The sequence below is a fragment of the Pseudomonas sp. 8(2025) genome, assembly GCF_052665325.1.
This window is the reverse complement of the sequence record NZ_JBQOIE010000003.1, coordinates 108,396-164,256: the sequence shown is the minus strand read 5'-3', so window position 1 is coordinate 164,256 and position 55,861 is coordinate 108,396. Positions and strand designations below refer to the sequence as shown.

Below are 55,861 nucleotides of genomic sequence, written 5' to 3'. Positions count from 1 at the left end.
CTCGCCGTCGATTCGCGACGTGATCCTGTTCCCGCACATGCGGCCGCAAGCTTAAGTGCTCTGAATAATCAGCCGCCTTTATCAGGCGGCTTTTTATTGTCTGGTTGGAACTGACGTACCGCTTCTAATTCTGTGTGATTTTTAAGAGGGAATACCTGTCGTGAACCGCGCAATTGCTCAAGAAGGTGCAGCTGGTATCGCCACTGCGGTGGCTGAAAGTGTTCAGTACCAGGGCCGCAAGGCCAGCCGCCAAGGCAGTGAGCAGCGTAGACAGGATATTCTCGATGCCGCCATGCGCATTGTCGTGCGTGACGGCGTGCGGGCCGTGCGCCATCGTGCGGTGGCCGCCGAAGCCGGTGTGCCCTTGTCGGCCACCACCTATTACTTCAAGGATATCGATGACCTGCTCACCGATACCTTTGCCCAGTACGTGGAGCGCAGCGCGGCGTTCATGGCCAAGCTGTGGGCCAGCAACGAGGGGCTGCTGCGGGAAATGGTCGCCTATGGCGACGGCAGCGCCGCCTCGCGCTCGCAACTGGCCGACGATATCGCGCGTATGACCGCCGATTACGTACGGCGCCAGTTGAATACCCGTCGTGAACACTTGATGGCCGAACAGGCCTTCCGCCAGGAAGCCTTGCTTAACCCGCGCCTGGCGCAGCTGGTGCGCTCGCACCAGCAGATCCTGCTGCACGGCACTTGCCAGTTTTTCCAGGTCTTGGGCTCGCGGGAGCCGCAGCAGGATGCCAAGGTATTGACGTCGATAATCGGCCGGATGGAATATCAGGGCCTGCTCAACGGCGCCGAGCCGCTGGTGGAAGAAGAGATGCTCGGCATCCTCACGCGCTACATGCATCTGGTTCTGGCTTCGGTCTGAGCCGCCCGGCCTGGCTTGCCGGCTGCGGCCTGGCGGTCGTGGCCCGCGCCAGCGGCTACAGTGATTCTGGTGTTCATGGGAGAGTTGCATGCAAGCCTGGCGCGTCCTGATTGCCCTGTCGTTCCTGCTGCTCAGCGGTTGCCTGGTGGCCTTCAAGGAGCCGCTGCCGGCTGCGCAGGCGGCGCCTGCCCAATTGCTGGGCAAGTGGGCCAGCAAGAATGCCTGGGGCGAGCCGCTGAACATCCAGCTCAGCCAGATCGGCGCCAACCGCTACCGTGCCTCGAGTTACCCAGGCGGCACGGCGCGCCCGCGGGACACCTATGATTTCACCGTGTCCCGGCATGGCAACCGCTGGTACCTGTCGGCGGCGGTGCCCCAGGCCTTTGGCGGGCACTACAGCATTGCCGGCTTCGAGTTGACGGCAAGGCACGAACTGGTGCTTTACACCCTGGACCTGGAACAGATTCGCCAGGCCCTGGGTCAAAAGGCCTTGAACGGTGAGCCCATGGCCACGGCCGAAGGCGATGGCGTGCTGATCAGCAGCCCCTTGCCCGAGGTCTTCGCCTACCTTGACGACCCCGCCAATTCCGACTTGTTCGTCGAGGCGGCGCGCTTCAAGCGCGTGGGCAAGTGACCCCGCGCTACAGACCCATTCAATAGGAGCTTTTGGTGGACGATTACCAGCAGACGATACGCACCTTGTCCGATCGCATAGTGCTGGCCCAGACACCGATCCGCGTGCTGGATGCGGTGAAGTGGGACGAGAACGTCCGCAAAGGCTTTCTCAAGGCCAAGGGCAAGGAAATGCCGGCGGTGGACCGCGCCTATTACGAGGGGCGGCCACTGTCTTTCGATTCTGGCGCGGTGAAGCTGGAATTCCAGAACATCGAGCGCGACATCACCCGCCAACTGGGCCAGTTCAACCCGGTGGGGCAGATCATGCGCCGCATGTGCAAGGAATACCGCATGGTGGTGCGCATGCTCGAAGCACGAGGTACCGGCGACTTCGGCCTGATCTCGCAGGAGCTGTACGGCGCCGCATCCGATGCCTTCCATGCCGGCGACCCGACCCTGGCGGACCTGGGGCTGATGATGTCCGATTACCTGAACAACATCGACGGTCGGGGCGATCTCAAGGACGAACCCAAGACCCTGAGTGCCAAGGATGCCGTGAGCCTGCTGCAGAGCCGCCTGAACAAGGTGTTCGGCGAGGCGGAGGAAACCATCCGGGTGTTCGAGTCCGACGGTATCGTCGCCGACGCCGCGGCGGGCGCCGACTACATCAAGATCCGCAGCGATGCGATGTTCAACAACCGTGACGTGCGGGCCCTGGAAGTCCATGAGGGGCTGGTGCACGTGGGCACCACCCTGAACGGCCTCAACCAGCCGATCTGCACCTTCCTGGCCAAGGGCCCGCCCTCGTCCACGGTGACCCAGGAGGGGCTGGCGATCCTGATGGAGATCATCACCTTTGCCTCTTACCCCAGCCGCTTGCGCAAGCTGACCAACCGCACCCGGGCCATCCATATGGTGGAGGAGGGCGCGGACTTCCTGCAGGTGTTCGAGTTCTTCCGCGAGCAGGGCTTCGAGATGGCCGAGAGCTACGGCAATGCCAGCCGGGTGTTCCGCGGGTCGGTGCCCACGGGGCTGCCGTTTACCAAAGACTTGTCCTACCTCAAGGGCTTCATCATGGTTTACAACTACATTCAGCTGGCTGTGCGCAAGGGCAAGCTGGAGCAGGTGCCGCTGCTGTTCTGCGGCAAGACCACCCTCGAGGACATGCGCACCCTGCGCCAGCTGGTGGACGAAGGGCTGGTGGTGGCACCCAAGTACCTGCCCGAACAGTTTCGCGACATGAACGCGCTGTCGGCCTGGATGTGTTTCTCCAACTTCCTCAACCATCTGAGCCTGGACCGGATCGAGGCGGACTACTCCAACATTCTTTGACTTCTGCCGGGGGGCGCACATGGATGTATCCACAGACAGCTGTAGCCACTGGCACAGGCTGCGACAAGGCCCGCAGGGCCTTCAGCGCCCATCCGGGTACAGGCCAGGGGGCTGCGGATGAGCCGGCTACTGAAGTGTTGCGCGGTATTTGCCCTGCTGCTGGGCCTGCAGGGCTGCAGTTCGTTGCTGTTCTATCCCGAACCCGGGCTGCCTTTCACCCCTGAGCGGGCCAGGCTCGAATACCGTGACGTGACCCTGACCACCGCCGATGGCCTCAAGCTGCACGGCTGGTGGCTGCCGGCCAAACCCGGAGTAGCGGTCAAGGGCACGGTGCTGCACCTGCATGGCAACGGCGGCAATCTGGCCTGGCACCTGGGGGGCAGTTGGTGGCTGCCGGAGCAGGGCTATCAGGTGCTGCTGGTGGACTATCGCGGTTATGGCCTGTCCGAAGGTGCACCGAGCCTGCCGGCGATCTATCAGGATCTGGATGCCGCGTTCAAGTGGCTGGACCAGGCCCCCGAAGTGCAGGGCAAGCCATTGATCGTGCTGGGGCAAAGCCTGGGCGGCGCCCTGGCCATCCACTACCTGGTACAGCACCCCGAACGTCAGGCCCAGCTCAAGGCCATCGTCCTCGATGGCGTACCGGCCAGTTATCGCGATGTCGGGCGCTATGCCCTGAGCACTTCCTGGCTGACCTGGCCGTTGCAGGTGCCGTTGTCGTGGCTGGTGCCGGACACCGACAGCGCGATTCACTCGATGCCGCGCCTGACCGGGGTACCGAAACTGATCTACCACAGCATCGACGATCCCATCGTGCCCCTTTCCAATGGCATCCGTGTGTATCAAGCTGCGCCCCCGCCCAGGGTCCTGCAACTGACCCGCGGCGGCCATGTGCAAACCTTTGCCGATCCGACCTGGCGCCGCGTGATGCTGCGCTACCTCGATGATCCGCAGCATTTCGACGGGTTGCGCCGCCTGGGGGAGATCCCCAATTACCCGACGCCCCCGAATTCAGCAGTTGAACCTCCAGAGAGTCCGCAATGAGTGAAGAACGCAACGCCATTCCCATGATCATCACCGGTATCTGCAGCATCATCGTCACCGTGGGCAGCCTGTGGTACTACGGCTACCTGCACTTCGCCAAACCGGAGGATGCATTGCTGCTCAGCGACTTCACCATGCTCAAGACCGTGCCCGGCGAGGACTACAAGATCTCCCTGCAACCGGCCGATGAAGTGGCCCAATGCATCGACGGTGTACTGGTGCTGTTCGACACCCAGCAGAAAGGCCTGACCGGGGTGCTGGTGAACAAGAAGAAGCAGGCCGTGCGCTGCATGGGGCAGGAAACCCCGCAACTGGAGCAGTGATCTGTTCGCCGGCAAGCCGGCTCCTACATGGATAACGGCATAAAAAACGCCGCCGACCTGAAGAGGTCGGCGGCGTTTTGTCTTACCTGCCTATATAGGCAGGGTGCCCGATCAGTTGCGGCTGACCGACGAACGTGGTGCTACCGGCTGGTTGTCGTTGGAGATGGTGACTTCCACGCGACGGTTCATGGCGCGGCCGGAAACACTGCCGTTATCGGCCACCGGATATTCCTTGCCATAACCCTGGCTGACGATGCGCGCCGGGTCGATACCCATGCGGATCAGAGCCATCTGCACCGAGCCGGCACGGCGCTCGGACAGCGACTGGTTGTAGGAATCGCTGCCGGTGCTGTCGGTGTAGCCTTCGACGATCACCTTGCGATCGGGGTTCTGCTGGAGGAATTGCGCCAGCTTGTTGATGTTCACCAGGCCGCTGGATTTCAGGTCGGACTTGTTGGTGGCGAACAGCACGTCACCGAAGGTCACCAGGGTGCCGCGGTCGGTCTGCTTGGCGTTGAGGCTGTCCTGCAACTGCTTGATTTGCGCGTCGCGGGCATCGAGGATGGCGCGGGCGCGCTGGTCGCCGGCGTCCTTGAGCTTGGCTTCGGCGGTGCGCAGGGCAATGGTTTCCTTGGCCACTTCAACCCGCTGGTTGGTCAGGTAGGCCAGTTGGTCGACCTTCTTCTCGTCGTCCTTGTTCAGGTAGGCCTTGTCGGCCTTGTCCATCCAGTCGGCGGCGTCCTTGGTTTCCAGGGCGGCGACCTTGCTGGCCTGCGGGTTGGCCTGCAGGGCGGAGAAGTTGGTGCGGGCGTTTTCCAGGTTGGCGTTAGGCGGGGTGGAGCAGGCCGCCAGGGCTACGCTCATGGCCAACAGGGCTGGGATCATCAATTGTTTGCGCATAATGGTTCGTCCTTTCAATCAAATACGAGTACGTGGGAATCGGCGGCGGCTTCTTATTGCACGCTACGCATGCCTTCCTGACGCAGTTCCTGAACGCCTTTCTGCGAGTCTTTCAGCGCCTGCTCGGCCTTGGCGGCCTGGGCCTTGCGCTCTGCTACGCGGGCGTCCCACTCGGCTTGTTCAGCCAGGCGGCGGGCTTCGTCGTACTTCTTGTCGTGCATGGCAATCTCGGCTTGCTTGAGCTTGTCCTGCGCCGACTTCATTTCCACGGCAGCAAATTCGGTACCGCCTGCGCTCACTGCGCTATTGACCGCAGATTGCGTGACCGCGTACTGCTCGGTGGGCGGGTTCCCGGCACAACCGGCCAGAACCATGCTGCTACCGAGGGCCAGCGCGGCCAGCTTCAGCCCGCGCAGAGAGGTGAACGAGGATTTGGCAGTGCTGATCTTCATGGTCTTCAACTCCATTGGGTAACTCCTGGAAAACATCAAAATCCATCCTGGTTCTGGCGCCGTGACGCTTCAGTGACGACGAGCGCTGATGGCAAAATTTGAAACGGCCGTTCCAGTGATGGCTAATGGGTGTGACCCGAGGCTTTTTTGAATAGTTCAGAGAAAGATGGCGATTGGCCGGAAAAAAATCTGACGCATCGGACAGGGCTCTAGATCGGGAACTTTTGCCGTGCGCAGGGGTATCCCCGACCCTTTGCAGGGCCGGGAAGGATGATTGTCAGGTGACCGCGGGAGTGTGGAAGTTCAGTGCTTGGGCTTGTCGGACTGGCTCGCCAGCAGGTGCAGATGCTGGCGCGACAATGCCAGGAAACGAGGGGTGGGACCCACATCCTCGTACAGTGGATCGCCCTCTTCATCGGTGGCCACGACGTGCTGGCCTTGGATGTAGGGGAAGCTCGCCTCCAGCTCTTCCAGGGCGGCGCCGATCAGTTCGCCGAGCAGTTCTTCGGTCTGGCGTTTGGGGTACATCTCGGAAAGGGCGGCCAGGCGTGCGGCGGCTTCCACATCCAGGTGAATCCGGTAGCCGGTCCGGGTCAGGCGACCCTTGGCGTTTTCTTCCCAGTGTTGCGCAAGTTCACGGATTTTCATGATGACCTCAATGAACACCTGCTCGTGGCAGGCTGGGTTGAGTGGACCGGCCGGGGCCGGTAGGCGGCCCTCGTGCGGCCTATGCTTGAGACTAGCTGCATCGCCGAAGGTTTGGTGCGCTTTGCCCCACGCTTGCTAAGCGAGGTGTGCAGGCGGCACTCTTGAGCCTTCCGTGCCGCCTTGAGTCCGCTGGAGAACACCTCGATGACCGATATTGATGCGCGCTTGCGCGAAGACGTTCACCTCTTGGGGGAACTGCTGGGCAATACCATTCGCGACCAGTACGGGGAGGCTTTCCTCGACAAGATCGAGCAGATTCGCAAAGGCGCCAAGGCCGATCGCCGGGGCTCGCCGGGGGCCGAGCTGAGCGCCAGCCTCGACCAGTTGAGCGAGGACGAACTGCTGCCGGTGGCCAGGGCCTTCAACCAGTTCCTCAACCTGGCGAACATCGCCGAGCAGTATCAGTTGATCCACCGCCGCGACGAGTCGCAGCCTGCACCCTTCGAGGCTCGGGTGCTGCCGGAGCTGCTGGCTCGCCTGCGCGCCGAAGGGCACAGCGCCGATGCTCTGGCCCGGCAACTGGGGCGCCTGGAAATCGAGCTGGTGCTGACCGCTCACCCCACCGAAGTGGCGCGCCGCACCCTGATCCAGAAATACGATGCGATTGCCGGGCAACTGGCGGCCCAGGACCACCGTGACCTCACCAGCGCCGAGCGCGGGCAGATCCAGGAGCGCCTGCAACGCTTGATCGCCGAGGCCTGGCACACCGAGGAAATCCGTCGGACCCGACCCACTCCGGTGGATGAAGCCAAGTGGGGCTTTGCGGTGATCGAGCATTCGCTGTGGCAGGCGATCCCCAATTACCTGCGCAAGGCCGACAAGGCCTTGTTCGAGGCCACCGGGCTGCACCTGCCGCTGGAGTCGGCGCCGATCCGCTTTGCGTCGTGGATGGGCGGCGACCGTGATGGCAACCCCAATGTCACCGCTGCGGTAACCCGCGAAGTGCTGCTGCTGGCGCGCTGGATGGCCGCCGACCTGTACCTGCGGGACATCGACCACCTGGCGGCCGAGCTGTCCATGCAGCAGGCCAGCCCGGCGCTCCTGGCCAGGGCCGGAGATAGCGCCGAGCCTTATCGGGCGCTGCTCAAGCAATTGCGCGAACGCCTGCGGGCCACCCGCAACTGGGCCCACGCGGCGCTCAGCGCGGCGGTGCCGGCGGGCGCCGAGGTGTTGCACAACAACCGTGACCTGCTGGAGCCGCTGCAGCTGTGCTACCAGTCGTTGCACGAGTGCGGCATGGGAGTGATTGCCGACGGGCCGCTGCTCGACTGTCTGCGCCGGGCAGTGACCTTCGGTCTGTTCCTGGTGCGCCTGGATGTACGCCAGGATTCCAGCCGGCATACCTCGGCCATGACCGAAATCACCGATTACCTGGGCCTGGGGCGTTACGAGGACTGGAGCGAGGAGGATCGCATCACCTTCCTGATGCGCGAACTGAGCAGCCGTCGGCCGTTGTTGCCAGGCTATTTCAAGCCCTCGGCGGACACCGCCGAAGTGCTCGCCACCTGCCGCGAAATTGCTGGTGCGCCAGCGGCGTCCCTGGGTTCCTATGTGATTTCCATGGCCGGCGCGGCCTCCGATGTGCTGGCAGTGCAGTTGCTGCTCAAGGAATCCGGTGTGCTGCGGCCGATGCGCGTGGTGCCTCTGTTCGAGACCCTGGCGGACCTGGACAACGCCGGCCCGGTGATGGAAAAACTGCTGCACATGCCGGGCTATCGTTCGCGCCTGCAAGGGCCGCAGGAAGTGATGATCGGCTACTCCGACTCGGCCAAGGATGCCGGCACCACGGCTGCTGCCTGGGCCCAGTACCGGGCCCAGGAGCGGCTGGTGGACATCTGCCGCGAGCAACAGGTGGAACTGCTGCTGTTCCACGGCCGCGGTGGCACCGTGGGGCGTGGCGGCGGCCCGGCCCACGCGGCCATTCTGTCGCAGCCGCCGGGCTCGGTGGCGGGGCGTTTCCGCACCACCGAGCAAGGGGAAATGATCCGCTTCAAATTCGGCCTGCCGGACATCGCCGAGCAGAACCTCAATCTCTATCTGGCCGCGGTACTGGAGGCGACCCTGTTGCCGCCGCCTCCACCGCAGCCGGCCTGGCGTCACCTGATGGACGAGCTGGCCAGCGATGGCGTCCGGGCCTACCGCGAGGTGGTGCGGGACAATCCGCAGTTCGTCGAGTACTTCCGCCAGTCCACTCCGGAACAGGAGCTGGGCCGCCTGCCGCTGGGCAGCCGCCCGGCCAAGCGCCGTGCCGGGGGCATCGAGAGCCTGCGGGCGATCCCCTGGATCTTCGGCTGGACCCAGACCCGCCTGATGTTGCCCGCCTGGCTCGGCTGGGAAGCGGCCTTGAGCAAGGCCCTGGCCCGTGGCGAGGGTGACCTGCTGGGGCAGATGCGTGAGCAATGGCCGTTTTTCCGCACCCGCATCGACATGCTGGAGATGGTGCTGGCCAAGGCCGATGCGGATATTGCCCGCTCCTATGACGAGCGCCTGGTGGAGGCCGAACTGTTGCCGTTGGGCGAGCATTTACGCGACCTATTGTCGCAGGCTTGCGCGGTGGTCCTGGGCCTGACCGGGCAGTCGCAACTGCTGGCGCACAGCCCCGATACCCTGGAGTTCATCCGCCTGCGCAACACCTACCTCGACCCGCTGCATCTGTTGCAGGCCGAGCTGCTGGCGCGCTCGCGCAAGCAGCAGGCGCCGCAAGGAAGCCCCGTGGAACAGGCGTTGCTGGTCTCCGTGGCCGGTATCGCCGCTGGCTTGCGCAATACCGGCTGAGGTGCGAGAGGGCTGCCGGCCAGCTGCGCGGCAGCCCCGATCAAGGCAATTGCGAGGTGTCGTTCTGGTTCATCTGGCGACACTTTGTTGTCGGGTTGCGACTTGTTCTACCCGGCCAATGGGGCACAAAAGGGCCGGGTTCCTCCGACTTTCGACTGCTTGTGTGCGCTGTGTCGGCTGTGTATCTTGATCAGCCTTTGGCCGTTTGGGCGGCCACACCCCCATTTTTGAGATTGGCCCCACGAGGCGAATCCGAGCGTTTCTAAATAAAAAATTGAGGAGCACATCGATGCGCGTAATTCTGCTGGGAGCTCCCGGGGCCGGTAAAGGTACTCAGGCAAAGTTCATCACCGAAAAGTTCGGTATTCCACAGATCTCCACCGGTGACATGCTGCGTGCTGCGGTCAAGGCCGGCACCGAGCTGGGCCTGAAGGCCAAGAGCGTGATGGACAGCGGTGGCCTGGTGTCCGATGACCTGATCATCAACCTGGTCAAGGAACGCATCAGCCAGGCCGACTGCGCCAATGGCTTCCTGTTCGACGGCTTCCCGCGCACCATTCCCCAGGCCGAAGCGCTGGTGAAGGCCGGAGTCGAGCTGGACAACGTGGTGGAAATCGCCGTCGACGACGAAGAGATCGTCCAGCGCATCGCCGGTCGCCGTGTGCACGAAGCTTCGGGCCGGGTCTACCACACCGTCTACAACCCGCCGAAGATCGCCGGCAAGGATGACATCACCGGTGAAGACCTGGTGCAGCGCAAGGACGACACCGAGGAAACCGTGCGTCATCGCCTGTCGGTCTACCACTCGCAGACCAAGCCGCTGGTGGAGTTCTACCAGCAACTGGCTGCCACCCAGGGCAAGCCTAAGTACAGCCATATCCCTGGCGTCGGTTCGGTGGAAGTGATCACCGGCAAGGTACTCGAAGCCCTGAGCTGAGTTGCCTGAGCGTTTGATCGTTGAACGGCCCGCTTGCGGGCCGTTGCTGTTTATAATGCGTCACTTTTTTCAATGCCTATGGAACCCCGAATGAGCACCTTGCTGGCCCTGGACACCGCGACTGAAGCTTGCTCCGTTGCTTTGCTGCATGACGGCAAGGTCACGAGCCATTACGAGGTGATCCCGCGCCTGCATGCGCAGAAGCTGTTGCCGATGATCCAGGAGCTGCTGGCCAATGCCGGGGTGACCTTGCAACAGGTCGAGGCCATTGCCTTTGGCCGTGGCCCGGGCGCCTTCACCGGGGTGCGCATCGCCATCGGCGTGGTGCAGGGCCTGGCCTTTGCCCTGGAGCGCCCGGTGCTGCCGGTATCCAACCTGGCGGTGCTGGCCCAGCGGGCTCTGCGCGAGCATGGCGCGACCCAGGTGGCTTCGGCCATCGATGCGCGCATGGATGAAGTCTATTGGGGCTGCTACCAGGAAGTTGCCGGCGAGATGCGCCTGGTGGGCGCGGAAGCGGTATTGCCGCCGGAAGTCGCGGCCCTGCCCGAAGGCTCCAGCGGCGACTGGTTCGGTGCGGGCACCGGTTGGGGGTATGGCGAGCGCATTGCCGTCGAACTCAGCGGCCAGGACGCCGGCATGCTGCCGCATGCGGTCGACCTGCTGACCCTGGCGCAATTTGCCTGGGAGCGCGGCGAGGCGATCGTTGCCGACCAGGCCCAACCTGTCTATCTGCGGGACAAGGTCGCTACTCCCAAGGCCCGTTGAACCCAGAACAAATGTGCGCGGTTATGTGGATAACTCCTGCATACGCCCGCCAATCGTCCGTTTTTTCAGCCTGAACCTGCCCGGTTTTAAACCTTTTGGCTTTTCTGTGTTCTAGTTATCACTTGGGCATTTGCTAAGTCGAAGCGGTGCCGCTAAATTGCCATCATCGACCCCGGGCTTTTCTGTATGCGTATAGACGGCATCTCCTCTCAGTCCTACCCCATCAAGCGCAAGCCTCGCAAAGGCCGTGCGCTGGTAGACGAGTCCCTGGACGATGCCGACGCCATTGAAGTGCAGCCCGAGCCTTCGGCCCAGAGCCGTTCCCAGGCTTCTTCCCCACGCACCGGCAATCTTCCCGCCCGCCCCCAGGACATGATCTTCCAGCGGGCGATGAAAAAGAGCGTGGCCAACGCCCTGGCCAGCTACCTGACCACCGCCGGCTTTGTCGATTGGGATATGGAAGTGGTGGGTCTCGACCTGCATATCTGATGCTGCCTTATTTCCTCGGTTGTCCTTCCTGGAGCGAAAACGCCTGGCGTGAGTACCTGTACCCGGAAGACGCCCGGCCCAATGATTTCCTCGGCCTGTATTGCCAGGTCTTCAACGCCGTCGAAGGCAATACCACCTTCTATGCACGGCCGGCGCCCGGAACCGTGCAGCGCTGGGCCGAGATCATGCCCGAGCACTTTCGCTTTACCGCCAAGTTCCCCGGTGACATCAGTCACGGCGGCGACCTGCGCGAGCAGTTGAGCGCCGCTGAGTCCTTTATCCAGCTGCTCAGCCCCCTGGGTGAGCGGGTGTCGCCGCTGTGGCTGCAGTTGCCGGCCAGCTTTGCGCCCCAGCGTCTGGCGGAACTGGCCGGGTTCATCGATGGCCTGGAGCGGCCGCTGGCGGTGGAAGTGCGACATCCGGAGTTCTTCACCAAGGGCGATGCCGAGCGCATGCTCAACCGGCTGCTGCGCGAGCGTGGCGTGGAACGCATCTGCCTCGACCCGCGGGCCCTGTTCAGTTGCACGTCGACCGCTCCTGCGGTGCTGCATGCGCAGTCGAAAAAGCCCAAGGTGCCACCGCGCCCCGCAGCCTTCACCCAGTTTCCCCAGGTGCGCTTCATCGGTCATCCGGAGCTTGAGGCCAACGATCCTTTCCTTGAGCCCTGGATCGACAAGGTCGCCGGCTGGATCGAAGAGGGGCGTACGCCCTACGTGTTCCTGCACACTTCGGACAACCGTCTGGCGGCCGAACTGGCGCGGCGTTTTCACGCCCGGCTGATGCAACGTTTGCCTGGCTTGCCCGCATTGCCTGAGTTATACAGAGAGCCCGCTGCGGAGCAACTCGGCTTGCTCTGAAGCGCCTTCACGGCCTTCTTCAGGAGCGAGCCAATGGACGCGCAAACCCTTCGAGCCACTGCCTTCAGGGCCCTGCATGAACGCGCCGGAGCCTTCGTCATTCCCAACCCCTGGGATGCCGGTTCGGCGAAGATGCTCGCCAGCCTCGGCTTCGAGGCCCTGGCCACCACCAGCGCCGGCTATGCCTTTTCCCTGGGGCGCCCGGATGCCGAAGGTGCACTCAGCCTGGAGGACACGCTGGACAACGTGCGCAGCATCGTCGGCGCCAGCAGCCTGCCGGTGGCGGCGGACCTGGAAAACGGGTTTTCCGACAGCCCCGAAGGCTGTGCCCAGGCGCTGCTTCTTGCGGCGGCCAGCGGTGTGGTCGGTGCTTCGATCGAGGACGCCACGGGCCATGCCGAGCAGCCGATCTACGATTTCCAGCTGGCGGTGGAACGCATCGAGGCCTGCGTGGCGGCCGTTCGCAGTCTGCCCTTTCCCTTTACCCTGACCGCCCGGGCGGAAAACCTGCTGCACGGGCGTGATGATCTGGCAGACACCATTCGCCGCTTGCAGGCCTTTGCCGAGGCCGGTGCCGATGTGCTCTATGCCCCGGCCCTGGGCAGTGCCGAGGATATCCAGCAGGTGGTGCGGGCGGTGGCGCCCAAGCCGGTGAACGTGCTGATGTCGGGAGGCCTCAACCTCAGCGTGGCGCAATTGTCGGAGCTGGGCGTCAAGCGCATCAGTGTCGGTTCGGCCCTGGCGCGGGCCGCTTACGGAGCCTTCTACCGGGCTGCGCAAGATATCCATAGCCACGGGCGTTTCGATTTTGCCGACCGGGCGATGCCGTTCGGGCAGATCAATCAAATGTTCAAGCAGCCGTGAAACGGGAGTGTCTGTGCGGGTAGTGAAAGTCCTGGGCGCCTTGTTGTTGCTGGGCGCCCTGTTGTTGATCGGTGTTCGCCTGGGCTGGTTGCCCGTCGCGGACAGTTGGAATCCCTGGGCGCCGCTGGACGTGCGGGCCAAGCCCAACCTGTTGACCCGTTTCAAGCTGGCGCGGCTGCGGGATGACCCGCAACTGTGCGACCAGGTGCTGGCGGGCTCGGGTTTGCGTACCAGCCGCCAGCTCGACAGCCGCAGGGACGTCGCTTGCCCATTGAGCAATACCCTGCGTGTACAGGGTGGCGACGTGGCCCTGAGCAGCAGCTTTCTTGCCAGTTGCCCGCTGGCGGTGGCCTTTGCCCTGTATGAGCGCCACGGCCTGCAGTCGGCCGCGCAGGCGGTGTACGGCCAGCGGGTGGCGCGAGTCGATCACCTGGGCAGTTTCGCCTGCCGCAACATGTACAGCCGCGAGAGCGGTGCCCGCAGCCAGCATGCCAGTGCCAATGCCCTGGACATCGCCGGCTTTCGCCTGGGGGATGGGCGCAGCATCAGCGTGCTCCGGGATTGGCCCAAGGACAGCAATGAAGGCCGGTTTCTGCGCCTGGCCCGGGATGGCGCCTGTGATGCGTTCAACGTGGTGCTGGGGCCGGACTACAACAATGCCCATCGCAACCACTTTCATCTGGATGTAGGGCCTTGGTGGGTGTGTCGCTGAGGCTGGGCTCAGGCGGCGATGCGCAGGTTCTGCAGGATCAGTGGGCGGGCCCAGCCGATATCGAAGTCCATCGCCCGCTGTTGCTCGATGAGTTCCTGAGGCGGGAACGGCTCGGCGGGTTTGTCCAGCAGGTCCAGTTCGAATTCGGCGATCGGCAGGTGCAGTGGGCGGGGCTCCGGCGCAGGGCCTGGAGCAGGAATCGGCTGGCCGGCGTTGAGCACGATCGGGCGTACCCAGCCACTTTCGAAATCCTGCTGGCGCTGCTGGGCCACGATCTCTTCTGGCGGGAAGGGCGGGGCGGGTTTATCCAGCAGGTCCATTTCAAACTCGGCGATAGGCAGGAACAGCGGCTCCGGCGGGCGGACCTCGGTGTCTTGCACGTCGCAATGACGCTGGTTGACGATCTGCGCCAGCACATCGCTGCCGCCAGCCGGTTCAACCGGGCCATCGATGGCCACCGCCGGTACCGATTCAACGCTCGCACCTTCACCCCGTTGCTCGGCCAGGGCCTGGGCAAAGAAGTCCTGCCACAGATGGCTGACGCCGCTCAGTGCCTGGGAGTTGCGCAGGCCATAGTCGCCGTGGGGCGAGATATAACCTATCGATGTGCGTTGAATGTCTGACATTGCTCTCGGTCGACGCTTGAGCTCTGGCAAAATGGCCGATAGTCCTGTTATCGGCAGTTTTTGCCGATCATTAATTTTTTGAGTGTGTTTTCAGATGAATGAGCAACCCGCAGCCTGCCGCATCAAAGTCGAGGCCCTGGGCGCCGGATTCGCCCCGGCGGCCGAGCAATGGGCCGAGCGCCTGGGGCTGGCGCTGCAGGTCGATGAGGCCGAGTTCGCCTTGCAAGTGGGGGAGCAGGGCCTGCAGTTGCAGCAATTGGGGCCGGACGCGCCCGGGCCGGTACGGGTGGATTTCGTCGAGGGCGGTGCGGCCCATCGGCGGCTGTACGGCGGCGGCAGCGGGCAGATGATCGCCAAGGCGGTGGGCGTGGCCCAGGGCGTGCGGCCACGGGTGCTGGATGCCACGGCCGGTCTGGGCAAGGACGGCTTCGTGCTGGCGACCCTGGGTTGCGAGATGAGCCTGATCGAGCGCCAGCCATTGATTGGTGCGCTATTGGAAGACGGCCTGGCCCGCGCTGCGCAGGACGCCGAGGTAGGGCCTATCGTGGCCCGCATGCACCTGCTCAAGGGCAATTCCATCGAGCTGATGCGCAACTGGCAGGGTGAACCGCCCCAGGTGATCTACCTCGACCCGATGTTTCCCCATCGGGAGAAAAGTGCCCTGGTGAAGAAGGAAATGCGCTTGTTCCGGCCACTGGTGGGCGATGACAACGACGCCCCGGCCCTGCTCGCCGCGGCCCTGGCCCTGGCCAGCCACCGGGTGGTGGTCAAGCGTCCGCGCAAGGCGCCGTGCATCGAAGGGCCCAAGCCCAGCCATGGGCTGGAGGGCAAATCCAGCCGCTACGACATCTACCCGAAGAAGGCCCTCAAGGCCTGAGCCCCCTGTAGCAGCCAGCTTGCCGGCGAAGGCGGTCTTCAGTCCGCTTCGCTGGCAAGCCCGCTCCTACATCAGCCAGCGCTTGCACCTGCCGGTTTCTACGGCCGGTAGGCGCGGATGAACAGCGCCACCACTTCCTGCACATGCTCCTCTGCGGCGGCGCCCCTCAAGGGTTCGCCGCAGCCGTAGAGCAGGCGGAAATTCGCCCCGCCCTTGAGCATGCAGAAAAAGTGCTCGGCGGCGTTGCGCGGCTTGTCGATGCGCAGGGTGCCCAGCTGATTGATCTTCGCCAGCAGCCGCTCCATGCCCTGCAGCACCCGTTCGGGACCGGCCTCGATGAAGATCTGCGAGAGCTTGGGGTCCTGACTGCCCAGCGTCATGATCAGGCGGTGCAGGTTCACCGACTCGTCGCTGTTGATCAGATGGTGAAAGCCCCGGGCGATGTTCAGCAGGACATTCTCCACCGGCGTTTCGGGGGTCAGTTCGTAGATCAGCGTGGGCAGCTGTTCTTCGCACTTGGCCACCACAGCGGCGGTGAACAAGGTCTCCTTGTCATTGAAATGGCTGTAGACCGTGAGCTTTGAAACCCCGGCCTCAGCGGCGACCGCATCCATGCTGGTACTGGCGTAGCCATTGCTCAAGAACAGGACTTTGGCTGCTTCGAGAATGGCCTGGCGCTTGGCCAGATCCTTGGGCCTGCCTGGCCCAACGTTTGCGGAAATATTGTCGGACATTTTTTCGCTGTTAATACTGGACTGGTGAGTTTGCTATTAATAACATACCGGCCAGTATAAATATTCCAAGCACCATTAGCGAAAGGTCGCCGCCATGTTCCGCTATGCCTTGCCAGTCAGCCTGGCTTTTTTTCTGTCTGCTTGTGGGCACGAAGAGCCCGTTCAAATTGGCATCCGGCCGGCCATGGTGGTCCAGCCAGAGCCTTCGGCAAGAGCTTCGGACAGCTACCCGGGCGAGGTGCGCGCCCGCTATGAGCCGGACCTGGCATTCCGTATCGGCGGCAAGGTCAGCCGACGGCTGGTGGAGGAGGGCGAGCGGGTCAAGGCCAACCAGCCCCTGGCGGAGCTCGACCCGCAGGACGTGCGCCTGCAACTTGAAGCCACCCGGGCCCAGGTCACTGCAGCCAGCGCCAACCTCAACCTGGTGCGCGCCGAGCGTGATCGCTACAAGACCCTGCTGGAGCGGCAGATGGTCAGCCATTCCCAATACGACAACGCCGAGAACCTCTACCGTTCCGGCGAAGCGCGCCTGAAGCAGATCAAGGCCGAGTTCGATGTGGCCAACAACCAGGCCGGCTACGCGGTGCTGCGCGCGCCGCAGGACGGCGTGGTGGCCAAGCGTGCGGTGGAAGTGGGGCAGGTGGTGGCGGCCGGGCAGACGGTCTTCACCCTGGCCACCGATGGCGAGCGTGAGGTGCTGATCAGCTTCCCCGAGCAGAACTACGGCCGCTTCAAGGTCGGCCAACCGGTATCGGTGGAGCTCTGGACCCAGCCGGGCCAGCGTTTCGACGGGCGCATCCGCGAGCTGTCGCCTGCTGCCGATCCCAAGTCCCGGACCTTCGCCGCGCGTATTGCCTTCACTGCCGGCAAGGTTCCCGCCGAGCTGGGCCAGAGTGCCCGGGTGTTCATCCAGAGCGGCGATGCGGTGCCGCTGTCGGTGCCGCTGTCGGCGTTGTCCGCGGAAGGCGGGGCGACTTATGTCTGGCGGGTGGATGCCAACAATACCCTGCACAAGACCCCGGTGCGGGTCGGCGCCTTCGGCGAGAAGAGCGTGCCGGTGCTGGAAGGGCTGAGCGCCAGCGATTGGGTGGTGGCCGCGGGGGTGCATGTGCTCCATGAGGGCTTGCAGGTGCGCCCGGTGGATCGCTCCAACCGCGTGGTCAATCTGGCGGCCAAGGAGTAATCCCCGATGGGTTTCAACCTTTCCGCCTGGGCGTTGCGCAATCGCCAGATCGTTCTGTTCCTGATGCTGCTGCTGGCCATTGTCGGTGCGCTGTCCTACACCAAGCTGGGGCAGAGCGAGGATCCGCCTTTCACCTTCAAGGCCATGGTGATCCGCACCAACTGGCCCGGGGCCACGGCCCAGGAAGTCTCGCGCCAGGTCACCGAGCGCATTGAAAAGAAGCTGATGGAGACTGGCGAGTACGACCGCATCGTGTCCTTCTCGCGGCCGGGGGAGTCCCAGGTCACCTTCATCGCCCGGGACTCGATGCACTCCAACGAGGTTCCCGAGCTGTGGTACCAGGTACGCAAGAAGATCAGCGATATCCGGCAGACCCTGCCGCCCGGTATCCAGGGGCCGTTCTTCAACGATGAGTTCGGCACCACCTTCGGCAATATCTATGCGTTGACCGGGCAGGGCTTCGACTACGCGGTACTCAAGGACTACGCCGACCGCATCCAGATCCAGCTGCAACGGGTCAAGGACGTGGGCAAGGTCGACCTGCTGGGCCTGCAGGACGAGAAAATCTGGATCGAGCTGTCCAACGTCAAGCTGGCGACCCTGGGCCTGCCCCTGGCGGCGGTGCAACAGGCCCTGGAAGAACAGAACGCAGTGTCCACCGCTGGGTTCTTCGAGACCCCGAGCGAGCGGGTGCAACTACGGGTGTCGGGCAATTTCCAGACCGTTGAGCAGATCCGCAATTTCCCGATCCGCGTCGCCGGTCGTACCTTTCGCATCGGTGATGTGGCGGACGTGCGTCGTGGTTTCAACGATCCGCCCGCGCCGCGCATGCGCTTCATGGGTGAAGACGCCATCGGCCTGGCAGTGGCGATGAAGGAGGGGGGTGACATCCTGGTGCTGGGCAAGGCCCTGGAAGGCGAGTTCTCGCGCCTGCAGAAAAGCCTGCCGGCGGGGATGGAACTGCGCAAGGTGTCCGACCAGCCGGCGGCGGTGAAGACTGGGGTGGGCGAGTTCGTCCGGGTGCTGGCCGAGGCCCTGATCATCGTGCTGCTGGTGAGTTTCTTCTCCCTGGGAGTGCGGACCGGGATGGTGGTGGCCCTGGCGATTCCCCTGGTGCTGGCGATGACCTTCGCCACCATGTACTACCTGGGGATCGGCCTGCACAAGATTTCCCTGGGGGCGCTGGTGCTGGCCCTGGGCTTGCTGGTGGACGACGCGATCATTGCGGTAGAGATGATGGCGATCAAGATGGAGCAGGGCTTCGACCGGATCAAGGCCGCCAGCTTCGCCTGGACCAGTACCGCCTTTCCCATGCTCACCGGCACCCTGATCACTGCGGCGGGCTTCCTGCCGATCGCCACGGCCCAGTCCGGCACGGGCGAATACACCCGTTCGATCTTCCAGGTGGTGACCATTGCCCTGGTGGCCTCGTGGATTGCAGCCGTGGTGTTCGTGCCGTACCTGGGGGAAAAACTGCTGCCGGATCTGGCGAAGATCCATGCCGCCAAGCACGGCGCCGAATCCAATCCCCACGGTACACCTTTCTACCAGCGGGTCCGGCGGGTAGTGGGCTGGTGCGTGGAGCGGCGCAAGACGGTGATCGTCCTGACCATCCTGCTGTTCGTCGGCTCGGTGATGCTGTTCCGTTTCGTTCCCCAGCAGTTCTTCCCGGCCTCGGGTCGCCTGGAACTGATGGTCGACCTGAAGCTGGCGGAAGGCGCGTCCCTGAGCAACACCGCCGATGAGGTCAAGCGCCTGGAAGCCCTGCTCAAGGAGCATGCGGGCATCGACAACTACGTGGCCTACGTGGGCACCGGTTCGCCGCGGTTCTACCTGCCGCTGGACCAGCAACTGCCGGCCACCAGCTTTGCCCAGTTCGTGGTGCTGGCCAAGAGCATCGAGGAACGTGAAGAGCTGCGCGGCTGGTTGATCGAAACCCTCAACGAGCAGTTCCCGGCGCTGCGCTCGCGGGTCACGCGCCTGGAGAACGGGCCGCCCGTGGGCTACCCGGTGCAGTTCCGGGTCACCGGCGAGCACATCGAGGAAGTCCGCGCCCTGGCGCGCAAGGTAGCGGCCAAGGTGCGAGAGAACCCCCATGTGGTCAACGTGCACCTGGACTGGGAAGAGCCCAGCAAGGTGGTCTACCTGAACATCGACCAGGACCGGGCCCGGGCCTTGGGAGTGAGCACCGCCAACCTGTCGAAATTCCTCCAGAGTTCGCTGATCGGTTCCACCGTCAGCCAGTACCGGGAAGACAACGAGCTGATCGAGATCCTGCTGCGGGGCACCCGCGAGGAACGCACCGAGCTGTCGTTGCTGCCGAGCTTGGCGGTGCCTACCGAGAATGGCCAGAGCGTGTCCCTGTCCCAGGTGGCAACACTGGAGTACGGCTTCGAAGAAGGGGTGATCTGGCACCGCAACCGCCTGCCCAACGTCACCGTGCGCGCCGACATCTACGGCAAGGAGCAGCCGGCGACCCTGGTGCAGCAGATCCTGCCGACCCTGGAGCCGGTTCGCGCCGAGCTGCCCGATGGCTACCTGCTGGAAGTGGGTGGCACGGTCGAGGACTCGACCCGGGGCCAGAACTCGGTGAAGGCCGGCGTGCCGCTGTTCATCGTGGTGGTGCTGACCTTGCTGATGATCCAGCTGCGCAGTTTCTCGCGCACGGCCATGGTGTTCCTCACGGCGCCCCTGGGATTGATCGGGGTCACCTTGTTCCTGCTGGTGTTCCGCCAGCCCTTCGGCTTCGTGGCCATGCTCGGCACCATTGCCCTGTCGGGGATGATCATGCGCAACTCGGTGATCCTGGTGGACCAGATCGAGCAGGACATCAAGGCGGGGCACAAGCCCTGGGATGCGATCATCGAAGCCACGGTGCGGCGTTTCCGGCCCATCGTGCTGACCGCCCTGGCGGCAGTGCTGGCGATGATCCCGCTGTCGCGCAGTGTGTTCTTCGGGCCGATGGCAGTGGCCATCATGGGTGGGCTGATCGTGGCGACGGCGCTGACCCTGTTGTTCCTGCCGGCGCTGTATGCGGCCTGGTTCAGGGTCAAGAAAACCTAGGAACCGGTATGCGGGAATACATCCTGTAGGAGCCGGCTTGCCGGCGAAGAGGCCCTTGGGGCAGGCGCTTGTCCTGGCGACATCTTCGCCGGCAAGCTGGCTCCTACAGGTAGCGGGGAGGCTTACAGGGTGCCGAAGACTTTCTTGGCCAGGCTGGTGGCGGCTGCCGCCGGGTTCTGGCGAATGGTTTCTTCCTGCTTGCCGATCATTTCGAACAGGCCATTGAGGGCTTGTTCGGTCACGTAACTCTCGATGTTGGCGCTCTTGGCATCCAGCACGCCGAGCGTCGCAGCCTGGCCGGCGAAGGAGTTGTACTGCTTGGCCAGGCCGACCTGGTCAGTGGCCTGCTTGACGATCGGCAGGAACTTGGCGCGGATCTGCTCGCGGCTGCTCTTGTCCAGGTATTGGGTGGCGGAGTCCTTGCCGCCGGCAAGAATGCCCTTGGCGTCAGCCACGGTCATCTTCTTCACGGCATCCACCAACAGGGCCTGGGCTTGCGGCACAGCGGCCTCGGCAGCCTTGTTCATGCTGGTTTCAAGCTGATCGACCTGGTCGCCCATGCCGAACTGTTTCATTTTTTTCGCGACCTTGCCCAGGTTGCCCGGCAGCTCGATGCGCACCTCGGGGTTGTTGCTGAAACCACCTGGGGTGCCCAGCTGTTTGACGGCGATCTGCGCACCCTGGGTCAGGGCATCTTTCAGGCCACCGCTGGCGTCACCCTGGGACAGGTCGCTCAGGGACAGGGCCAGGGCGCTGGCGGAGATCAACAGGCCAGCGCACAGGCTGGTGAAACGAAGCGAAGTACGGAGCATGGCGGCTTCCTTGTGCAATAAGAATTAACGAACAGCGTCGACCCGCAGCTTCAAGGGCTGCGGGTCGCTGCCGTCGAGTTTAACGGCGTTGTTTTCGGTGGTGATGAAGACCAGCTGGCCAGCCACTTCAATCCGCGCGCTGACCGAATAGCGGTGGCCGGGCTTGACCTGGGTCGGGTCGTAGCTGAGGTGAAAGGGCAGCGGCACCTGGCCCTTGACCGGACCGCTCTGCTCGGCCAGGACCACGGCAGGGGCGTCGGCCAGTGACACGTCCTGCAGGCTCACGCTCAGGGTGGCGGCCGGAGGCAGGGCGATGCGCTGCAAGTAGAAGACTTCGCCGTCGAGGCTGGCCTTGGCAGCGGGATTCATGGACTGGCAAGCGCCGAGCAGCGCGGTGGCGGCCAGCAGGCTGAGCTTTTTCATCGCGGATCTCCGTATCGAGGGCGCCGCAGCTGCTCCGGCGCCCGTAAGAATCTAGTCGTTTTGCGCAGGTGCCGCGAGCTGGTCGGCGGCGTCTTCGCTGCGGTGCAGGGCGACCTGGCGGATCGACAGGCGAATTTCTGCCGGCAGCACGCGCTTGGCGGCACCTTCGGCCAGTTCCCCCAGCGCTTCGTGGTAGCTCAGCTTGCCGGCTTCGTCGCGGCGCAGCACACCCTGGTCCAGCAGGGTCTGGATAAAGTGGCGGAACAGGCTCTTGTCGAAGAACTCCGGGGCATTGAGGCCATGCAGGATCGACAGGCGCTGGGCCATGACCGTGCACAGGTCTTCCAGCTCCTCGGCGCTGATGCTGTTCTGGCCGCTGTTGAGCAACAGGGAAATAGCCATGTAGAAGCGTTGCAGGGTCTGGGCAATGCTCTTGGACAGCAAGGTCAGCAGGACGAAATGCCGCGAGCTTGGGGCCGGACGCTGGTACAGGTCCTTCTCGAAGCGCAGCAGGCCCTGTTCGACAAAGGCCTCCAGCCACTGGTCCACCACCGCGTCCAGCTCATCCAGCGGCCAGCGGATGAACAGCTCCGATTGCAGGTAGGGATAGAGCGCGCGGGTATAACGCAGGATCTGTTCGCGGCTCATGCGCGACGAGCTCTGGAAGAAGCTCGCCAGCAACGCCGGCAGGGCGAAGATGTGCAGCACGTTGTTGCGGTAGTAGGTCATCAGGACGGCGTTCTGCTCGTCCAGGTAGAGGATCTTGCCCAGGGCGTCGCTCTGTTCGGCCAGCAGGTCCATGTCCTTGACGTGCTGGATCAGAGCCCGGCCGTCGCCTTCGGGCAAGGTGGTGTGGGGCGAGTAGGGCACGCGACGCAGCAGCGCCAGGTACAGGTCCAGGACCCGTGCCATGGCGCGGTCGTCCAGGGCCAGACGGGTGGTGGAGAGCAGGGCCAGGGCCACCAGGTTCACCGGGTTGATCGCCGCGGCTTCGTTGAGGTGCTGGGCCACCCGCTCGCCGAGACGGTTGGTAGTTTCATTGAGCCAGGCCGGGCGGTACTGCGGGCCCAGCTCCTGGGTCCGCCAGTCCGGCTGTTCCTGGTCGAGGAATTCCGCCAGCTTGATCGGTTCGCCGAAGTTCACCGCCACCTGGCCGAAGCGCTGCTTGAGGGCGCCGATGACCTTGAAGATGTCGAAGATCGACTCTTTCTTCTTGCTCGCGCCGCGCAGCTCGCCCAGGTAGGTCCGGCCTTCCAGCACCCTTTCATAGCCGATGTACACCGGTACGAAGACGATGGGCATGCGCGAGGAGCGCAGGAAGCTGCGCAGGGTGATGGCCAGCATCCCGGTCTTGGGTTGCAGCATGCGCCCGGTGCGCGAACGGCCGCCCTCGACGAAGTACTCCACCGGGAAACCCTTGGTGAACAAGGTGTGCAGGTATTCGTTGAACACCGAGGTGTAGAGCGGGTTGCCCTTGAAGGTGCGGCGCATGAAGAAGGCCCCGCCGCGACGCAGCAGGCCGCCGATCACCGGCATGTTGAGGTTGATCCCGGCGGCGATGTGCGGCGGGGTCAGGCCGTTGCGAAACAGCAGGTAGGACAGCAGCAGGTAGTCGATATGGCTGCGGTGGCAGGGCACGTAGATCACTTCGTGGCCCTGGGCGATCTTCTGCACGCCTTCGAGGTGGTTGACCTTGATCCCGTCGTAGATCTTGTTCCAGAACCAGCTCAGCACCACTTCCAGGAAGCGGATCGCGGTGTAGGTGTAGTCCGAGGCGATCTCGTTGCCGTAGCGCAGGGCCTGGGCCTTGGCTTTTTCCGGGGAAATCTTTTCGCGCTCGGCCTCGTCGAGGATCGCCTGTTTCACCAGGGGCTGGTTGAGCAGGCCCTTGACCAGGTTGCGCCGGTGGGAAATGTCCGGGCCGATGACCGCAGCCTTGAGGTTGCGAAAGTGCACCCGCAGGATGCGCTGGGCCATGCGCACGGTGCGCTCGTGGCCCTTGTTGTGCTCGATCAGCTCGCGCAGGTTGATCGGTGCGGAGAACTGCACCCGGGTCTTGCGTCCCAGGATCATGATGCTCAGCAGCCGGCGCAGGCGCCCGGTGACCGCCCAGCTGTCGGCGAACAGCAGCTTCCACGGGCTCGATTCGCTGTCCGGCGACTGGCCCCAGAACACGCTGACCGGAATGATCTGTGCATCTTCGGCGGCATTCTGGGTCAGGGCGCTGACCAGCCGGGTCAGGGTCGGTGGCGCCCCGCGCTTGTCCTGGCGACCAAGCCAGTCGGGCTCCGGGGTCAGGTAGAAGAAGGCCGCCGGTTCCAGCAGGTTGCCCACCGACACCGGCAGTACCGGACGTGGCAGCCCAGCCTTGGTGCATTCGGTATCGACCACGGCGAGATCGGTCAGGGACGGGTTTTGCAGGACGTAGAACACCGGTCGGCTGCGGTCGAGGTCGAGGGTGAAGGACGACTGGTTGATGGTTTCCGAGCGGACCCAGAGGTACAGCAGTCGGCGCAAGGTGCCAAACACAAGACGGCGGATCGGGGAGCGGGTCATACGGCTTCTGCGTGAGTGAGTAGAAAACCGAGCAACTGCTCGGGGCCGGTAGTGTGCCGGATTCGCCGAAAATCGGCAAAAAAGCGCCGAAACAAGATTGAGTTGAGAGTTTTTACGCCTGTCATATACTCGGCCGACTCTCCCGCGGTCGTATCGCTTTCACTCATAGAGAGGCAGGCTGGGGGAAAGTTCTCAGGGTTTGGTTGCAGTGCGCCAATCCAATAATAAAAAAATGAGGTATGGATTCATGACTACTCGTGAGACAGGCAACGTGAAGTGGTTCAACGACGCCAAGGGCTACGGTTTTATCCAGCGTGAAGGCGGGGCGGACGTATTTGTCCACTACCGGGCGATCCGTGGCGAAGGCCACCGCTCCCTGACCGAAGGCCAGCAGGTGGAATACGCTGTGGTCGAAGGCCAGAAAGGTCTGCAAGCCGAAGACGTCGTCGGCTTGTAACCCACCCTGTAGGAGCGGCTTGCCAGCGAAGGCGCCCGTCTATCGAACGCAAGTCTTGAAGGCCTCTTCGCCGGCAAGCCGGCTCCTACGGGTATGCACTGTTCAGGCAGTGCGCCAGGTAATCTCTTCTTCACCGTCGGCGCTGATGCGAATCCAGCGATCGGCGGACTCTTCACCCTCTTCCTCGACCCAGCTGCCCGGTGCGCAGCGCACCTCCACATTCAACGCGGCAAAGGCGGCGCGGGCGCAGGCGATGTCGTCATCCCACGGGGTCTGGTCGCTTTCCAGGTACAGGCTGTTCCACTTGCCCACGGCCTTGGGCAGCCAGGTCACGGGCACCTGGCCGGCGGTGCATTTGTAGGTCTGGCCTTTTTGTACCCAGTCGCTGCACGGGCCAAGCACGGCGCCCAGCCAGGCGGCGATGGCCTTGTAGTCGACGTCGGCGTCTTTCAGGTAAATCTCGATATCGGGCTGGCGCATGGATGTCCTCATTGCCGGTCTGAAAAATCCATTCGCGGATTTCTTTGGCCGCGAGCACAGGCTCGGGGCCTTGGGTTTTAGTGGGTTATTGCAGCACTAAGTAATCGTAGCGCATCGATACGCTGACCTCGAAAGGCTCGGCCTGCTCGATCACCGCGGCGCGGCGCTCGGCGCTGGCGCGCCAGCCATGGGGCGTCATGGCCAGCAGGTTGGCGCGGTCTTGCGGGCGTTCCAGGTGCAGCTTGAACTCCAGGGTTTCGCTGTGGGCCAGGGCCATGCCTTCGGGTACCAGGGCCAGGTGCTTGTCGTCGGTGTATTCGCGCACTTCGTCGTACAGGCGTTCGCGCAGTTCCATCAGGTGGCCGCTGGTGGGACCTACCTTCATCAGGCCGCCGCCGGGGCTGAGCAGGCGCTTGGCCTCCAGCCAGTCGAGGGGGCTGAAGACGCTGGCCAGGAACTGGCAGCTGGCGTCCGCCAGGGGGATGCGCGCCATGCTGGCGACCATCCAGGTCAGTTGCGGGGCACGACGGCAGGCGCGCTTCACCGCCTCCCGGGAAATATCCAGGGCGTAGCCATCGGCAGCGGGCAGGGCCTGGGCCAGTTGCGCGGTGTAGTAACCCTCGCCACAGCCGATGTCGACCCAGCGCTGGGGCGCGCGTTCTGCCGCCAGCTCCGCCAGGCGCCGGGCCACCGGGGCGTAGTGCCCGGCGTTGAGAAAGTCGCGGCGGGCCTCGACCATGGCCTGGTTGTCGCCCGGGTCACGGCTGTTCTTGTGCTGCACCGGCAGCAGGTTCAGGTAGCCCTGGCGTGCCCGGTCGAAACGATGCCCGGCCGGGCAGACCACGCCGTTGTCCACGGCGTTCAGCGGGGCACTGCAGAGAGGACAGGCAAGCATCAGGCGAGCAACTTGATCAGGGTCTGGTAGTAGATTTCGGTCAGCACATCGAGGTCGCTGGCCAGTACCCGCTCGTTGACCTGATGGATGGTGGCGTTGACCGGGCCCAGCTCCACTACCTGGGTGCCCAGGGTGGCGATGAAGCGCCCGTCGGAGGTGCCGCCACTGGTGGAGGCCTTGGTGTCGCGCCCGGTGACCTGCTTGATGCTGGCCGATACCGCGTCCAGCAGGGCGCCGGGTTCGGTGAGGAACGGTAGGCCGGACAGGGCCCACTCCACATGCCAGTCCAGGCCGTGCTTGTCGAGGATGGCCGCGACCCGCTGCTGCAGGCCTTCCACCGTAGATTCGGTGGAGAAGCGGAAGTTGAACAGCGCGGTCAGTTCACCGGGAATCACGTTGGTGGCGCCGGTGCCGGAATTGAGGTTGGAGATCTGGAAACTGGTGGGTGGGAAGAAGGCGTTGCCGTCGTCCCAGTGCTCCGCCGCCAGTTCCGCCAGGGCTGCGGCCGCCAGGTGGATCGGGTTCTTCGCCAGGTGCGGGTAGGCCACGTGGCCCTGTACCCCGCGCACGGTGAGCTTGGCGCCGAGGGAGCCGCGGCGGCCGTTCTTGACCACGTCGCCCACCAGGCTGGTGCTCGAAGGCTCACCGACGATGCACCAGTCCAGGCGCTCCTTGCGTGCCGCCAGGCGCTCCACCACGGCCTTGGTGCCATGGTGCGCGGGGCCTTCTTCGTCGCTGGTGATGAGGAAGGCTACCGAGCCCTTGTGGTCCGGGTAGTCGGTGACGAAACGCTCAGCGGCCACCAGCATGGCCGCCAGGCTGCCCTTCATGTCCGCTGCGCCACGGCCGCAGAGCATGCCGTGCTCGTCGATCAGAGCGTCGAACGGGTCGTTCTGCCAGGCCTGGACCGGGCCGGTAGGCACCACGTCGGTGTGGCCGGCAAAACACAGCACCGGGCCTTCATGCTGGCCATGGCTGGCCCAGAAGTTGTCCACGTCCTCGATGCGCATCGGTTCCAGCTTGAAGCCGGCATCCCCCAGGCGCTGCATCATCAGCTTCTGGCAGTCGGCGTCGATCGGCGTCACCGAGGGGCGACGGATCAGATCACAGGCAAGTTGCAGGGTCGGCGAAAGCTCGGCATGGGCCGTCATGGGTAACTCCGGTGCAAGGCATTGTGCAGGAGCCGGCGGGGCGGCGAGGGCGGTTTATTCGATACACCGCGTTGCTTGGTTCGCTGGCAAGCCAGCTCCTACAGGGTTGGGCGAGGCGCGCAAAATGGCGGATATCTTAAAGCAAAACGGCGGCCTGAGGCCGCCGTTTAGTGCTTTGGATCGATTTAGGCGGCTGGAGCCGGCTCGGGATGTTCCGCAGGTTTTGGCAACGACGAAAGGAAGGCCATGACCAGCGCTGCCACGTAAGGCAAAGACTGCACCAGGAGCATGGTCACCCAGAAGCGCATGTCGTTGCTCGGCAGGCCCTGCACCAGGAAGATCCCCAGCGCCGCGCCCCACAACAGCAGCATGATGAACAGCTCTTCCCGGGCTTCCGAGATCGCCACCCAGAAGCCGTGATTGTCGGCGTTCTTCGGGGTGCGGAAGAACGGAATGCTGCTGGTGAAGAAGCCGTACAGCACTGCCTTGGCGATGGTGTGGGACAAGGCCAGGCCCGCCAGGGCCGCGCAGAACGCATCCTTGAGGTTGACCCCCACCGCACGGCGGTAGAGGAAGATGATCTTGCCCACCTTGAACACGAACAGTGCCAGCGGCGGGATGGCGAAGATCAGCAGCGGCGGGTCGACCCGTTGCGGCACGATGATCATCGCCGCCGACCACAGCAGGGCGCCGACGGTGAAGAAGATGTTCATGCCGTCCGCTACCCACGGCAGCCAGCCCGCGAGGAAGTGGTAGCGCTGGCCACGGGTCAGCTCGGTGTTCTTGCCGCGCAGCAGGCTGGCGGTGTGGCGCTTGATGATCTGGATCGCGCCATAGGCCCAGCGGAAACGCTGCTTCTTGAAGTCGATGAAGGTGTCGGGCATCAGGCCCTTGCCGTAGCTTTCGTGGTGGTACGCCGCCGACAGGCCTTTCTCGAACACCCGCAGGCCCAGTTCGGCGTCCTCGCAGATGCACCAGTCGGCCCAGCCCAGCTCTTCGAGCACTGTGCGCCGGGTCATGGTCATGGTGCCGTGCTGGATGATCGCGTCACGGTCGTTGCGGGTGACCATGCCGATATGGAAGAAGCCCTTGTATTCCGCGTAGCACAGCTTCTTGAAGGTGCTTTCGTTCTGGTCGCGATAGTCCTGGGGCGACTGCACGATGGCGATCTTCGGATCGGCGAAGTGCGGCACCATGTGCTTGAGCCAGTTGCGGTCGACGCAGTAGTCGGAGTCGATCACCGCGATCACTTCGGCGTCCTTGGCGGTGTGCGGCAACAGATAGTTCAGCGCACCGCCCTTGAAGCCGGCCAGGGGCGCGACGTGGAAGAACTTGAAGCGCGGGCCGAGGGTCTCGCAATAGGCCTGCACCGGTTCCCAGACCGCCGGGTCCTTGGTGTTGTTGTCGATGATCAGGACTTCGAAGTCCGGGTAATCGAGGTTGGCCAGGGCATTGAGGGTCTGTTTGACCATCTCCGGCGGCTCGTTGTAGCAGGGCACGTGGATCGAGACTTTCGGCCGGTAGCTGGAGTCCCCCTCCACCGGCAGGAATTCGCGCCGGCGCTTGTGGATCCACACCGCTTCGGCCAGTTCATGGGCCTCGGTCAGCAGCACGATGAACACCCCCAGCGCGCCGAGGGCCAGGAGGAAGCCCACCGTCAGGCTGAACCAGGTGCTGTATTGCTGGCTGTAGTCGTAGCCGATCCACACCAGCACCGAACCGCAGAGGAACGCGATAAAGGTCAGGAAGGTGCGGCCGCGCTGGCGCAGGGCCGAGCCGTCGATCATCAGCAGGGTCAGCGACAGCAGCGCCAGCACCACCGAGCCGATGGCCAGCACCCGCCATTGCGGGATCGCGACCACCGGGCCTTCGAAGTTGAATTTCTGCTGGCGCGCGGCGTTGAACACGCCCCAGTAGGCGCCCACCGAACCTTCGTCGCTGGCCTTCCACGGCTGGTCGAAGGCTTCGATGACAAAGTAGTTGTAGCCCTGGCGGTTGAGCTTGTTGACCAGGGTACGCAGGTAGATCGCCTGGTCCGCCGGGCTGGCGTCGGCGCCACCGCGCATGCGGCCGTTGCTCGGCCAGCCCACTTCGGACAGCAGCAGCGGCTTTTTCGGGAACATCTTCTTCAGGTCCCGGGCGCGATCGAGGACGAACTGCTCGGCCTTGTCCACCGGGATGAACTCCCAGTAGGGCAGGATGTGCGCCGCGATCAGGTCGACGTGCTTGGCCAGCCCCGGGTTTTCCTCCCAGACGTGCCATTGCTCCGAGGTGGTGACCGGAACTTTTACCGCGGCCCGCACCCGGTCGAGAATCACCGACAGTTGGTCGGCGGTGATTTCCTTGCGGAAGATCGCCTCGTTACCCACCACCACCCGCACGACGCTGCGGGAGGTATTGGCCAGTTCGATGGCGCGCATGATTTCCCGCTCGTTGCGCTCCAGGTCCGGGCTGATCCAGATCCCCAGGGTCACGCGCAGGCCGAACTCTTCCGCGAGCCTCGGGATGTCTTCCAGGCTGCCGTCCACCGAATAGGTACGGATGTTGTCGGTCAGCTTGCTCATGATCTCCAGGTCGCGACGCATTTCATCGTCGGACGGGTACTGGTCCTTCTGCGGGAACTGGCCCTGCTGGAAAGGCGAGTAGGAAAAACCGGAGATCTGTTCCGGCCAGTCGGGGGCCGAGACCGGGCGATTGATCAGCGCCCAGAAACCGGTGAACAGCGCGGCAATGGCCAGCACTATCACCAGGTTGAGTCCAAATTTACGCGATGACATAGCTATTTCGGGTTCCAAAAGGTGTGGAACGAGGGAAGGGTTGGCAGGCGCCAAACGGCGGGCATCCTACACCGGCCCTCAACTGAGCGTACAGCGCACAGAGGAAAGCCAGACCTTGGGCACTGTATTCGGGTTTAAGTTCTTTACTTGTAGCTTCAAGGTTAAAACTTGTCGCGTTGAGGCCCTATAATGCGCGCCGGTTTTTTAGGTGATGGTCATGAGTACAGAAGATCCACGGTTTGCCGGCGTCGCCCGTTTGTATGGCATTGAAGGCCTGGAACGGCTGCGGGCGGCCCATGTGGCGATCGTTGGCGTCGGCGGCGTCGGTTCCTGGGCGGCGGAAGCCATCGCCCGTTGCGGGGTGGGCGAGATCTCGCTGTTCGACCTCGACGATGTCTGCGTCAGCAACAGCAACCGCCAGTTGCATGCCCTGGACAGCACCGTGGGCAAGCCCAAGGTCGAGGTCATGGCCGAACGCTTGCGCGGCATCAATCCGGACTGCAAGGTGCACGCGGTGCCGGACTTCGTCACCCGCGAGACCATGGCCGAGTACATCACCCCAGACATCGATTGCGTGATCGACTGCATCGACAGCGTCAATGCCAAGGCGGCGCTGATTGCCTGGTGCAAGCGACGCAAGATCCAGATCATCACCACCGGCGGCGCGGGGGGGCAGATCGACCCTACGCTGATCCAGGTCTGCGACCTGAACCGTACCTTCAATGACCCGTTGGCCTCCAAGGTGCGGTCCACCCTGCGCCGCGACTACGGTTTCTCGCGCACCGTAACCCGGCACTACAGCGTGCCTTGCGTGTTTTCCACCGAGCAGCTGCGTTATCCGAAGCCGGACGGCAGCATCTGCCTGCAGAAGAGTTTTGTCGGCGATGGCGTCAAGCTCGACTGTGCCGGCGGCTTTGGCGCGGTGATGATGGTGACCGCGACCTTCGGCATGGTGGCGGCGACCAAGGCAGTGGACAAGATTGTCGCCGGCGTGCGCCGCCCGTCGGAGCGCAGCAAGCCCGCCGCCCCGTAGGAGCTGGCTTGCCAGCGAAGAGGGCCGCGAGGAGGGTGCAAGGCTTATGGGCCTGTTGGCCAGCAAGCAGGCTCCTACGGAGTTAGGGGGCGCTGGCCAGTTCGCTCATGCGTTGCAAGACGGCGTTCAGGCCATTACTGCGCGAGGGCGAGAGCTGGCGCGACAGGCCCAACTGGTTGAACCAGTCGGCCAGGTCCACTTCCCGCAACTGCTGTGCCGTCAGGCCATTGACCCGCGCCAGGAGCAGGGCCACCAGCCCGCGAATCAGCCGCGCGTCGCTGGCCGCGGCAAACTGCCAATGACCGTTTTCCAGGGCCGCCACCAGCCAGACCTGGCTTTCACAGCCGTGCACCCGGTTGGCCTCGACCCGGTCGGCCTCGCTCAGGGGCGGCAGGCGCTCGCCCCATTGCATCAGCAGGCGCGCCCGCTGTTCCCAGCCGGCAGCCCCCTGGAAAATCTCCAGGGCGGCGACGGCATCCGCCGGCAGGCTCATCGCAGCAGTTCCAGGGCCTGATCCAGGGCTTCGAAGAAACGCTCCAGGTCCTCGGAATCGTTGTACAGCGCCAATGACACGCGAATCGCTCCGGCCAACCCCAGGCTTTTCATCAGCGGCATGGCGCAGTGGTGCCCGGCGCGTACGGCAATGCCTTGTTCGGTCAGCAGGTGCGCCAGGTCGGCGTTGTGCACCCCATCCACGACAAAACTGACCAGGGCCACTTGCGGCGAGCCCAGCAGGCGGATGCCATTGCGCGCCTGCAAGCCGTGCAGCAGGTAGGCGTGCAGCGCTGCTTCATGGTCGGCCAGTGCTTGCTGATCCATGCCGGCGAGATAATCCAGGGTGGCCCCCAGGCCGATGACCCCGGCAATCGGCGGTGTACCGGCCTCGAACCCCAGAGGGGCGGGGCGGAAGCTGGCGTGCTGGTAATCGGCGTCCTGGACCATTTCACCGCCGAACTGCCAGTGGCGCAGGCCCTTGAGTGCTGCATGACGGCCAAACAGCACGCCGACCCCATCCGGGCCGTACAGCTTGTGGCTGGAGAACACATAGAAGTCGCAGCCCAGGGCCTGGACATCGTGGCGGCCATGGACCACGCCCTGGGCGCCGTCGATCACCGTCAGTGCGCCCTGGGCCCTGGCCATGGCCAGCAGTGGGGTCAAGGGTTGCCAGGCGCCAAGCACGTTGGACAGCTGGCTCACCGCCAGCAAACGGGTGCGCGGGCCGATCAAGCGGCTTGCCGCATCGACGTCGATCAGGCCGTCCGGGTCCAGGGGCAGGACCAGCAGCTTGAGACCGCGACGTTGGGCCAGTTGCTGCCAGGGCAGCAGATTGGCGTGGTGCTCCAGGGCGCTGATGACGATTTCATCGCCCGCGGAAAATTGGTGCTCCAGGCCGTAGGCCAGAAGATTCAGCGCGGAGGTCGCGCCGTGGGTGAAGACGATTTGCCCACTGTCACCGGCATTCAGCCATTGGCCGACCTTGCTGCGGCTGTCTTCGAACGCTTGGGTGGCGTGGGCGCCGGGCAGGTGTTGTGCACGATGCACATTGGCCGCGCCATTGGCGTAGTAGTGCGCCAGCGCGTTCAGCAGGGCTTGGGGTTTTTGCGTGGTGGCGGCGTTGTCCAGGTACGTCTGGTCCTGGCGATGCAGGGCGGCGATGGCCGGGAAGTCGGCGCGCCAGGGGGAGGCTACAAGCATGGTGGCAGAACTCGTTTGAACAGGCCGGGCGCCGATGATAAGCGCCTGGCCGGCTCCAGTGAAACCGAATCGCTGCTTAGTTGTGAGCGTGCAGCGCTTCGTTCAGCTCGATGGCCGACTTGTGGGTCTTGCACTCCACGGCGCCGGTTTCCGAGTTGCGACGGAACAGCAGGTCCGGCTGGCCGGCCAGTTCCCGGGCCTTGAGCACTTTGACCAGTTGGTTGTTCTCGTCCAGCAGCGCCACCTTGGTGCCGGCGGTCACGTACAGGCCCGACTCCACGGTATTGCGGTCGCCCAGCGGGATGCCGATACCGGCGTTGGCGCCGATCAGGCAACCTTCGCCGACCTTGATCACGATGTTGCCGCCACCCGACAGGGTGCCCATGGTGGAGCAACCGCCGCCCAGGTCCGACCCCTTGCCGACGAACACGCCTGCGGAAACCCGGCCTTCGATCATGCCCGGGCCTTCGGTGCCGGCGTTGAAGTTGACGAAACCTTCGTGCATCACGGTGGTGCCTTCGCCGATGTAGGCGCCCAGGCGGATCCGCGCACTGTCAGCGATACGCACGCCGCTCGGCACCACGTAGTCGGTCATTTTCGGGAATTTGTCCACGGAGAACACTTCCAGCAGCTCGCCGCGCAGGCGCGCTTCCAGTTGACGCTCGGCCAGCTCGCCGAGGTCGATGGCGCCCTGGCTGGTCCAGGCCACGTTCGGCAGCAGCGGGAACACGCCGGCCAGGCTCAGGCCGTGCGGCTTGACCAGGCGGTGGGACAGCAGGTGCAGCTTCAGGTAGGCCTCTGGAGTGGAGGTCAGCTGGGCATCTTCTGCCAGCAGGGTGGCTACCAGCGGCTTGTGGCTTTCGGCCAGGCGGGTCAGCAGGGCCGCCTGGGTGGCGTCGATGCTCTTCAGCGCGTCGGCCATTTGCGCGGCCTGGGCGGTGGTGAAGGTGATGGCCTGGTTGCCTTCGCTGTAACCGAGGATCGGTGCGACAGCGGCAACGATTTCGGCGGCAGGGTTGAGCAGTGGCGATGCGTAGAACACTTCCAGCCAGGCGCCTTGACGATTTTGGGTGCCGACACCGAATGCCAGGCTGAACAGGGTAGTGGACATGCAGTTACCTCTTGCGAAATTGATTGAGCAGGCTTACTTGAGCGCTGCTGCGTAAAGGTCTGGCTTGAAGCCAATCAGGGTCTTGTCTCCGAGATCGAGCACCGGGCGCTTGATCATCGAAGGTTGCGCGAGCATCAGTTCAACGGCTTTCGCCTGGTCGAGATCGGCTTTGCTTTCGTCATCGAGTTTGCGAAAGGTCGTGCCCGCGCGGTTCAACACCACCTGCCAGCCGTGCTCGTCGCACCACTGATTCAGGTGCTCACGGTCAATGCCGGAGGTTTTGTAATCATGGAAGTCATAGCTGACAGCGTGTTCATCGAGCCAGGTGCGCGCCTTTTTCATGGTGTCACAGGCTTTGATGCCGAAAAGGTGCAACGTTTTGCTTGAAGCGGTCAAGGAATTGCCCCCTTTGGAGATGCTGGAGATGAAAGGTCACGGATTATGCCACGACCGCGCCGATTCGGCGTCGGCTGCTGCGGGGCTTTGTCGCATTGTGTTTCCACGCCCGGGCGCCGTTGCGACTTTTGTGCAGCGGCGTAAACGCAGCTTAAGCGGCTAATATGGCACTTCTGCGGTGAATTCCTGCCGCTGTTGTGTGTCTGCTTTGAAGTTTCAGATCGGGAAGCCCGCTTTATGCAAACCGCCTATACCGTCCTCATCCTGCTGATGCTGGTGAGCCTCTCGCGTCTTGTCGGACGGGTGATTCCACTGCCGCTGCCCCTGGTGCAGATTGCCGCCGGCGCCTTGCTGGCCTGGCCGACCCTGGGGCTGCACGTGGCCCTGGACCCGGAGCTGTTTCTCTTCCTGTTCTTGCCGCCGCTGTTGTTTTCCGATGGCTGGCGCATGCCCAAGCGCGAATTCTGGCGCCTGCGCGGGCCGATCCTGACCCTGGCAGTAGGGCTGGTGCTGTTCACCGTGGTGGGCGCCGGCTACTTCATCCATTGGCTGCTGCCGAGCATTCCGTTGCCGGTGGCCTTTGCCCTGGCCGCCGTGCTTTCGCCCACCGACGCCGTGGCGGTATCGGCGATTTCCCAGAATCGCTTGCCCACGCCCCTGATGCACATGCTCCAGGGGGAGGCGCTGATGAATGACGCCTCGGGCCTGGTGACCTTCAAGTTCGCCCTGGCAGCGGCGGTGACCGGGGTGTTCTCCCTGGCCAACGCCAGCCTGACCTTCGTCCTGGTGGCGGTGGGCGGCCTGGCGGTCGGCGTGGCACTGAGCTGGCTGGTGGGGCGCCTGCGGGCCTGGATGATCGCCCGAGGCTGGGATGACCCGGCGACCCACGTGGTGTTCATGCTGCTTTTGCCGTTCGCCGCCTATGTGCTGGCCGAGCGCCTTGGGGCCTCGGGCATTCTCTCGGCGGTGGCGGCGGGGATGATGCAGAGCTGGCTCGACCTGCTGCCGCGCCAGACCAGCACCCGGCTGCTCAATCGCAGCGTCTGGTCACTGCTGGAGTTCGCCTTCAATGGCCTGATCTTCCTGCTCCTGGGTTTGCAGCTGCCGGACATCATCAAGGCCGTGGTCAGTCACGAGACCTCGCTGTGGCCGACCCTGTTCTACCGTTGCCTGGATGTGGTGGCGATTTTCCTGGTGCTGCTGGTGTTGCGTTTCATCTGGGTGCAGAGCATCTGGCGCCTGTCCGGCCTGCTGCGGCGCTGGCGCGGCAAGGGTGAATTGACCCTGGTGCCGACCGCCCGTTCCTGCTGGTTGCTGACCGTGGGTGGAGTGCGCGGGGCGGTAACCCTGGCCGGTGTGATGTCGGTACCGTTGTTTCTAGGTGCCGGTGAAGCCTTTCCGGAGCGCGACCTGCTGATCTTCATCGCTGCCGGGGTGATCCTGCTGTCCCTGGTGGCGGCCTGCATTGCCCTGCCGCTGCTGCTGCGCGGCATTGTGAAGAGCCCTGACGACAAGCGCCGTGGGGAAGTGCGGGATGCCTGGCGCAAGACTGCCGAAGCGGCGATCCATGCCCTGGAAGCCGAAGAAGTGGCTGACACCGGTGAAACCCCGGATGCCGCCCAGGCGGCCCTGGCCACCGAACTCAAGGGGCGCTTGATGGCCGAGTACCGGCATCAGTTGGAGGTCTACAACGATTCCGCCGAGGCCCAGGCCCTGGCGTTCCAGATGGACTTGCTGGAGCGGCGCCTGCGGATCAAGGCCCTGCGAGCGCAACGGCTGGAGCTGTATCGGCTGAGCCGCCAGCATCAGATTGGCGACGATGTGCTACGCGAAGTACTGGCCGACCTGGATATGAGCGAGGCCAATCTGGGGCAGGTGAAGTGAGGCGTTCGCCGGCAGTCGGCTCCTGCTGTGGGAGCCGGCTTGCCGGCGAAAGGCCTCAAGTGCGACGCAGCACGAAATCGCGAATCCGTTCCGCGGCTTCCACGCATTCCGCCAGCGGTGCTACCAGTGCCATGCGTACCCGGCCGGCGCCCGGGTTGGTGCCGTCCACTTCTCGCGACAGGTAGGAGCCCGGAACCACGGTCACATGCTCCTGTTCGAACAGGTCGCGGCAGAAGGCTGCGTCATCCCCGGCCACGTTCGGCCACAGGTAGAAGCTGCCGTCCGGGCGCTGCACATCCATCACGGGCGCAAGGATCGCCAGCACCGCGTCGAATTTCTCCCGGTACAAGGCGCGGTTGGCGCGCACGTGCACTTCGTCGTTCCAGGCGGCGACGCTGGCCAGTTGGGTCTGCACCGGCATGGCGCAGCCGTGGTAGGTGCGGTACAGCAGGAAGCCCTTGAGAATCTCGGCATCACCGGCGACGAAGCCCGAGCGCAGGCCCGGCAGGTTGGAGCGCTTGGACAGGCTGTGGAACACCACGCAGCGCTTGAAGTCCTTGCGGCCCAGTTCGACGCAGGCGCTGAGCAGGCCCGGCGGCGGTGTCTGTTCGTCGAAGTACAGCTCGCTGTAGCACTCGTCGGCGGCGATCACGAAGTCGTGCTCGTCGGCCAGTGCGATCAGCTTCTTCAGGGTATCCAGCGGGATCAGCGCGCCGGTGGGGTTGCCCGGCGAGCACAGGAAGAGGATCTGGCAGCGCTGCCAGATCTCCACCGGCACGGCGTCGAAGTCCGGGTTGAAGCCGTTTTCGTCGAGGCACGGCAGGTAGTGCGGCTTGGCCCCGGCGAGGAAGGCTGCGCCTTCGTAGATCTGATAGAAGGGGTTGGGGCTGACCACCAGGGCGTCTTCGCCGCGGTTGACCACGGTCTGGGTGAAGGCGAACAGCGCTTCGCGGGTGCCGTTGACCGGCAGTACATTGCGCGCCGGGTCGAGCCAGAGCGCGGGCACGCCAAAGCGCCGCTCGCACCAGCCGGCGATGGCTTCGCGCAGCGCCGGGATGCCCAGGGTGGTGGGGTAGACCGCCATCTGATCGAGGTTGCTGGCCAGGGCTTCGGCGACAAAGCTTGGCGAGCGGTGCTTGGGTTCGCCGATGGACAGGGCGATGGCGCGCTTGTCCGGGTTGGGCGTCACGGTGCCGAGCAAGGCGCGCAGCTTTTCGAACGGGTAGGGCTGCAACTGGTTCAGAGCGTTGTTCATGGAGGCGGTATCTCACTCAAAGCGGTGGTTCGGACCCGTCAGATGCTCAGGCGGGTCATTTCGATAGTCGGTTCGTGGCTGACGCTCAACTGCTCGACGATCGCATCCTGCAAGCGGCTGCACAGCTGGGGGTCGGACAGGGGCTGGTTGTGCGCATCGGTGATGAAGAACACGTCTTCCACGCGCTCGCCCAGGGTGGCGATCTTGGCGTTCTGCAGCGACAGGTCGAACTCCAGGAAGATCTTGCCGATCCGCGCCAGCAAACCCGGGCGATCCGGGGCGCTGAGTTCCAGCACGGTCACCGGGCGTTGGGCGTCGTTGTGGATAGTCACCTCGGGGGCGAAGGCAAAATGCTTGAGCTGGCGCGGCACCCGGCGCTGGATGATGGTCGGGTAGTCGTCGGGGTTGCGCAGGGCGTCGGTCAGGCCCTTGCGGATCTGCTCGACTCGCTGCGGGTTGTTGCCGATGGATTCGCCGTCGTTGTCCAGGACGATGTAGGTGTCGAGGGTGAACTGGCTGCTGGAGGTGATGATGCGCGCGTCATGGATGTTCAGGTTGAGCTGGTCCATGGCGGCCACGGTCACCGCGAAGAAGTCGTGCTGGTCCGGGGCGTAGATGAAGATCTGGGTGCCGCCCTCGAACTCGCGCTGGGTGATTTCCTTGATCAGCACCAGTGGCCCGCCATCGGCCGGCTGCTGGAGGATCGCGTCGCTGTGCCAGGCCACGTCGCCGGCGGTGTGGCGCAGGAAGTAGTCGTCCCCCAGTTGGGACCAGAGTTGTTCCACTTCGTCCGGGTCGGTGCCGTTGCGCACCAGGATGTCCAGGGCGGCGCTCTGGGTCTGGCGGATCTGCTCTTCGCGGTCCACCGGGTTTTCCAGGCCGCGGCGCAGGGCTCGCTTGGTCTCGGTGTAGAGCTGGCGCAACAGGCTGGCGCGCCAGGAGTTCCACAGCGTCGGGTTGGTGGCGTAGATATCGGCGACGGTCAGTACGTAGAGGTAGTCGAGGCGGGTCTGGTCGACCACGATCTGTGCGAAATCGTGAATCACCTGCGGGTCGGACAAGTCCTTGCGCTGAGCCGTGGTGGACATCACCAGGTGGTTCTGCACCAGCCAGACGATCAGCCGGGTATCCCACTGCGGCAACTGGTGGCGCACGCAGAAGGCTTCGGCATCCACGGCGCCGATTTCCGAGTGATCGCCATGACGGCCCTTGCCGATGTCGTGGTACAGACCGGCCAGGTAGATCAGCTCGGGCTTGGGCAGCTTGCCCATGAGCTTGCTGGCCAGCGGGAATTTCTCGGAGATCGGCGTGTACTGCATTTTGCGCAGGTGCTTGATCAGGTTCAGCGTGTGGGCGTCCACGGTATAGATGTGGAACAGGTCGTGCTGCATCTGCCCGACGATGAAGCCGAACTCCGGCAGGTAGCGTCCGAGAATGCCGTAGCGGTTCATCCGCCGCAGGTTGCGGTGGATGCCGATCTCGCACTTGAACAGCTCGATGAACAGGCTGGTGTTGCGGATATCGTGGCGGAAGTCGTCATCGATCAGATGCCGGTGTTCGCGCAGCAGGCGGATGGTGTCGGCGCGCACGCCCTTGATTTCCGGGTGCTGGGCCATCAGCACGAAGATCTCCAGCATGGCGAACGGCGTGCGCTTGAACACGTTGTCGTTGATCGCCTCGATGTAGCCGTCGTGCAGTTGGAAGCGCGCATTGATCGGCTGTGGCGGTGCCTCGTCCTCGGGGGCGAGGATCACCTCCTCGAAGTGCTGGATGATCAGGTCGCTCAACTGGGCGATGCTCATCACCACCCGGTAGTACTGCTGCATGAAGCTTTCGATGCTCTGTTTCGCATCTTCGCCCTCGAAGCCCAGCAGGGTGGCGATGGAGCGCTGGTGGTCGAGCAGCAGGCGGTCCTCGGCGCGCCCCGCGAGCATGTGCAGCGCGTAGCGGACCTTCCACAGGAACTCCTGGGACGAGGCCAGGAGCGCGTTTTCGCTTTCCACCAGGAAGCCTTCGCCGGCCAGGGCCCGCAGGTTCAGGGTGCCGTACTGGCGGCGCGCGACCCAGAGGATGGTCTGGATGTCCCGCAACCCACCCGGCGAGCCTTTGACGTTGGGCTCCAGGTTGTATTCGGTGTCGTTGTACTTGTGATGGCGGGCCTTCTGCTCGGCCCGCTTGGCCAGGAAGAAATCCTTGCTCGGCCACATGTGCTCGGTGCTGGTCACTTGCAGCATGCGCTGGCGCAGGTGCTCGGGGCCGGCAATGGTGCGGCTTTCCATCAGGTTGGTGATCACCGTCAGGTCGGCCCGCGCCTGTTCGGCGCATTCGTCCACCGAGCGCACGCTTTGCCCGACTTCCAGGCCAATGTCCCAGAGCAGGGTAAGAAAGCGTTCGATGGAGTCGCGGAAAATTTCGTGGTCGGCGCTGTCCAGGAGGATCAGCAGGTCGATGTCGGAATAGGGGTGCAGCTCGCCGCGACCGTAGCCGCCGACCGCCACCAGGGCGATGTCGGCGTCTTCGCTCCAGTTGAACTGGTCCCAGGCCTTTTGCAGGATGTTATCGATGAACCAGGCGCGGTCTTCGATCAGCCGGCGGATCTCCCGCCCACTGCGAAAGCGCGTATCGAGCACTTCCCGTGCCTGGCGGATGGCCTTCTTGAAGGCGGCGATAGGGCTGGCCTTCAGTGCCAGTTCCGCCTGGAACTGGCCGCGGTCGAAGAGTTCGGGGTCCACCTGCGGCATCGATTGGCTTTCCTTTCTATCTATAAGGTCGGGACGCAGCGTTGTGGATCAGGCAGATACCCGGGCGATGGTGTCATCGCTGCGCAGGGTGAAGATCTCGTAGCCGGTCTCGGTCACCAGCAGGGTGTGTTCCCACTGCGCGGAGAGCTTGCGGTCCTTGGTGATGGCGGTCCAGCCGTCGCCCAGGACCTTGGTGTCGGCCTTGCCCTGGTTGATCATCGGCTCGATGGTGAAGGTCATGCCGGCCTTGAGTTCCATGCCAGTACCGGCACGGCCGTAGTGCAGGATCTGCGGCTCTTCGTGGAACACCTTGCCGATGCCGTGGCCGCAGAACTCGCGAACCACCGAGAAACCGTTCTTTTCCGCGTGCTTCTGGATCACTTCGCCGATGTCGCCCAGTCGGCAGCCCGGTTTCACCAGTTCAATGGCCTTGTACATGCATTCCTGGGTGATCTGCGACAGGCGCTCGGCCCAGACCGGCACGGTGCCGACGTGGAACATGCGGCTGGTGTCGCCGTGGTAGCCGTCCTTGATGACGGTCACATCGATGTTCAGGGTGTCGCCATCCTTCAGCGGCTTCTCGTTGGGAATGCCGTGGCACACCACGTGGTTGATCGAGGTGCAGATGGATTTGGGGAAGCCCTTGTAGTTCAGCGGGGCAGGGATCGCACCCTGCACATTGACGATGTAGTCATGGCAGATGCGGTCCAGTTCTTCGGTGGTGACACCGGGTTTGACATGCTCGGCAATCATTTCCAGCACGTCGGCGGCCAGTTTGCCGGCGACACGCATTTTGGCGATGTCCTCGGGAGTTTTGAGGGTGACGGTCATACAGGCTCTCTTGACGCCCAGGGGCGCGATAAACACGGAAATGGCTCGAAAACCCGCATGCGCAAGGCTTGGCCTACGATGGGCCAGCAAGGTTTTCAAAAGCCGCAAAGGTGCGATTCTAACAGAGGCTCAGCGCAAATCTGAGGTTCTGCTGGCGCTTCTCTCTATACAATGGTGCATTCTGGACCGATTCCAAGAGGCGGGCAAAATGCCTGCGGATCGCCGAGTGTGAATCCGGGTTCCGTTTTTGCCCTTGCTGTGGTATAAAATGCGCCGCTTTCCGGGGATGCCCCGAAAAGCTCAAACCCACACACGTGTCGACACGATGACCTGGGTGCCCTCAGCACAAGCTGTTGGTTGGTCATTGGGATACGTGGAGGCCTAACCCGACTTATTAAGGAACTATCATGTCCCAAGTCAACATGCGCGATATGCTGAAGGCCGGTGTGCACTTCGGTCACCAAACCCGTTACTGGAATCCGAAAATGGGCAAGTACATTTTCGGCGCGCGCAACAAGATCCACATCATCAACCTTGAAAAAACCCTGCCAATGTTCAACGAAGCTCTGACTTTCGTAGAGCGTCTGGCCCAGGGCAAAAACAAGATTCTGTTCGTCGGCACCAAGCGTTCCGCTGGCAAGATCGTTGCTGAAGAAGCAGCACGTTGCGGTTCGCCGTACGTCGATCACCGCTGGTTGGGCGGCATGCTGACCAACTACAAAACCATCCGTGCTTCCATCAAGCGTCTGCGTGACCTTGAAGTGCAAGCAGAAGACGGTACCTTCGCCAAGCTGACCAAGAAAGAGGCGCTGATGCGCACTCGCGATCTGGAAAAGCTGGATCGTTCCCTGGGTGGTATCAAGGACATGGGCGGCCTGCCTGACGCACTGTTCGTGATCGACGTTGACCACGAGCGCATCGCGATCACCGAAGCCAACAAGCTGGGCATCCCGGTCATCGGCGTTGTCGATACCAACAGCAGCCCGGAAGGCGTTGACTACATCATCCCAGGCAACGATGACGCCATTCGCGCCATCCAGCTGTACATGGGTTCGATGGCTGACGCTGTGATCCGTGGTCGCAACAACGTTGCTGGCGGCACCGAAGTGTTCGAAGAAGCTGCAGCACCGGCGGCTGAAGCCTGAGTAACTGACGCGTAGCGTTGACTCAGCACGCAAAAAGGGGGCTTGGCCCCCTTTTTGCCAACTCGAAAATCATTTCGTCGTCGCGCCCCGACAGTTTCTGTAATGCGGGGCTGTTATGAAGTGGTTTCGGGGCAATGCCCAAGAATTGAGCGCCCGTTCGATCGGGTGGAATGGTTGAAAACCTATCCAAGAGGATTTTGAAAATGGCAGAGATTACTGCAGCGTTGGTCAAAGAACTGCGCGAGCGTACCGGCGAAGGCATGATGGACTGCAAAAAGGCCTTGACCAAGGCCGGCGGCGACATCGAAAAAGCCATTGATGACATGCGTGCTTCCGGCGCCATCAAGGCTGCCAAGAAAGCAGGCAACGTTGCTGCTGAAGGCGCTATCGCCATCAAGGACGACGGTAAAGCTGCTGTCCTGCTGGAAGTCAACTCGCAGACCGACTTCCTGGCTCTGCAGGACGATTTCAAGGCATTCGTTGCCGCTAGCGTGGAAAAGGCTTTCGCTGACAAGCTGACCGACGCCGCTCCGCTGATCGAAGCTCAAGAAGCTGCCCGCCTGATCCTGGTTGGCAAGACTGGCGAGAACGTCAACATCCGTCGTCTGGCTCGCGTTGAAGGCGACGTGGTCGGCACCTACCTGCACGGCAACAAGATCGGTGTTGCGGTTGTTCTGAAAGGCGGTTCCGTTGAACTGGCCAAAGACATCGCCATGCACGTAGCGGCCAGCAACCCTGAGTTCCTGCTGCCATCGCAAGTTTCGGCTGAAGCGATCGAGCGTGAAAAGGCTGTGTTCCTGCAGCTGAACGAAGACAAGATGAAAGGCAAGCCAGCCGAAATCGTTGAAAAAATGATCGCTGGCCGTATCAGCAAGTTCCTGGCCGAAGCCAGCCTGGTTGAGCAAGCTTTCGTCAAGGATCCAGAAATCACCGTAGGTGCTCTGGCCAAGAAAGGCGGCGCTGAAATCGTTTCCTTCACCCGTTTCGCGGTAGGTGAAGGCATCGAGAAGAAAGAAGACAACTTCGCCGAAGAAGTTGCTGCACAACTGGCTGCTGCCAAGCAACAGTAAGACGGTTTTTTCAACTGTCGCCCAGAAGAGGCTGCCCGCTCACGCGCGCAGCCTCTTTTCAAATGGGCAGGGTAATTTAGTTGTTTATCCTCGGAACCGCCTTACAAAGTCGTGTTCTGATGGCGCTGTGACAGCGTCAAGCTAGAGTGAACGCAGGCTGTAAACAGCCCGCAAAGAATTTTTTAAATACGCCGCAGGAGAGATTCGCAATGGCTCAGCAGGGCAGTGGTTATCAAGCTCGCTATAAACGCATTCTACTCAAGCTTAGCGGCGAGGCCCTGATGGGCTCGGAAGAGTTCGGGATCGATCCCAAGGTGCTGGATCGCATGGCGCTGGAAGTCGGCCAGCTGGTTGGTATCGGCGTCCAGGTAGGCTTGGTGATCGGTGGTGGCAACCTGTTCCGTGGCGCTGCATTGAGCGCGGCCGGGATGGATCGGGTCACGGGCGACCACATGGGCATGCTGGCCACTGTGATGAACGCCCTGGCCATGCGTGATGCACTGGAACGTGCGAATATCTCGGCCATCGTGATGTCGGCTATTTCCATGGTCGGCGTGACCGATCACTATGACCGTCGCAAGGCGATGCGCCACCTGAACTCCAAAGAGGTGGTGATCTTCGCGGCCGGTACCGGCAACCCGTTCTTCACCACCGACTCCGCAGCCTGCCTGCGCGCTATCGAGATCGATGCCGACGTGGTACTCAAGGCAACCAAGGTCGATGGTGTTTACACTGCAGACCCGTTCAAGGACCCGCATGCCGAGAAGTTCGATCATCTGACTTACGATGAAGTGCTGGATCGCAAGCTGGGAGTGATGGACCTGACGGCAATCTGCCTGTGCCGCGACCACAAGATGCCGCTGCGGGTATTTAACATGAACAAGCCCGGCGCCCTGCTGAATATCGTGCATGGTGGCGCTGAAGGAACCCTGATCGAGGAAGGCGAGCAATGATCAACGAAATCAAGAAAGACGCTCAAGAGCGCATGAAGAAATCCCTGGAGTCCCTGGCCCATGCATTCGGCCAGATTCGCACCGGCAAGGCTCACCCCAGCATCCTGGGCAGTGTGATGGTGCCTTACTACGGTACCGACACACCGTTGAGTGGCGTTGCCAACGTTACCGTGAAGGACTCCCAGACCCTGCAGGTAGTGCCGTTCGAGCGCAATATGCTCGGAGCCATCGACAAGGCCATCGGCAGTGCCGGTCTTAACCTCAATCCGACCAACCTGGGCGAGCTGCTGCTGATCAAGATGGCACCGCTGACCGAGGAAACCCGCAAGGGCTTCACCAAGCAGGCGCGTGCTGCCGCCGAGGATGCGCGGGTTGCAGTGCGCAATATTCGCCGCGATGCCCTGGGTGAGTTGAAGAAGCTGACCAAGGACAAGGAAATCAGCGAAGACGAAGAGCGCCGTGGCAGCGCCGAAATCGATAAGCTGATCAAGGACTTTGAAGCTCAGATCGCCAAGGCGACTGAGGAAAAAGAAAAGGACTTGATGGCCGTATAAGGGTCAGGCGTTTTCATGGAAAAGACCAAGCAGTCCGTGTTGTCCTCGGTGCCGCGCCATGTGGCGATCATCATGGACGGTAATAACCGCTGGGCAAAAAAACGCTTTATGCCGGGTGTCGCCGGGCATAAGGCGGGTGTCGATGCGGTACGTGCAGTGATCGAAGTGTGCGCTGAGGCCAAGGTCGAGGTGCTGACCCTGTTTGCCTTTTCCAGTGAAAACTGGCAGCGGCCGGCTGACGAAGTCAGTGCCTTGATGGATCTGTTCTTCAAGGCCCTGCGTCGTGAAGCCAAGCGCCTCAACGAGAACAACATCAGCCTGCGGATCATTGGCGATCGTTCACGCTTCCATCCCGAGTTGCAGGCGGCGATGCGCGAAGCGGAAGCCATTACCGCGGGCAGTGATCGTTTCATCCTGCAGATCGCCGCCAACTATGGCGGCCAGTGGGATATCGCTCAGGCCGCCCAGCGCCTGGCGCGCGAGGTCCAGGCCGGGCATCTGCGGCCTGAGGACATCACTCCGGGCCTGCTGCAGACCTGCCTGGCGACCGGCGACCTGCCGCTGCCGGACCTGTGCATCCGGACCGGTGGCGAGCATCGCATCAGCAATTTCCTGTTGTGGCAGCTGGCCTATGCCGAGCTGTATTTCTCCGACCTGTTCTGGCCGGACTTCAAACACGAAGCCATGCGTAACGCATTGGCCGATTACGCATCTCGCCAGCGACGCTTCGGTAAGACGAGCGAGCAGGTCGAGGCTGGAGCCCGGGTTTAATGCTTAAACAACGAATCATTACTGCGCTGATCCTGCTGCCGATCGCCTTGTGCGGGTTCTTCCTGCTCGAAGGCTCGGGGTTCGCCCTGTTCATCGGCCTGGTAGTAAGCCTGGGTGCCTGGGAATGGGCGCGCCTGGCGGGCTTCGAGGCGCAGCCGGCTCGGGTGGCCTTCGCCGTGGTGGTGGCGGCGCTGTTGTTCCTGATGCATCTGGTTCCGGGTGTTGCGCCCTGGGTGCTGGGGGCTGCGGTGCTGTGGTGGGCGCTGGCGACCTACCTGGTGCTGACCTATCCGCGTTCCAGCGAGCAATGGTCCGGTGCCGCACCCAAGTTGTTGATCGGCCTGCTGATCCTGCTGCCGGCCTGGCAAGGGCTGGTGTTCATCAAGCAGCTGCCACTGGGCAACTGGTTGATCATGGCGGTGATGGTGCTGGTGTGGGGCGCGGATATCGGTGCCTACTTCTCCGGCAAGGCCTTCGGCAAGCGCAAGCTGGCGCCCCAGGTCAGCCCGGGCAAGAGCTGGGAGGGCGTGTACGGCGGCCTGGCGTTGAGCCTGGTGATCACCGCGGTGGTGGGGCTGGTGCGTGACTGGACCCTGGGGCAGATGATCCTGGGGCTGCTGGGTGCAGCGATCGTTGTATTCATTTCGGTGGTCGGCGACCTGACCGAGAGCATGTTCAAGCGCCAGTCGGGTATCAAGGACAGTAGCAACCTGCTGCCCGGTCATGGTGGGGTGCTGGACCGCATCGACAGCCTGACCGCGGCCATTCCGGTGTTTGCCGTGCTGTTGTGGATGGCTGCGCTGTGACGGCTGTACAACAGATCACGGTTCTGGGGGCTACCGGTTCTATCGGTCTGAGCACCCTGGATGTGATTGCCCGTCATCCGGATCGTTATCAGGTGTTTGCCCTGACGGGCTTCACGCGTCTGGCCGAGTTGCTGGCGTTGTGCGTAAAGCATGAGCCCCGTTTTGCGGTGGTGCCCGAGGCCGCGGCCGCCAGCCGCCTTCAGCAAGATTTGCGCGCCGCCGGCCTGGCTACCCAGGTGCTGGTGGGGGAGCAGGGGTTGTGCGAGGTGGCCTCGGCTCCGGAAGTCGATGCCGTGATGGCGGCTATTGTCGGTGCGGCGGGGCTGCGCCCGACTCTGGCGGCGGTTGAGGCTGGCAAGAAGATCCTGTTGGCCAACAAGGAAGCGCTGGTGATGTCTGGCGCGCTGTTCATGCAGGCAGTGGGCAAGAGTGGTTCCGTGCTGTTGCCTATCGACAGTGAACACAATGCGATCTTTCAATGCATGCCTGCGGATTTTTCCCGCGGGCTGAGTCGGGTCGGTGTGCGACGTATTCTTCTGACGGCTTCGGGCGGTCCTTTCCGTCAGACGCCTCTGGAAGAGCTTGAGCATGTTTCCCCCGAACAGGCCTGTGCCCATCCGAACTGGTCCATGGGGCGCAAGATCTCCGTGGACTCGGCAAGCATGATGAACAAGGGGCTGGAACTGATCGAGGCCTGCTGGCTATTTGATGCCAGGCCTTCCCAGGTCGAAGTGGTGGTGCACCCGCAAAGCGTGATCCACTCGCTGGTGGATTACGTCGACGGCTCGGTCCTGGCGCAGTTGGGTAATCCGGATATGCGCACCCCGATCGCCAATGCCCTGGCCTGGCCGGAGCGTATTGATTCCGGTGTAGCGCCGCTGGATCTGTTCGCCATTGCTCGCCTGGATTTCCAGGCACCCGACGAGCAGCGGTTCCCTTGCCTGCGCCTGGCACGGCAAGCTGCCGAGGCGGGTAACAGCGCTCCGGCCATGCTGAATGCGGCCAATGAGGTGGCGGTATCGGCGTTTCTCGAGCGGCGCATCCGCTACCCGGAGATCGCGAGTATCATCGATGAGGTTTTAACCCGTGAGCCTGTGGTCGCAGTCAATGAACTCGACGCAGTGTTTGCGGCAGACGCCAGGGCTCGAGTCCTGGCGCAACAATGGTTGCAGCGTAACGGGCGATAGGATTCGCGACCGGGGCGAGTGGCGGCGAATAGGATTGCGGAGAAAGTAGATGAGCGCGCTCTATATGATTGTCGGCACCCTGGTAGCCCTGGGTGTGCTGGTCACCTTCCATGAATTCGGTCACTTCTGGGTCGCCCGTCGCTGTGGCGTCAAGGTTCTGCGCTTCTCCGTGGGCTTTGGCATGCCCTTGCTGCGCTGGCATGATCGTCGCGGCACCGAGTTCGTCATCGCCGCTATCCCGCTGGGCGGCTATGTGAAGATGCTGGATGAGCGTGAAGGCGAGGTAGCTGCCGAGGAGCTCGATCAGTCCTTCAACCGCAAGTCGGTTCGCCAGCGTATCGCGATTGTCGCTGCCGGTCCGATTGCCAACTTCCTCCTCGCACTGGTGTTTTTCTGGGCCCTGGCGATGCTGGGCAGCCAGCAGGTGCGGCCGGTCATCGGTGATGTAGAGGCTGGCAGTATTGCTGCCAAGGCCGGGCTCAGTGCCGGCCAGGAAATCGTCGCCATCGACGGCGAGCCGACTACCGGCTGGGCGGCCGTGAACCTGCAACTGGTGCGGCGCCTGGGTGAAAGCGGTGCGCTGCAGGTGCTGGTGCGTGAGCAGGGCGCCACTGTGGATTCGCCTCGCCAGCTGGAATTGGATAAGTGGTTGAAAGGGGCTGATGAGCCGGATCCGATTCGCTCCCTGGGCATTCGTCCGTGGCGTCCGGCCCTGCCGCCGGTGCTGGCTGAACTTGACCCCAAGGGCCCGGCCCAGGCCGCTGGCCTGAAGACCGGCGATCGTCTGTTGGCCCTTGATGGCCAGTCGCTCAATGACTGGCAGCAAGTGGTGGATTGGGTCCGTGTGCACCCTGATACGAAAATTGTGCTGCATGTCGAGCGCGATGGTGCTCAAATCGACGTCCCCGTGACCTTGGCCAGCCGCGGCGAAAGCAAAGCGCCAAATGGCTACCTGGGGGCCGGGGTGAAAGCGGTGGATTGGCCGCCGCAGATGCTTCGCGAGGTCAGCTACGGGCCCTTGGAAGCGATTGGTGAAGGGGCCCGACGGACCTGGACCATGAGCGTTCTGACCCTCGAATCGCTGAAGAAAATGTTGTTCGGCGAGCTCTCGGTAAAAAACTTGAGTGGACCGATAACCATTGCTAAAGTGGCGGGCGCTTCTGCCCAGTCGGGCATTGCTGATTTCTTGAATTTCCTTGCTTATCTGAGTATTAGCCTGGGTGTTCTGAATTTGTTGCCCATCCCGGTGCTGGATGGGGGGCATTTGCTGTTTTATCTGATCGAGTGGGCGCGTGGTCGTCCCTTGTCGGATCGGGTGCAAGGTTGGGGGATACAGATCGGTATCAGCTTGGTGGTCGGAGTCATGTTGCTTGCTCTGGTCAACGATCTGGGTCGTCTGTAACGCTTCGCTGAATTGCGAATCTGCCGCATTTTGCGGCAGTTTGTTTATTGCCAGTTGGAATAAGAAAGGACTTCATGAAACGTCTGCTGCTAACTGCGGTTCTCACCGTATTGATGATCGCCGAAGTTCACGCCGAGTCCTTCACTATCTCCGATATCCGCGTCAACGGCCTCCAGCGCGTTTCCGCGGGTAGCGTCTTTGGTGCCTTGCCGTTGAACGTCGGCGAGCAGGCGGACGACCGTCGCCTGGTGGAATCCACTCGTGCGCTGTTCAAAACCGGTTTCTTTCAAGACATCCAGCTGGGCCGCGATGGCAACGTCCTGGTCATCACGGTAGTCGAACGGCCGTCGGTTGCCAGTATCGAGATCGAAGGCAACAAGGCGATCTCCACTGACGACCTGATGAAAGGGCTCAAGCAGTCCGGCCTGGCGGAAGGTGAAATCTTCCAGCGCGCGACCCTCGAAGGCGTGCGCAACGAGCTGCAGCGTCAATATGTCGCTCAGGGTCGTTACTCGGCCAGCGTTGAAACCGAAGTCGTGCCGCAGCCACGTAACCGGGTTGGCCTGAAGGTCAAGATCAACGAAGGCACAGTCGCAGCCATCCAGCACATCAACGTGGTAGGCAACACCGTCTTCCCCGATGAAGACCTGATCGGCCTGTTCGAACTCAAGACCACCAACTGGCTGTCGTTCTTCAAGAACGACGACAAGTACGCCCGTGAAAAACTCTCCGGTGACCTGGAGCGCCTGCGTTCCTACTACCTGGACCGCGGCTATATCAACATGGATATCGCCTCGACCCAGGTGTCCATCACCCCGGACAAGAAGCATGTCTACATCACCGTCAACGTCAACGAAGGCGAGAAGTACAGCGTTCGTGACGTGAAGCTCAGCGGTGACCTGAAAGTCCCTGAAGACCAGGTCAAGGCGCTGCTGCTGGTGGAGAAGGGCCAGGTGTTCTCGCGCAAGCTGATGACCACCACTTCCGAACTCATCACTCGCCGCCTGGGCAACGAGGGTTATACCTTCGCCAACGTCAACGGCGTGCCTCAGCCTCACGATGAAGACCACACCGTGGACATCACCTTTGTGGTGGACCCGGGCAAGCGTGCCTACGTCAACCGCATCAACTTCCGTGGCAACACCAAGTCCGAGGACGAAGTGCTGCGTCGCGAGATGCGCCAGATGGAAGGCGGCTGGGCTTCGACCTACCTGATCGATCAATCCAAGACCCGTCTTGAGCGCCTGGGCTTCTTCAAGGAAGTCAACGTCGAGACCCCGGCCGTGCCGGGTGTGGATGACCAGGTAGACGTGAACTACGCGGTTGAAGAACAAGCATCCGGTTCGATCACCGCCAGCGTCGGTTTTGCTCAGAGCGCGGGCCTGATCCTCGGTGGTTCGATCACCCAGAACAACTTCCTGGGTACCGGTAACAAGGTCAGCATCGGCCTGACCCGCAGCGAATACCAGAGCCGCTACAACTTCGGCTACGTAGACCCCTACTGGACCGCCGATGGCGTGAGCCTGGGCTACAACGCCTTCTATCGCACCACTGACTACAAAGACCTCGACGTCGACGTGGCCAGCTATGCGGTGGACAGCCTGGGTGCCGGCGTCAGCGTGGGCTACCCGATCAGCGAGACTTCGCGTCTGACCTTCGGTCTGACTGCGCAGCAGGACAAGATCAAGACCGGCCTGTACACCGTCGACGAAATCTTCGACTTCGTGAACAAGCAGGGCGACAGCTACCTGAACTTCAAGGCCTCGGCCGGCTGGTCCGAATCGACCCTGAACAAAGGCGTGTTGGCGACCCGCGGTCACTCGCAAAGCCTGGTGCTGGAAACCACTACCCCGGGCAGCGACCTGTCGTTCTTCAAGCTCGACTACCGTGGCCAGTTGTTCACGCCGTTGAGTGAGAACTACACCATGCGCTTCCATACCGAGCTGGGTTATGGCGACGGCTTTGGTGATACCAAGGGCTTGCCGTTCTACGAGAACTACTATGCTGGTGGCTTCAACTCGGTACGTGGCTTCAAGGACAGCACTCTGGGCCCACGCAGTACTCCTAGTCGTGGTGTTGGTGTAACCGGTAACGTCGGTACGGCTGCCGACCCGGACCAGGATCCACTGCCATTCGGCGGTAACGTATTGATCCAGGGTGGTGCCGAGTTGCTGTTCCCGTTGCCTTTCGTCAAGGATCAGCGCTCGCTGCGTACTTCCTTGTTCTGGGATGTGGGTAACGTCTTCAACTCTCGCTGTGAAAGCACGTCCAACACCATTGCGGCGTCGAACGTGAAAACGCAGTGCAACGATATCAGCCTGAGCAATCTGGCCAGTTCGGTTGGTGTCGGTGTGACTTGGGTCACCGCTCTGGGTCCATTGAGCTTCGCCCTGGCGATGCCGATCAAGAAACCGGATGACGCTGAAACTCAGGTGTTCCAATTCTCTCTCGGTCAGACTTTCTAATAGCCTGATCCAAGATAACGACAATGGATTTTGTAGGAGTGCATCGTGCGTAAGTTGACTCAATTGGTTCTCCTGGCCACCGTTCTGGTCGCGAGCCCGGCATTTGCCGAAATGAAAATCGCCGTCCTGAACTATCAGATGGCCCTGCTGGAATCTGACGCAGCCAAGAAGTACGCCGTGGATGCCGAGAAAAAGTTCGGCCCTCAGTTGACCAAGCTGAAGACTCTGGAAAGCAGCGCCAAAGGCATCCAGGACCGTCTGGTGGCCGGTGGCGACAAGATGCAGCAGGGCGAGCGTGAACGCCTGGAGCTCGAGTTCAAGCAAAAGGCCCGTGACTTCCAGTTCCAGTCCAAGGAGCTGAACGAAGCCAAAGCCGTTGCCGACCGCGAAATGCTCAAGCAGCTGAAGCCGAAGCTGGACAGCGCTGTGGAAGAAGTCATCAAGAAAGGCGGTTTCGACCTGGTCTTCGAGCGTGGCGCAGTGATTGATGTCAAACCTCAGTACGACATCACTCGCCAGGTTATCGAGCGTATGAATCAGCTGAAGTAAGCCATGACCGCGACCATAAAGCTCGGCCAGTTGGCCGAGTTCCTCGGCGCCACCTTGAGTGGCGACGGGGAGAAGGAAATCACTGGGCTAGCCACCTTGCAGGAGGCTGGCCCAGCTCAGTTGAGCTTTTTGGCAAATCCCCAGTACCGCAAGTACCTGGTGGATTGTCAGGCCGGCGCGGTGCTGTTGAAGGCCGCGGATGCCGAAGCCTATGCCGGTGACGCACTGATAGTGGCCGATCCCTACCTGGCCTATGCGCGCATTTCCCATTTGTTCGATCCCAAGCCAAAGGTACAGGCAGGTGTTCATCCTTCTGCGGTGATTGCCGCTGATGCGCAGGTAGATCCTGCGGCCAGCATTGGCCCCTTTGCCGTGATCGAGAGCGGTGCGCGGATTGCTGCAGGTGTGACCATCGGCGCTCACTGCTTTATCGGCGCCCGCTGCGAAATCGGCGAAGGTGGCTGGCTGGCACCACGGGTGACCCTGTACCACGACGTGCGTATCGGCAAGCGTGTGGTCATTCAGTCAGGTGCTGTGCTGGGGGGTGAAGGCTTTGGTTTTGCCAATGAAAAAGGCGTCTGGCAGAAAATCGCCCAGATTGGCGGCGTGACCATCGGTGACGATGTGGAAATCGGCGTCAACACGGCGATCGACCGCGGTGCCCTGGCCGATACCGTCATTGGCAATGGCGTGAAGCTGGACAACCAGATCCAGATCGCCCACAACGTCCAGGTCGGTGATCACACCGCCATGGCTGCTTGTGTGGGGATCTCCGGCAGTACCAAGATCGGCAAGCACTGTATGCTCGCCGGTGGCGTGGGCCTGGTTGGGCATATCGATATTTGCGACAACGTATTCCTCACCGGGATGACCATGGTGACCCACTCGATTACCGAACCGGGCGCCTACTCTTCCGGTACGGCCATGCAGCCTGCTGCCGAGTGGCGCAAAAGCGCGGCACGCATCCGCCAGCTGGATGACCTTGCACGGCGCTTGCGTCAGTTGGAAAAGCGCGTTGGGGACGTGACCCCCGGCGGCAATGCTTCATCTGATGGCTGATACCATTTCCATATCAAGTGTGCACAGCCGCTAGACTGCCTCCTTGATTTGCTAGAGGAGCGTGCGTTAGTCGCGCGCTCCCACTCTTTACTACAGGCTTCCCCCCGAAATGATGGACATCAACGAGATTCGCGAATACTTGCCTCACCGTTACCCTTTCCTGTTGGTGGATCGGGTAGTGGACCTGGATGTTGAAGGCAAGTGCATTCGTGCCTACAAGAATGTCAGCATCAATGAACCGTTCTTCAATGGTCACTTCCCTGCGCACCCGATCATGCCGGGCGTGCTGATCATCGAGGCCATGGCTCAGGCTGCGGGCATTCTCGGTTTCAAGATGCTCGACGTGAAGCCCGCCGACGGCACCCTCTATTACTTCGTCGGTTCCGACAAGCTGCGCTTCCGCCAGCCGGTGCTGCCGGGCGACCAGCTGATCCTTGAAGCCAAGTTCATCAGTTGCAAGCGCCAGATCTGGAAGTTCGAATGCCAGGCTTCGGTCGACGGCAAGCCGGTGTGTTCTGCCGAGATCATCTGTGCGGAACGCAAACTATGAGTTTGATTGACCCTCGCGCAATCATCGATCCGACGGCCGTCCTGGCCGACGACGTTGAGGTTGGCCCGTGGTCGATCGTCGGCGCTGGTGTGGAAATCGGCGAGGGTACAGTGATCGGGCCGCATGTGATTCTCAAGGGCCCTACCCGGATCGGTAAGCACAACCGCATCTACCAGTTTTCGTCGGTAGGTGAGGACACGCCTGATCTGAAATACAAGGGCGAGGAAACCCGCCTGGTGATCGGTGATCACAACGTGATCCGCGAAGGCGTGACCATTCACCGTGGCACCGTCCAGGATCGTTCCGAAACCACTCTGGGTGATCACAACCTGGTCATGGCCTATGCCCACATCGGCCATGACAGTGTTATCGGCAACCACTGCATCCTGGTCAACAACACCGCCTTGGCCGGCCATGTGCATGTGGATGACTGGGCGATTCTCTCCGGTTTCACCCTGGTGCATCAGTATTGCCATATCGGCGCCCACAGCTTTTCCGGCATGGGCACCGCCATCGGCAAGGACGTGCCGGCATTCGTCACCGTATTCGGCAACCCCGCCGAAGCCCGCAGCATGAACTTCGAAGGCATGCGCCGCCGCGGCTTCAGCGAAGATGCGATCCACGCGCTGCGTCGTGCCTACAAGACGGTCTATCGCCAGGGGCTGACGGTTGATCAGGCCTTGGCCGAGCTGGCCGAGCCGGCTGCACAGTTCCCTGAAGTCGCGGTCTTTCGCGACTCGATCCAGTCCTCGACTCGCGGCATCACCCGTTAATCATGAGCACTCTGCGTATTGCGCTGGTGGCTGGCGAAGCCTCCGGCGACATTCTCGGCGCCGGTTTGATGCGAGCTCTCAAGGTTCAGCACCCGGCCGTCGAATTCATAGGGGTCGGTGGCCCGTTGATGGAGGCCGAAGGCCTTGTTTCCTACTTCCCCATGGAGCGCCTGGCGGTCATGGGGCTGGTAGAGGTGCTTGGGCGCCTGCGTGAGCTGCTGGCTCGACGCAAGAAGCTGATCCAGACCCTGATTGCTGAAAAGCCGGATGTGTTTATCGGTATCGATGCCCCGGATTTCACCCTGAATATCGAACTCAAGCTGCGTCAGGCCGGGATCAAGACCGTGCACTACGTCAGCCCTTCGGTCTGGGCCTGGCGGCAGAAGCGGGTGCTGAAGATCCGCGAAGGCTGCGACCTGATGCTGACCCTGTTCCCCTTCGAAGCCCGCTTCTATGAAGAGAAGGGGGTACCGGTGAAGTTCGTCGGTCACTCTCTGGCCGATGCCATTCCGCTGGAGGCCGACCGAGCCGCTGCACGCGCGGAGCTGGGGTTGCCAGAAGGGCCGTTGGTGGCCTTGATGCCCGGTAGTCGCGGTGGCGAAGTAGGGCGCCTGGGCGCCTTGTTCCTCGATGCCGCTCAGCGCCTGCGGGCCATGCGCCCCGGCGTGCGTTTCATCATGCCTTGCGCCAGCCCGGAGCGGCGGGTCCAGCTGGAGCAGTTGCTGGCCAATCGTGATCTGCCACTGACGTTGCTCGATGGCCAGTCCCACAAGGCGCTGGCTGCTTGCGATGCGGTGTTGATCGCCTCCGGTACCGCGACCCTGGAAGCCTTGCTCTACAAGCGCCCGATGGTCGTGGCTTATCGCCTGGCGCCGCTGACCTTCTGGATTCTCAAGCGCATGGTCAAGAGCCCGTACATTTCCCTGCCGAACCTGCTGGCCCAGCGCCTCCTGGTGCCTGAGCTGCTGCAGGACGATGCCACGGCCGATGCTCTGGCCCAGACTTTGTCGCCGCTGATCGAAGGTGGTGAGGAGCAGACTCGCGGCTTTGACGAGATCCACCGAACCTTGCGTCGCGACGCATCCAACCAGGCCGCGCAAGCCGTGCTTGGGCTGATCGGCAAATGACTGTGAGTAACCCGAAAATGCAAATGGGCCTGGATTTCACCCTGGTGGCGGACGCCGAGGACCTGGTGGCCGGGGTCGATGAGGTCGGCCGCGGCCCTTTGTGTGGTGCAGTGGTCACCGCGGCAGTGATTCTCGACCCGACGCGGCCGATTCTCGGCCTCAACGATTCGAAGAAGCTCACCGAAGCCCGGCGCGAGAAGCTGTTCGACGAAATCTGCGAGAAAGCCCTGAGCTGGTGCATCGCCCGGGCTGAGGTCGAGGAAATCGACGAGCTGAATATCCTCCATGCCACCATGTTGGCCATGCAGCGCGCGGTGGAGGGGCTGAGTGTGACCCCGAAGCTGGCGATGATCGATGGCAACCGTTGCCCGAAGCTGGCGATGCCGGCTGAAGCGGTGGTCAAGGGCGATAGCAAGGTTCCGGCGATTGCTGCGGCATCGATCCTGGCCAAGGTCAGCCGTGACCGAGAAATGGCCGCTTTCGAGCTGATCTATCCGGGATATGGCATCGGTGGCCACAAGGGCTACCCGACCCCGGTGCATCTGGAAGCCCTGGCCCGCCTGGGGCCGACACCGATTCACCGACGCTCTTTCGCTCCGGTGCGGCAAGCCTACGAAGCCCGCGAGGCGCTGGGCGAGATTCAGTCCTGAGGCTGATGTTTTAGTCGAGGCCCGGTACAATCCGGGCCTTGTTGTTTTCGCGCTTAATACAGGATCACTATGCCGGCTTCATTCGTTCACCTGCGCCTGCACACTGAATATTCCCTGGTCGACGGTCTGGTGCGGATCAAGCCGCTGGTCAAGGCGCTGGCCGGCATGGG

General features: G+C 62.7%; 54 protein-coding genes (2 of these 54 only partly in view). 35 read left to right on the top strand and 19 right to left on the bottom strand.

Annotated elements, in window-relative coordinates; translation table 11 throughout:
* From lysS to ACUXVH_RS07605, 6 genes are all read left to right on the top strand, one after another.
* Positions 1–55, top strand: partial view of a lysine--tRNA ligase gene (gene lysS / locus ACUXVH_RS07630; RefSeq protein WP_011059486.1) — the final stretch only. The gene continues 1,448 nt to the left of window position 1, outside the view; only the last 55 of its 1,503 coding nucleotides appear in the window; its start codon lies beyond the left edge, outside the window; its stop codon occupies positions 53–55.
* A 105-nt stretch (positions 56–160) separates the two neighbouring features.
* Positions 161–877 carry a TetR/AcrR family transcriptional regulator gene (locus ACUXVH_RS07625; protein WP_065364558.1) on the top strand — a complete coding sequence of 239 codons (717 nt, stop codon included), beginning with the start codon at positions 161–163 and terminating at the stop codon, positions 875–877.
* Between the two features lie 88 nt (positions 878–965).
* Positions 966–1,511 (top strand): hypothetical protein, encoded by a 546-nt coding sequence (locus ACUXVH_RS07620; protein ID WP_015634309.1) that lies wholly within the window; start codon positions 966–968, stop codon positions 1,509–1,511.
* Positions 1,512–1,546: 35 nt separating this feature from the next.
* On the top strand, positions 1,547–2,824 hold the full coding sequence (locus tag ACUXVH_RS07615; protein WP_011059489.1) for a flavohemoglobin expression-modulating QEGLA motif protein: 1,278 nt from the start codon (positions 1,547–1,549) through the stop codon (positions 2,822–2,824).
* 117 nt (positions 2,825–2,941) lie between these two features.
* The gene (locus ACUXVH_RS07610; protein WP_019093912.1) at positions 2,942–3,868 is read left to right on the top strand and encodes an alpha/beta hydrolase; all 927 of its coding nucleotides are present in this window, start codon (positions 2,942–2,944) and stop codon (positions 3,866–3,868) included.
* Positions 3,865–4,191 (top strand): hypothetical protein, encoded by a 327-nt coding sequence (locus ACUXVH_RS07605; RefSeq protein ID WP_011059491.1) that lies wholly within the window; start codon positions 3,865–3,867, stop codon positions 4,189–4,191. The genes ACUXVH_RS07610 and ACUXVH_RS07605 overlap by 4 nt, the downstream gene beginning before the upstream one ends.
* A gap of 111 nt (positions 4,192–4,302) precedes the next feature.
* On the opposite strand, the gene ACUXVH_RS07600 is transcribed toward ACUXVH_RS07605, so the two are convergent.
* The 3 genes from ACUXVH_RS07600 to ACUXVH_RS07590 form a co-directional block, all read right to left on the bottom strand.
* Complete coding sequence (locus ACUXVH_RS07600; RefSeq protein WP_011059492.1) at positions 4,303–5,091, bottom strand: OmpA family protein; 789 nt, start codon at positions 5,089–5,091, stop codon at positions 4,303–4,305.
* A 53-nt stretch (positions 5,092–5,144) separates the two neighbouring features.
* Positions 5,145–5,558 (bottom strand): DUF4398 domain-containing protein, encoded by a 414-nt coding sequence (locus tag ACUXVH_RS07595; RefSeq protein ID WP_011059493.1) that lies wholly within the window; start codon positions 5,556–5,558, stop codon positions 5,145–5,147.
* 288 nt (positions 5,559–5,846) lie between these two features.
* Complete coding sequence (locus ACUXVH_RS07590) at positions 5,847–6,191, bottom strand: hypothetical protein (RefSeq protein ID WP_015634311.1); 345 nt, start codon at positions 6,189–6,191, stop codon at positions 5,847–5,849.
* 204 nt (positions 6,192–6,395) lie between these two features.
* On the opposite strand from ACUXVH_RS07590, the gene ppc reads away from it, so the two are divergent.
* The 7 genes from ppc (at position 6,396) to ACUXVH_RS07555 (ending at position 13,650) form a co-directional block, all read left to right on the top strand.
* A complete protein-coding gene (ppc, locus tag ACUXVH_RS07585) occupies positions 6,396–9,026 on the top strand; it encodes a phosphoenolpyruvate carboxylase (protein ID WP_011059495.1) in 2,631 nt (876 codons plus the stop codon).
* A 289-nt stretch (positions 9,027–9,315) separates the two neighbouring features.
* Positions 9,316–9,963: an adenylate kinase gene (adk, locus tag ACUXVH_RS07580; protein WP_015634313.1), complete on the top strand. Its 648-nt coding sequence runs from the start codon at positions 9,316–9,318 to the stop codon at positions 9,961–9,963.
* Positions 9,964–10,053: 90 nt separating this feature from the next.
* Entirely contained in the window at positions 10,054–10,728 is a 675-nt protein-coding gene (tsaB, locus tag ACUXVH_RS07575; protein ID WP_019093910.1) for a tRNA (adenosine(37)-N6)-threonylcarbamoyltransferase complex dimerization subunit type 1 TsaB, read from the top strand.
* Positions 10,729–10,914: 186 nt separating this feature from the next.
* Positions 10,915–11,217, top strand: coding sequence for a hypothetical protein (locus tag ACUXVH_RS07570; protein ID WP_015634315.1), 303 nt, complete (start codon positions 10,915–10,917; stop codon positions 11,215–11,217).
* Entirely contained in the window at positions 11,214–12,074 is an 861-nt protein-coding gene (locus ACUXVH_RS07565; RefSeq protein ID WP_026020060.1) for a DUF72 domain-containing protein, read from the top strand. The genes ACUXVH_RS07570 and ACUXVH_RS07565 overlap by 4 nt, the downstream gene beginning before the upstream one ends.
* A gap of 33 nt (positions 12,075–12,107) precedes the next feature.
* Entirely contained in the window at positions 12,108–12,938 is an 831-nt protein-coding gene (locus ACUXVH_RS07560; RefSeq protein ID WP_065364557.1) for an isocitrate lyase/PEP mutase family protein, read from the top strand.
* Between the two features lie 13 nt (positions 12,939–12,951).
* Complete coding sequence (locus ACUXVH_RS07555) at positions 12,952–13,650, top strand: extensin-like domain-containing protein (RefSeq protein WP_011059501.1); 699 nt, start codon at positions 12,952–12,954, stop codon at positions 13,648–13,650.
* An 8-nt stretch (positions 13,651–13,658) separates the two neighbouring features.
* Here ACUXVH_RS07555 and ACUXVH_RS07550 read toward each other — a convergent pair whose 3' ends face one another.
* Entirely contained in the window at positions 13,659–14,276 is a 618-nt protein-coding gene (locus ACUXVH_RS07550; RefSeq protein WP_015634318.1) for a hypothetical protein, read from the bottom strand.
* Positions 14,277–14,370: 94 nt separating this feature from the next.
* Between ACUXVH_RS07550 and ACUXVH_RS07545 the strand changes: the two genes are divergently transcribed.
* Entirely contained in the window at positions 14,371–15,153 is a 783-nt protein-coding gene (locus ACUXVH_RS07545; RefSeq protein WP_011059503.1) for a class I SAM-dependent methyltransferase, read from the top strand.
* Between the two features lie 98 nt (positions 15,154–15,251).
* Here ACUXVH_RS07545 and ACUXVH_RS07540 read toward each other — a convergent pair whose 3' ends face one another.
* A complete protein-coding gene (locus tag ACUXVH_RS07540) occupies positions 15,252–15,887 on the bottom strand; it encodes a TetR/AcrR family transcriptional regulator (protein ID WP_011059504.1) in 636 nt (211 codons plus the stop codon).
* Positions 15,888–15,981: 94 nt separating this feature from the next.
* Here ACUXVH_RS07540 and ACUXVH_RS07535 point away from each other — a divergent pair, with 94 nt between their 5' ends.
* Both ACUXVH_RS07535 and ACUXVH_RS07530 read left to right on the top strand, forming a co-directional pair.
* Entirely contained in the window at positions 15,982–17,070 is a 1,089-nt protein-coding gene (locus tag ACUXVH_RS07535; RefSeq protein ID WP_011059505.1) for an efflux RND transporter periplasmic adaptor subunit, read from the top strand.
* Between the two features lie 6 nt (positions 17,071–17,076).
* Entirely contained in the window at positions 17,077–20,133 is a 3,057-nt protein-coding gene (locus ACUXVH_RS07530) for an efflux RND transporter permease subunit (protein ID WP_011059506.1), read from the top strand.
* A 122-nt stretch (positions 20,134–20,255) separates the two neighbouring features.
* On the opposite strand, the gene ACUXVH_RS07525 is transcribed toward ACUXVH_RS07530, so the two are convergent.
* Genes ACUXVH_RS07525 through plsB form a run of 3 tightly spaced genes read right to left on the bottom strand, consistent with a single transcriptional unit; the run spans position 20,256 to position 23,924 of the window.
* On the bottom strand, positions 20,256–20,945 hold the full coding sequence (locus tag ACUXVH_RS07525; RefSeq protein ID WP_011059507.1) for a DUF4197 domain-containing protein: 690 nt from the start codon (positions 20,943–20,945) through the stop codon (positions 20,256–20,258).
* A gap of 24 nt (positions 20,946–20,969) precedes the next feature.
* Entirely contained in the window at positions 20,970–21,368 is a 399-nt protein-coding gene (locus ACUXVH_RS07520) for a YbaY family lipoprotein (protein WP_065364555.1), read from the bottom strand.
* Positions 21,369–21,419: 51 nt separating this feature from the next.
* Entirely contained in the window at positions 21,420–23,924 is a 2,505-nt protein-coding gene (plsB, locus tag ACUXVH_RS07515; protein ID WP_011059509.1) for a glycerol-3-phosphate 1-O-acyltransferase PlsB, read from the bottom strand.
* A 247-nt stretch (positions 23,925–24,171) separates the two neighbouring features.
* Between plsB and ACUXVH_RS07510 the strand changes: the two genes are divergently transcribed.
* Positions 24,172–24,381, top strand: coding sequence for a cold-shock protein (locus ACUXVH_RS07510; RefSeq protein ID WP_011059510.1), 210 nt, complete (start codon positions 24,172–24,174; stop codon positions 24,379–24,381).
* 102 nt (positions 24,382–24,483) lie between these two features.
* Here ACUXVH_RS07510 and ACUXVH_RS07505 read toward each other — a convergent pair whose 3' ends face one another.
* The 4 genes from ACUXVH_RS07505 to ACUXVH_RS07490 all read right to left on the bottom strand — a co-directional run bounded on the left by ACUXVH_RS07505 (position 24,484) and on the right by ACUXVH_RS07490 (position 29,684).
* Positions 24,484–24,861, bottom strand: coding sequence for a hypothetical protein (locus ACUXVH_RS07505; protein ID WP_011059511.1), 378 nt, complete (start codon positions 24,859–24,861; stop codon positions 24,484–24,486).
* 85 nt (positions 24,862–24,946) lie between these two features.
* A complete protein-coding gene (locus tag ACUXVH_RS07500) occupies positions 24,947–25,756 on the bottom strand; it encodes a putative RNA methyltransferase (protein WP_065364554.1) in 810 nt (269 codons plus the stop codon).
* Complete coding sequence (gene dapE / locus ACUXVH_RS07495; protein ID WP_065364553.1) at positions 25,756–26,907, bottom strand: succinyl-diaminopimelate desuccinylase; 1,152 nt, start codon at positions 26,905–26,907, stop codon at positions 25,756–25,758. Before dapE ends, ACUXVH_RS07500 begins: the two co-directional genes overlap by 1 nt.
* A gap of 185 nt (positions 26,908–27,092) precedes the next feature.
* Complete coding sequence (locus ACUXVH_RS07490) at positions 27,093–29,684, bottom strand: glycosyltransferase (RefSeq protein ID WP_047284103.1); 2,592 nt, start codon at positions 29,682–29,684, stop codon at positions 27,093–27,095.
* A gap of 217 nt (positions 29,685–29,901) precedes the next feature.
* Here ACUXVH_RS07490 and tcdA point away from each other — a divergent pair, with 217 nt between their 5' ends.
* The gene (tcdA, locus tag ACUXVH_RS07485; protein ID WP_015634325.1) at positions 29,902–30,717 is read left to right on the top strand and encodes a tRNA cyclic N6-threonylcarbamoyladenosine(37) synthase TcdA; all 816 of its coding nucleotides are present in this window, start codon (positions 29,902–29,904) and stop codon (positions 30,715–30,717) included.
* 82 nt (positions 30,718–30,799) lie between these two features.
* Here the strand turns inward: tcdA and ACUXVH_RS07480 are convergent, their stop codons facing one another.
* From ACUXVH_RS07480 to ACUXVH_RS07465, 4 genes are all read right to left on the bottom strand, one after another.
* A complete protein-coding gene (locus tag ACUXVH_RS07480; protein WP_065364552.1) occupies positions 30,800–31,210 on the bottom strand; it encodes a SufE family protein in 411 nt (136 codons plus the stop codon).
* A complete protein-coding gene (locus ACUXVH_RS07475; RefSeq protein ID WP_065364551.1) occupies positions 31,207–32,412 on the bottom strand; it encodes an aminotransferase class V-fold PLP-dependent enzyme in 1,206 nt (401 codons plus the stop codon). Before ACUXVH_RS07475 ends, ACUXVH_RS07480 begins: the two co-directional genes overlap by 4 nt.
* Before the next feature lie 76 nt (positions 32,413–32,488).
* Positions 32,489–33,523, bottom strand: a complete 1,035-nt coding sequence (dapD, locus tag ACUXVH_RS07470; RefSeq protein ID WP_015634328.1) for a 2,3,4,5-tetrahydropyridine-2,6-dicarboxylate N-succinyltransferase — start codon at positions 33,521–33,523, stop codon at positions 32,489–32,491.
* 33 nt (positions 33,524–33,556) lie between these two features.
* Positions 33,557–33,919 carry an ArsC family reductase gene (locus ACUXVH_RS07465; RefSeq protein WP_011059519.1) on the bottom strand — a complete coding sequence of 121 codons (363 nt, stop codon included), beginning with the start codon at positions 33,917–33,919 and terminating at the stop codon, positions 33,557–33,559.
* Positions 33,920–34,156: 237 nt separating this feature from the next.
* Here ACUXVH_RS07465 and ACUXVH_RS07460 point away from each other — a divergent pair, with 237 nt between their 5' ends.
* The gene (locus ACUXVH_RS07460; RefSeq protein ID WP_015634329.1) at positions 34,157–35,803 is read left to right on the top strand and encodes a Na+/H+ antiporter; all 1,647 of its coding nucleotides are present in this window, start codon (positions 34,157–34,159) and stop codon (positions 35,801–35,803) included.
* A gap of 55 nt (positions 35,804–35,858) precedes the next feature.
* On the opposite strand, the gene dapC is transcribed toward ACUXVH_RS07460, so the two are convergent.
* From dapC to map, 3 genes are read right to left on the bottom strand one after another with little or no spacing between them, the layout of a single operon-like run.
* Positions 35,859–37,058: a succinyldiaminopimelate transaminase gene (dapC, locus tag ACUXVH_RS07455; RefSeq protein ID WP_065364550.1), complete on the bottom strand. Its 1,200-nt coding sequence runs from the start codon at positions 37,056–37,058 to the stop codon at positions 35,859–35,861.
* Between the two features lie 38 nt (positions 37,059–37,096).
* Complete coding sequence (locus ACUXVH_RS07450) at positions 37,097–39,799, bottom strand: [protein-PII] uridylyltransferase (protein ID WP_065364549.1); 2,703 nt, start codon at positions 39,797–39,799, stop codon at positions 37,097–37,099.
* Positions 39,800–39,847: 48 nt separating this feature from the next.
* A complete protein-coding gene (map, locus tag ACUXVH_RS07445; RefSeq protein WP_011059523.1) occupies positions 39,848–40,630 on the bottom strand; it encodes a type I methionyl aminopeptidase in 783 nt (260 codons plus the stop codon).
* A gap of 407 nt (positions 40,631–41,037) precedes the next feature.
* Here map and rpsB point away from each other — a divergent pair, with 407 nt between their 5' ends.
* The 16 genes from rpsB to dnaE all read left to right on the top strand — a co-directional run.
* Positions 41,038–41,775 (top strand): 30S ribosomal protein S2, encoded by a 738-nt coding sequence (rpsB, locus tag ACUXVH_RS07440; RefSeq protein WP_011059524.1) that lies wholly within the window; start codon positions 41,038–41,040, stop codon positions 41,773–41,775.
* A gap of 203 nt (positions 41,776–41,978) precedes the next feature.
* The gene (gene tsf / locus ACUXVH_RS07435; RefSeq protein WP_011059525.1) at positions 41,979–42,845 is read left to right on the top strand and encodes a translation elongation factor Ts; all 867 of its coding nucleotides are present in this window, start codon (positions 41,979–41,981) and stop codon (positions 42,843–42,845) included.
* A 209-nt stretch (positions 42,846–43,054) separates the two neighbouring features.
* Complete coding sequence (pyrH, locus tag ACUXVH_RS07430; RefSeq protein ID WP_011059526.1) at positions 43,055–43,798, top strand: UMP kinase; 744 nt, start codon at positions 43,055–43,057, stop codon at positions 43,796–43,798.
* A complete protein-coding gene (frr, locus tag ACUXVH_RS07425) occupies positions 43,795–44,352 on the top strand; it encodes a ribosome recycling factor (protein WP_011059527.1) in 558 nt (185 codons plus the stop codon). The genes pyrH and frr overlap by 4 nt, the downstream gene beginning before the upstream one ends.
* A gap of 15 nt (positions 44,353–44,367) precedes the next feature.
* On the top strand, positions 44,368–45,123 hold the full coding sequence (gene uppS, locus ACUXVH_RS07420) for a polyprenyl diphosphate synthase (RefSeq protein ID WP_011059528.1): 756 nt from the start codon (positions 44,368–44,370) through the stop codon (positions 45,121–45,123).
* Positions 45,123–45,929 (top strand): phosphatidate cytidylyltransferase, encoded by an 807-nt coding sequence (locus ACUXVH_RS07415; RefSeq protein WP_011059529.1) that lies wholly within the window; start codon positions 45,123–45,125, stop codon positions 45,927–45,929. The genes uppS and ACUXVH_RS07415 overlap by 1 nt, the downstream gene beginning before the upstream one ends.
* A complete protein-coding gene (ispC, locus tag ACUXVH_RS07410) occupies positions 45,926–47,116 on the top strand; it encodes a 1-deoxy-D-xylulose-5-phosphate reductoisomerase (protein WP_053149254.1) in 1,191 nt (396 codons plus the stop codon). Before ACUXVH_RS07415 ends, ispC begins: the two co-directional genes overlap by 4 nt.
* Positions 47,117–47,165: 49 nt before the next feature.
* On the top strand, positions 47,166–48,518 hold the full coding sequence (rseP, locus tag ACUXVH_RS07405) for a sigma E protease regulator RseP (RefSeq protein ID WP_065364548.1): 1,353 nt from the start codon (positions 47,166–47,168) through the stop codon (positions 48,516–48,518).
* A gap of 74 nt (positions 48,519–48,592) precedes the next feature.
* Entirely contained in the window at positions 48,593–50,983 is a 2,391-nt protein-coding gene (bamA, locus tag ACUXVH_RS07400) for an outer membrane protein assembly factor BamA (RefSeq protein ID WP_011059532.1), read from the top strand.
* 45 nt (positions 50,984–51,028) lie between these two features.
* Positions 51,029–51,532 carry an OmpH family outer membrane protein gene (locus tag ACUXVH_RS07395; RefSeq protein WP_011059533.1) on the top strand — a complete coding sequence of 168 codons (504 nt, stop codon included), beginning with the start codon at positions 51,029–51,031 and terminating at the stop codon, positions 51,530–51,532.
* A gap of 3 nt (positions 51,533–51,535) precedes the next feature.
* A complete protein-coding gene (lpxD, locus tag ACUXVH_RS07390; protein ID WP_065364547.1) occupies positions 51,536–52,591 on the top strand; it encodes a UDP-3-O-(3-hydroxymyristoyl)glucosamine N-acyltransferase in 1,056 nt (351 codons plus the stop codon).
* A gap of 109 nt (positions 52,592–52,700) precedes the next feature.
* Complete coding sequence (fabZ, locus tag ACUXVH_RS07385; RefSeq protein WP_007924058.1) at positions 52,701–53,141, top strand: 3-hydroxyacyl-ACP dehydratase FabZ; 441 nt, start codon at positions 52,701–52,703, stop codon at positions 53,139–53,141.
* The gene (lpxA, locus tag ACUXVH_RS07380; RefSeq protein WP_011059535.1) at positions 53,138–53,914 is read left to right on the top strand and encodes an acyl-ACP--UDP-N-acetylglucosamine O-acyltransferase; all 777 of its coding nucleotides are present in this window, start codon (positions 53,138–53,140) and stop codon (positions 53,912–53,914) included. The genes fabZ and lpxA overlap by 4 nt, the downstream gene beginning before the upstream one ends.
* A gap of 2 nt (positions 53,915–53,916) precedes the next feature.
* Complete coding sequence (lpxB, locus tag ACUXVH_RS07375; protein WP_065364546.1) at positions 53,917–55,041, top strand: lipid-A-disaccharide synthase; 1,125 nt, start codon at positions 53,917–53,919, stop codon at positions 55,039–55,041.
* Between the two features lie 17 nt (positions 55,042–55,058).
* On the top strand, positions 55,059–55,691 hold the full coding sequence (gene rnhB / locus ACUXVH_RS07370) for a ribonuclease HII (RefSeq protein ID WP_015634336.1): 633 nt from the start codon (positions 55,059–55,061) through the stop codon (positions 55,689–55,691).
* Between the two features lie 69 nt (positions 55,692–55,760).
* Positions 55,761–55,861 carry the 5' end (the start) of a DNA polymerase III subunit alpha gene (gene dnaE, locus ACUXVH_RS07365; protein WP_053156549.1) on the top strand. It continues 3,421 nt past the right edge of the window, so only the first 101 of its 3,522 coding nucleotides appear in the window; the start codon lies at positions 55,761–55,763; the stop codon falls past the right edge of the window.

Excerpts from the sequence above, each read along its gene's own strand:
- lpxA (WP_011059535.1), top strand. The coding sequence starts at position 53,138 with ATGAGTTTGATTGACCCTCGCGCAATCATCGATCCGACGGCCGTCCTG.
- ACUXVH_RS07560 (WP_065364557.1), top strand. The coding sequence starts at position 12,108 with ATGGACGCGCAAACCCTTCGAGCCACTGCCTTCAGGGCCCTGCATGAA.
- rpsB (WP_011059524.1), top strand. The coding sequence starts at position 41,038 with ATGTCCCAAGTCAACATGCGCGATATGCTGAAGGCCGGTGTGCACTTC.
- ACUXVH_RS07505 (WP_011059511.1), bottom strand. The coding sequence starts at position 24,861 with ATGCGCCAGCCCGATATCGAGATTTACCTGAAAGACGCCGACGTCGAC.
- ACUXVH_RS07530 (WP_011059506.1), top strand. The coding sequence starts at position 17,077 with ATGGGTTTCAACCTTTCCGCCTGGGCGTTGCGCAATCGCCAGATCGTT.
- fabZ (WP_007924058.1), top strand. The coding sequence starts at position 52,701 with ATGATGGACATCAACGAGATTCGCGAATACTTGCCTCACCGTTACCCT.
- uppS (WP_011059528.1), top strand. The coding sequence starts at position 44,368 with ATGGAAAAGACCAAGCAGTCCGTGTTGTCCTCGGTGCCGCGCCATGTG.
- ACUXVH_RS07535 (WP_011059505.1), top strand. The coding sequence starts at position 15,982 with ATGTTCCGCTATGCCTTGCCAGTCAGCCTGGCTTTTTTTCTGTCTGCT.
- dapC (WP_065364550.1), bottom strand. The coding sequence starts at position 37,058 with ATGAACAACGCTCTGAACCAGTTGCAGCCCTACCCGTTCGAAAAGCTG.
- rseP (WP_065364548.1), top strand. The coding sequence starts at position 47,166 with ATGAGCGCGCTCTATATGATTGTCGGCACCCTGGTAGCCCTGGGTGTG.
- ACUXVH_RS07595 (WP_011059493.1), bottom strand. The coding sequence starts at position 5,558 with ATGGAGTTGAAGACCATGAAGATCAGCACTGCCAAATCCTCGTTCACC.
- frr (WP_011059527.1), top strand. The coding sequence starts at position 43,795 with ATGATCAACGAAATCAAGAAAGACGCTCAAGAGCGCATGAAGAAATCC.
- ACUXVH_RS07550 (WP_015634318.1), bottom strand. The coding sequence starts at position 14,276 with ATGTCAGACATTCAACGCACATCGATAGGTTATATCTCGCCCCACGGC.
- ACUXVH_RS07480 (WP_065364552.1), bottom strand. The coding sequence starts at position 31,210 with ATGAGCCTGCCGGCGGATGCCGTCGCCGCCCTGGAGATTTTCCAGGGG.
- ACUXVH_RS07525 (WP_011059507.1), bottom strand. The coding sequence starts at position 20,945 with ATGCTCCGTACTTCGCTTCGTTTCACCAGCCTGTGCGCTGGCCTGTTG.
- plsB (WP_011059509.1), bottom strand. The coding sequence starts at position 23,924 with ATGACCCGCTCCCCGATCCGCCGTCTTGTGTTTGGCACCTTGCGCCGA.
- ACUXVH_RS07510 (WP_011059510.1), top strand. The coding sequence starts at position 24,172 with ATGACTACTCGTGAGACAGGCAACGTGAAGTGGTTCAACGACGCCAAG.
- ACUXVH_RS07450 (WP_065364549.1), bottom strand. The coding sequence starts at position 39,799 with ATGCCGCAGGTGGACCCCGAACTCTTCGACCGCGGCCAGTTCCAGGCG.
- ACUXVH_RS07605 (WP_011059491.1), top strand. The coding sequence starts at position 3,865 with ATGAGTGAAGAACGCAACGCCATTCCCATGATCATCACCGGTATCTGC.
- dapD (WP_015634328.1), bottom strand. The coding sequence starts at position 33,523 with ATGTCCACTACCCTGTTCAGCCTGGCATTCGGTGTCGGCACCCAAAAT.
- ACUXVH_RS07520 (WP_065364555.1), bottom strand. The coding sequence starts at position 21,368 with ATGAAAAAGCTCAGCCTGCTGGCCGCCACCGCGCTGCTCGGCGCTTGC.
- tsf (WP_011059525.1), top strand. The coding sequence starts at position 41,979 with ATGGCAGAGATTACTGCAGCGTTGGTCAAAGAACTGCGCGAGCGTACC.
- ACUXVH_RS07540 (WP_011059504.1), bottom strand. The coding sequence starts at position 15,887 with ATGTCCGACAATATTTCCGCAAACGTTGGGCCAGGCAGGCCCAAGGAT.
- bamA (WP_011059532.1), top strand. The coding sequence starts at position 48,593 with ATGAAACGTCTGCTGCTAACTGCGGTTCTCACCGTATTGATGATCGCC.
- ppc (WP_011059495.1), top strand. The coding sequence starts at position 6,396 with ATGACCGATATTGATGCGCGCTTGCGCGAAGACGTTCACCTCTTGGGG.
- ACUXVH_RS07620 (WP_015634309.1), top strand. The coding sequence starts at position 966 with ATGCAAGCCTGGCGCGTCCTGATTGCCCTGTCGTTCCTGCTGCTCAGC.
- ACUXVH_RS07545 (WP_011059503.1), top strand. The coding sequence starts at position 14,371 with ATGAATGAGCAACCCGCAGCCTGCCGCATCAAAGTCGAGGCCCTGGGC.
- lpxB (WP_065364546.1), top strand. The coding sequence starts at position 53,917 with ATGAGCACTCTGCGTATTGCGCTGGTGGCTGGCGAAGCCTCCGGCGAC.
- rnhB (WP_015634336.1), top strand. The coding sequence starts at position 55,059 with ATGCAAATGGGCCTGGATTTCACCCTGGTGGCGGACGCCGAGGACCTG.
- pyrH (WP_011059526.1), top strand. The coding sequence starts at position 43,055 with ATGGCTCAGCAGGGCAGTGGTTATCAAGCTCGCTATAAACGCATTCTA.
- ACUXVH_RS07590 (WP_015634311.1), bottom strand. The coding sequence starts at position 6,191 with ATGAAAATCCGTGAACTTGCGCAACACTGGGAAGAAAACGCCAAGGGT.
- ACUXVH_RS07415 (WP_011059529.1), top strand. The coding sequence starts at position 45,123 with ATGCTTAAACAACGAATCATTACTGCGCTGATCCTGCTGCCGATCGCC.
- ACUXVH_RS07600 (WP_011059492.1), bottom strand. The coding sequence starts at position 5,091 with ATGCGCAAACAATTGATGATCCCAGCCCTGTTGGCCATGAGCGTAGCC.
- ACUXVH_RS07490 (WP_047284103.1), bottom strand. The coding sequence starts at position 29,684 with ATGTCATCGCGTAAATTTGGACTCAACCTGGTGATAGTGCTGGCCATT.
- ACUXVH_RS07475 (WP_065364551.1), bottom strand. The coding sequence starts at position 32,412 with ATGCTTGTAGCCTCCCCCTGGCGCGCCGACTTCCCGGCCATCGCCGCC.
- ACUXVH_RS07610 (WP_019093912.1), top strand. The coding sequence starts at position 2,942 with ATGAGCCGGCTACTGAAGTGTTGCGCGGTATTTGCCCTGCTGCTGGGC.
- dapE (WP_065364553.1), bottom strand. The coding sequence starts at position 26,907 with ATGACGGCCCATGCCGAGCTTTCGCCGACCCTGCAACTTGCCTGTGAT.
- ACUXVH_RS07500 (WP_065364554.1), bottom strand. The coding sequence starts at position 25,756 with ATGCTTGCCTGTCCTCTCTGCAGTGCCCCGCTGAACGCCGTGGACAAC.
- lpxD (WP_065364547.1), top strand. The coding sequence starts at position 51,536 with ATGACCGCGACCATAAAGCTCGGCCAGTTGGCCGAGTTCCTCGGCGCC.
- tsaB (WP_019093910.1), top strand. The coding sequence starts at position 10,054 with ATGAGCACCTTGCTGGCCCTGGACACCGCGACTGAAGCTTGCTCCGTT.
- ACUXVH_RS07570 (WP_015634315.1), top strand. The coding sequence starts at position 10,915 with ATGCGTATAGACGGCATCTCCTCTCAGTCCTACCCCATCAAGCGCAAG.
- adk (WP_015634313.1), top strand. The coding sequence starts at position 9,316 with ATGCGCGTAATTCTGCTGGGAGCTCCCGGGGCCGGTAAAGGTACTCAG.
- tcdA (WP_015634325.1), top strand. The coding sequence starts at position 29,902 with ATGAGTACAGAAGATCCACGGTTTGCCGGCGTCGCCCGTTTGTATGGC.
- map (WP_011059523.1), bottom strand. The coding sequence starts at position 40,630 with ATGACCGTCACCCTCAAAACTCCCGAGGACATCGCCAAAATGCGTGTC.
- ACUXVH_RS07460 (WP_015634329.1), top strand. The coding sequence starts at position 34,157 with ATGCAAACCGCCTATACCGTCCTCATCCTGCTGATGCTGGTGAGCCTC.